This is a genomic window from Streptomyces sp. NPDC059003 (assembly GCF_042740445.1).
In the GTDB taxonomy this organism is placed as follows: Bacteria; Actinomycetota; Actinomycetes; order Streptomycetales; family Streptomycetaceae; genus Streptomyces.
The window spans coordinates 227,708-272,555 of record NZ_JBHYJH010000002.1 but is presented as its reverse complement, the minus strand read 5'-3'; the positions used below and the strand labels follow the sequence as shown (position 1 = coordinate 272,555).

Sequence of the window (44,848 nt, the reverse complement as noted above, 5' to 3'; positions counted from 1 at the left end):
CCCTTTTTGTCTGTCCGGTGTGCCTGTCCGGCGGCACGATCTGTTCCGGTTTTCTTGTGCGCGGGGACGAATCGCCGGGCCGTGGGCGGACGCGACACTCGCTGGGTTCCGGTTCGGAGTCCGAGGGAGGGCGTCGGTGGAGTCCGCTGTGCTGGCCGGGTCCGCAGTACCGGGTGTGCTGGGAAGGGTCGTCGGGAGCCCCTGGCTGTCGTTCGTGGCGCGGCGGCTCGGGCGGTTCGCGGTGTCGCTCTGGGTGGTGGTGACGGCCGCGTTCGTGATGATCCATCTGACCCCCGGCGACCCGGTGCGGTCCGCGCTCGGCATGTCGGCGCCGGTGGAGACGGTGAACGCGCGGCGGCACGCGCTGGGGCTCGACGACGGTCTCCTCACGCAGTACGTGCGCTATCTGCGGTCGGTGTGCGGCGGCGACCTCGGCACCTCGATGCTGAGCAACCTGCCGGTGTCGCAGCAGATCGGCGACCGGCTGCCCGCGACGGCACAGCTGGCGCTCGCCGCGTTCGCCGTCGCCATGGTGGTGGCGGTCCCGGTCGGCGTGGCCATGGCCGTCCTGACCCGGGGCGGGCGGCGCAGGGGCGGGGAGCTCGCGTTCACCTCGACCAGCGTGCTGCTCGCGGCGATACCCGAGTTCCTCCTCGCCGTGGGGTTGGTGTCGGTGTTCTCCGTGCACCTGGGGTGGTTCCCCGTGGCCGGGCGCGCGGGCGCGAGCTCGTACGTCCTTCCCGTCCTGGCGCTCGCCGTCGGGCCCGCCGCGGTCCTCGCGCGGATCGTACGGATCGAGATGCTGGCCGTCCTCGGCCACGACTTCATCCGCACGGCCCGCGCCAAACGGCTGCCCGCACGGAAGATCTACCTGCGGCACGCGCTGCCCAACGCGCTCACCGCGACCCTGACCATGGGCGGCCTCGTCCTCACGGGCCTGGTCGCCGGGACCGTCCTCGTCGAGAACGTCTTCGCCTGGCCGGGACTCGGCTCGACCGTCGTGCAGTCGATCCAGCAGAAGGACTACCCCATGGTGCAGGGCGTCGTCCTCGTGTACGGCATCGGCGTACTGACCGTGAATCTGCTCGTCGACGTGCTGCTCGCGGTGCTCGATCCGCGCTCGGCGATCCGGGAGGCCTGAGCGATGCGGAAGAGATCCCAGGACACGGGCTTCCGGGCCGCCGTGCGCACGCCGGTCGGAGCCTGCTCCGCCGTGCTCCTCGCGGTGCTCGCCGCGCTCGCCCTGTGCGCGCCCGCGCTGTGGGGCGACCCGGCGTCCGCGGTGGACACGGACGCCCTCCAACAGGGCCCCACCGGGGAGCACGTGCTCGGCACGGACACGCTGGGCCGGGACATCCTCGCCCGGGTCCTCGTCGCGACCCGGCTCTCCCTCGGGCTCGCCGTCGCGGCCACGGTCATCGGGGTGGCGGCGGGCGCGGTCCTGGGGGCCGCGCCGTCCGTGCTGCCCCGCTGGGCCGGGCGGCTCGTGACCGCGGCCGTGAACATCGCCGTGGCCTTCCCCGGCCTGCTGCTCGCCCTGTTCTTCGCCATGATCTTCGGCGTCGGGACCAGGGGAGCGGTGCTCGCCGTCGGGCTCGCCATGGCGCCCGCGTTCGCCCGGCTCACCCAGACCCTCGCGGCGGCGGTCGCGGGGCGGGACTTCGTGGCGGCGGCGCGGGTGGCCGGGGTGGGACGGGTGCGTCTGCTCGTACGGCACGTCCTGCCCAACATCGGTGAGCCGCTGGTCGTCAACGCCACCATCAGCGCGGGCATGGCGCTGCTCGCCTTCGCGGGCCTCTCGTTCCTCGGCATCGGCGTGCAGGCCCCCGACTACGACTGGGGGCGGCTGCTGGGGGAGGGGCTCAACCAGATCTACCTCAACCCCACGGCGGCCCTCGCGCCGGGCGTGGCCGTGGTCGTCGCCGGGCTCGCCTTCAACCTGTTCGGGGAGACGGTGGCGGGGGTGGTGGGAGCGCGCACCGTGACCCGGTCAACGGTCACGGGCGGGTCGGTGGGCGCGGTCGTGGGCGGGGCGCCTGCCGGGGACGGAGGCGGGAATGCGGACGGTCGGCCTCGCGCCGGTCAGCGCGGGCCGGGTGCTGCTCGACGGCACCGACGTACGGCGCCGGTCCGGGCGGCCGCGCCCGTTGCAGATGGTGTTCCAGGACCCGTACTCCTCGCTGGATCCGCGCATGAGCATCGGGGCCTCGATCGGCGAGGCGATGCCACGGAGCCGGGGTCTTGCCCTGACGGGAGCGCACCGCGCGAGGGAGCGCCGGGCCGAGGTGGCGCGGCTCCTCGAACTGGTCCACCTCGACCCCGACCGCGCCGGGATGCGGCCCGCCCAGCTCTCCGGCGGCCAGCGGCAGCGCGTCGCCCTAGCCCGCGCCCTCGCGGGACGGCCCCGGGTGGTGATCGCCGACGAGATCACCTCCGCGCTCGACGTGTCGGTGCAGGGCGCCGTGCTCAACCTCGTGCGCGACATACGGCGGCGGCTCGGCCTGTCCATGCTGTTCATCTCGCACAACCTCGCCGTGGTGCGCTACCTCAGCGACGTCATCGCCGTCATGCACCGGGGGCGGATCGTCGAGACCGGGCCCGCGGAGCGGGTGCTCACGGATCCCCAGCATCCCTATACATGCGACCTGTTGAGCGCGGCACCGTCGTGGGACACACCCCTGTTCGAGGACGGCACCGCCACGGGAGCCGCCGATCTGAGCGCTCCCGCCCAGCCGAAAGGAACCCGAGAATGACCACCGCACCCGCACCCGCACCCGCACCCGCACCCACCTCCGCCGAAGCGGCCGCCCTGCACCGGCGCAGCGTCGTCGCCGACACCCACAACGACCTGCTCTGCGCGGTGACGTCCCGGCCCGTCGACCGGTGGGCGGCGTTCTTCCGCGAGCAGTGGCTGCCCCAACTCCTCGCGGGCGGAGTCGACGTACAAGTGCTGCCCGTGTTCATCGACGACACCTACCGTCCCGAAGGGGCGCTGCGCCGGACGCTGCGCATGATCGAGGCCGCGCACCGCCTGGCCGAGGGCAACGCCGACGCGGTCCGGCTCTGCGGCGACGGCACCGAGGTGGACGCCGCCCTGGACGACGACAGGATCGCGCTCGTCCTCGCCCTGGAGAGCGCGCCGGGCGTCGGCGAGGACGTCGAACTCCTGGAGACCCTCTACCGGCTCGGCGTGCGCATCGCGTCCCTCGCGCACTTCGGGCGCACGGCGCTCGCCGACGGCAGCGGCGAGGACGCGACCGGCAGCCGCCTGACCCGGGCGGGCGTGGCCGCGCTCACCGAGATGGAGCGCATTGGCATGATGTTCGACATCAGCCACCTCGGTGCCGCCGGCGTCGACCACGTACTGGAGCTGGCGACCCGGCCGGTCATCGCCACCCACTCCTCGGCGCGCGCCCTGCGCGACCACCACCGCAACCTCACCGACGACCAGGTGAAGGCGACCGCCGCGAACGGCGGCGTGGTCTGCGTGAACTTCTTCGCGCCGTTCCTGCACGAGGACGACTTCACCGTCGACCGGCTCGTCGACCACATCGAGCACCTCGCCCACGTCGCGGGCGTCGACCACGTCGGGCTCGGCCCCGACTTCGTCCAGGAGGTCCTGGCCGACGTCACCCCGCCCTGCTGCGCGCACGCCGTCGTCGAGGGCGTCCGCACCGACCGCTACCTGCCCGGACTCGAAGGCCCCGCCGGGCTGCCCCTGGTGACCGACGCGCTGCTGCGGCGCGGCTGGGCCGAGGCCGACATCGCCCGGGTCCTGGGCGGCAACGTACTGCGGCTCTTCCGCCAGGGACTCGGGCGGCCCGCAGCCGAAACCCCCGCGTCCTGAGCGCGCGCCGCCCAGGCCCCCGACCCCCGACTGCCGAGGAGGCAGCGCACGTGACCACACGCCCGCGCATCGACGACCTGTACGACCTGGCCCTGCCGGAGCAGCCGGCGGTCTCCCCGGACGGCCGGCAGATCGTGTACGTGCTGCGCACCGCCGACCGCGACGCGGACCGCGACCTCCGCACCCTCTGGCAGGTCGGTGTCACCGGCGCCCCGACACCCCGCCAACTGACCCGTGGCCACGCGGACACGGCCCCCGCCTGGTCGCCCGACGGCACCCGGATCGCCTTCCTGCGCACGCGGGACGACGGGCCCGCGCAGGTGTGGCTGCTGCCCTTGGCGGGCGGCGAGCCCGAGCAGGTCACGACGCTGCCGCTCGGTGCGGGCGCCCCGGTGTGGAGCCCGGACGGCACCGCGCTCGCGTTCGCCGCGCCGGTCGACGGGGCCGCGTCCCCCGGCGAGGGCGAAAGCGCCCGCGCCCGGCGCGCCACACAGCCGGTGGTCGCGACGCGCCTGGACTACAAGGCGGACGGCCCGGGGCTGCTGCGCACCGTCCGCACCCACCTGCACATACTCCGCGTCGCCGACCGCGAGGTCCGCCAGGTCACCCACGGCGACGGACACGCGGGCACCCCCGCCTGGTCGCCCGACGGCACCCGTCTCGCGTTCCCCGCGGCCCGTGACGCGGACGCCGACCTGACGTTCCGCAGCGCGGTGTACGTCGTCGACGCGGCCCCGCGCCGCGCGGAGCCGGTACGGGTCGGTCCCGCCGAGGGGCAGGCGGCGGCGGTCACGTGGACGGCGGACGGCGGGGCGCTGCTCGTCGTGGGCGCGACCGGGACCGCCACGGGGCATTCCCGGCTGCTGCGGGTGCCGTTGGGCGGCGGCGCGCCCACGGACCTCACCGGGTGCCTGGACCGCAACGTCATGTTCGGCGCCCCCGGCTACCCCGGGGCACCGCCCCGGCTCACCGCCGACGGGCGCCGCGTACTCGTCTGCCTCCGCGACCGCGGCCTGACCCGGCTGTACGTCGCCGACGTCGACGGCGGTGTGCCGCGTCAGGTGGTCGGCGGCGACGCGACACAGGTCAGCGGCGTGTCCGCCGCGGGCGGCACGGTCGCGGTCGTTCTGTCCACGGCCACGTCCTACGCCGAGATCGCCACCGTCGACCCCGTCTCCGGCACCGTCGACGCCCGTACCGCGCACGGTCGGGGCGGCGCCGAGGTGTTCGTGCGTGAGGAGCGGGAGTTCACCGTGTCCGACGGCACGGTGGTGCACGGCTGGCTGCTGCGCGACCCGGGGCGCTCCGGCCCCGCGCCCTTGCTGCTCGACATCCACGGCGGCCCGCACAACGCCTGGAACGGCGCCGCCGACCCCGCCCACCTCTACCACCAGGTGCTCGCCGCACGCGGCTGGACGGTCCTGTTGCTCAACCCGCGCGGCAGCGACGGCTACGGCGAGGAGTTCTTCACCGCCGCGCTCGGCGCGTGGGGGCTCGCCGACTCCGGTGACCTGACCGAACCCGTCGACCATCTCGTCACCGAGGGCGTCGCGGACCCGCGGCGGCTCGCGGTCGCCGGGTACAGCTACGGCGGGTACATGACCTGCTATCTGACGAGCCGCGACGACACGGCACAGGGCCCCCGCTTCGCCGCCGCCGTCGCGGGCGGCGTCGTCAGCGACCTGACCAGCGTGGCCGGGACCTCCGACTGCGGGCACGCCCTCGGCCGGATCGAGCTGGGCGACACCCACTGGGCGGCCCGCGAGAGCTACGCGCGGCAGTCGCCGCTGACCCGGGTCGACCAGGTGCGCACGCCGACCCTCATCCTGCAGGGCGGCGACGACCAGCGCTGCCCCGTCGGGCAGGCCGAACAGTGGTTCAGCGCGCTGCGCGCCCGCGGCGTCCCCAGCGAACTGGTCCTGTACCCGGGCGGCGCGCACCTGTTCCCGCTCGACGGACGGCCCTCCCACCGCGCCGACTTCAACCAGCGCGTCGTGGACTGGGTGGAGCGGTACGCCGGTGCGCCCGGGCGCCCCCGCAAGGTCCCCCTGGACACCGCCCACTGGCAGCGGCGCCTCGCCGACCTGGCCACGGCGCACCGGGTGCCGGGCGCGGCCCTGGGCATCCTGCGCCTCGGCCACGGTGACGCCGGAGACATCGGTGCTGCCGGAGACGCCGGAGACACCGGAGACGAGATACTCCAGGCCCACCACGGCGTCCTCAACACCGCCACCGGCGTCGACGTCACCGACGACGCGGTCTTCCAGATCGGCTCGATCACCAAGGTGTGGACGGCGACCGTCGTCATGCAGCTCGTCGACGAGGGCAAGCTGGACCTGGACGCCCCCGTCGTCGACGTCCTGCCCGAACTGCGCCTGACCGACCCCGGCGTGGCCCGGCAGGTGACGATGCGGCACCTGCTCACCCACACCAGCGGCATCGACGGCGACATCTTCACCGACACCGGCCGCGGCGACGACTGCCTGGAGCGCTATGTCGCGCTGCTGCACGGCGCACGGCAGAGCCACCCCGTCGGCGCGACCCTCTCCTACTGCAACTCCGGCTTCGTCCTGGCCGGCCGGGTCATCGAGAAGCTGACGGGGCTCACCTGGGACGAGGCGCTGCGCGAGCGGCTGTTCACGCCGCTCGGCCTGACCCGCGCGATCACGCTCCCCGAGGAGGCGCTGCTGTGGCGTGCCGCGGTCGGGCACCTCGCCGAGGGCGACGCCGAGCCCGCGCCCGCCCCGGTGTGGGTGCTGCCCCGCTCGGCAGGGCCCGCCGGGCTCGTCGGCGCGGCCACCGCGGACGTGCTCGCCTTCGCCCGGCTGCACCTGACCGGCGGCCTTGGCCCCGACGGCACCCGCGTCCTGAGCGAGCACAGCGCCGCACGGATGACCGCCCACCAGGCCGACGTACCGGACCGGCACACTCTGGGCGACTCGTGGGGGCTCGGCTGGATCCGCTTCGGCTGGGACGGGCAGCGCCTGTACGGGCACGACGGCAACACCATCGGCCAGTCCGCGTACCTGCGCGTCCTGCCGGACCAGGGCCTCGCGGTCACGCTGCTCACCAACGGCGGCAACGCCCACGACCTGTACCAGGACCTGTTCCGGGAGATCTTCGCCGACCTCGCGGGCGTCACCATGCCGCGGCCGCTCGCCCCCGCCCCGCGGCCGCCCGCGGTCGACGCCGAGCGGTACACCGGCGTCTACGAACGGGCGAGCGTGCGCGTCGAAGTCCTCGCGACGGACGCCGGGTTGACCCTGCGCCAGACCGTCAGCGGCACCCTCGCCGCGTACGAGTCCACACCCACCCAGGAGTTCCCGCTCGTCCCCGTGGGCGACGCGCAGTTCGTGTTCCGCCGGCCCGGCACGCAGACGTGGGTCCCGGTCACCTTCTACACGCTGCCCACCGGTGAGCCCTACGTCCACTACGGCGCCCGCGCCACCCCGAAGGTCGCCTGACATGGCCGTACCGCAGACAGCCCAAGCAGCCCCGCAGGTGGCCGACTTCGCGCGGGCCCTGCCGCGGCTCCTCGCCGACATCGAACGCCTCGTGCGCCACGAGTCGCCGTCCGCCGACCTGGCGGCGGTGGCGGCCGGCGCCGACGTGGTGGCCGACCTCGGCGCCGCCCACCTGGGCGCCGCACCGGAGCGCATCGTCCTCGACGGGCACACGCACCTGCGCTGGCGCGTCGGCGCCGGGCCGCGCCGGGTCCTGATCGTCGGGCACCACGACACGGTGTGGCCCGTCGGCTCGCTCGCCACGCATCCCTTCCGGATCGAGAACGGGCTGCTGCGCGGGCCCGGCTGCTTCGACATGAAGGCCGGGGTGGCGATGGCCTTCCACGCCGTGGCCGCACTCGCCGACGGCGCCGACGGCGTGACCGTGCTCATCACCGGCGACGAGGAGATCGGCTCGCCCTCGTCCCGCGCGCTCATCGAGGCCGAGGCGCGCGGCTGCGCGGCGGCCCTCGTCCTGGAGGCGTCGGCGGACGGCGGGGCGCTCAAGACCGAGCGCAAGGGCGTATCGCTGTACGAGGTCCGGGTACGCGGCCGCGCGGCGCACGCGGGACTCGAACCGCACCGCGGCGTCAACGCGAGCATCGAGGCGGCCCACCAGGTCCTCGCCGTGTCGGCCCTCGGCGACGCCGCCGCCGGGACCACCGTCACCCCGACCCTGCTCACCGCGGGCACCACCACCAACACCGTCGCCGCACAAGGCCGGTTCGCCGTCGACGTCCGCGCGCGCAGCGCCGCCGAACAGGCCCGCGTGGACCGGGCCGTACGGGCCCTGCGGCCGGTCCTCGACGGCGCCCGGGTCGAGGTCACCGGAGGCCCCAACAGGCCGCCGCTGCCCGGCACCGCGTCACGGGACCTGTTCGCCCGCGCCGACCGGCTCGCCCGCGCCCTGGGCATCGGACCGCTCACCGCGGCGGCCGTCGGCGGCGCGTCGGACGGCAACTACACCGCGGGCGTCGGCACCCCCACCCTCGACGGCCTCGGCGCGGTCGGCGGCGGCGCCCACGCCGACCACGAGCACGTCGACGTGGCTCAGCTGCCGGGGCGCACCGCCCTGCTCACGGCGCTGCTGCGGGACCTCCTCGGCCACGACCGGCAGCCCCACGACGCCGCTCACCCCACAGCTCACCACACAGAAGAAGACACCAGTGATTGATCTCTCCGCTGACCCGGGCCGCACCGCCGGCTCCCCGTCCTGGCCGGCCCGCGAGGCCGTCGCCGCGGCGGAATCGGCGGCCCGCGCGGCCCGCACCCCCGTACGCCAACTGGCCGATCTGGCCGACCTGGAGGCCGTACAGCACCTCTACGAAGGCATCTGGCAACGGAACGGCAAGACCCCGCCGGTGACGGCCGAGCTGCTGCGCGCGCTCGCCAAGGCGGGCAGCTACGTGGGCGGCGCCTTCGACGGCGACACCCTCGTCGGCGCCTGCGTCGGCTTCTTCGCGCCGCCCGCCGAAGAAGCCCTGCACAGCCACATCGCCGGGGTGGCCGCGGGGCTGCGCGGCCGCAGCGTCGGCTACGCCCTCAAGCTGCACCAGCGGGCCTGGGCCCTGCAACGCGACCTGGCCGAGATCGTCTGGACCTTCGACCCGCTCGTGCGCCGCAACGCCTACTTCAACGTCGGCAAACTGGCCGCCGCGCCCACGGAGTACCTGCCCAACTTCTACGGCCGGATGAACGACAGCGTCAACGGCTCCGACGACTCCGACCGCCTCCTGGTCACCTGGCACCTCACCGCCCCCGAGGTCGTCGCCGCCTGCGCGGGCAGGCCCTCCACCCCCGGCACGGCGGGCGCCGTCACCGGCCTGTCCGCGTCCCCGCTCGGGGGCCCCGTCCCCGGCACCCTCGACGGCCCCACCGTCCTGGTCGCCGTGCCCGACGACATCGAAGCACTGCGCGCCACCGCCCCCGCCCGCGCCGCCGCCTGGCGCTCCGCCCTGCGCGACGTCCTCGGCGGACTGCTCGCCGACGGGGCACGCATCACCGGCTTCGACCGGGCGGGCTGGTACATCGTCGAAAGGAACGACCCGTCATGAAGCTCACCGGAGTCGAACTCCGCCGCGTACGGATGCCGTTGGTGGCGCCGTTCCGGACCTCGTTCGGTACGACAACTGTCCGCGAGGCGCTGCTCGTGCGCGCCGTCACGGCCGACGCGGAGGGCTGGGGCGAGTGCGTCGCCATGAGCGAGCCGCTCTACTCGTCCGAGTACCTCGACGGCTGCGCGGACGTGCTCAGGCGGTTCCTCGTCCCCGCGCTCGTCGGCCGCCGCGACGGACTCGACGCCGCCGCCGTCGCGCCCGCGCTGAGCCCCTTCAAGGGCCACCCGATGGCGAAGGCCGCCATCGAAACGGCCGTCCTGGACGCCGAGTTGCGCGAGGACGGCGTACCGCTCGCCCGCGCGCTGGGCGCCGTGCGGGAACGGGTGCCGTGCGGGGTCTCGGTGGGAATCATGGACTCGGTCCCGCAGCTCCTGGACGCCGTCGCCGGATACCTCGACGCGGGCTACGTACGCGTCAAGCTGAAGATCGAGCCCGGCTGGGACGTGGCGCCGGTGCGCGCGGTGCGGGAGCGCTTCGGCGACGACGTGCTGCTCCAGGTCGACGCCAACACCGCCTACACCCGCGCCGACGCCCGCCACCTGGCCCGGCTCGACCCGTTCGATCTGCTCTTGATCGAGCAGCCGCTGCCCGAGGAGGACCTGCTCGGCCACGCGGACGTCGCCCGGCAGGTCCGCACGCCCATCTGCCTCGACGAGTCCATCACGTCGGCCCGCGCCGCCGCCGACGCCATCGCCCTCGGCGCCACCAGCGTCGTCAACATCAAACCGGGCCGGGTCGGCGGTTACCTCGAAGCCCGCCGCATCCACGACGTGTGCGCCGCCCACGGAGTGCCCGTGTGGTGCGGCGGGATGCTGGAGACCGGCCTCGGCAGGGCCGCGAACGTCGCGCTCGCCGCCCTGCCCGGCTTCACCGTCCCCGGCGACACCTCTGCGTCCGACCGCTACTACCGCGCCGACATCACCGAGCCGTTCACCCTCGACGACGGCCACCTGCCGGTGCCGACGGGGCCCGGCATCGGCGTGGAGCCGCTCCCCGACGCCCTCGCGGCGGCGACCGTGTGCACGGAGTGGCTCCCGGCGTGAGGCGGTCGGCGGACGAGCGTCTGTCGTGGCGTGAGGTTGTCGGCGGATGAGCGTCTGTCGCGCGCGACGAACGCCCCGTAGGATTTTGGTGCGTGCGACGAACAGCAGGCCGGTTTCCGCTCCATACGGTAGGGGGCGTGCTCCTTCCGGTGACCACTCATCCCCGAGCAAGCCTCCGCCGCGTCCTCGAGGACCTGGGCCCCACGCTCCTGGACCTGGTGTGCGGTGACGTGGACGGGGCCGTCGACATCGGCGGCGTGGCCATCCACGACCCGCACGACGAGCCCGTGCCACCGCCGCAGGCGCTCGTCCTCGCGGTCGCGGTGCGCGGCCCCGAGCAGATCGCCGGCCTCCTCGACTCCCTCGGCGAACACGGCGCCGCGGGCCTGGTCGTCCGCGCGCCGGTCGCCGCCGACGAGCGGGTCACCGCCGCGGTGCGGCGCTCCGGCGTCGCGCTGCTCGGCCTGACCCGCGGCGCCTCCTGGGCGCAGCTCGCCGCGATGCTGCGCTCGCTCATCGCCGAGGGCGACGTCGGCGGGAGCGGCCAGGAGACGCTGGGCGGGGTGTCGTCCGGGGACCTGTTCGCCCTGGCCAACGCGATCGGGGCGCTCCTCGACGCGCCCGTCACCATCGAGGACCGCAGCTGGCGGGTGCTCGCCTTCTCCGGGCGGCAGGACGAGGCCGACTCCTCCCGCGTGGAGACCATCCTCGGCCGCCAGGTGCCCGAACGCTTCACGCGCGTCCTGGAGGAGCGCGGCGTCTTCCAGGCCATGTACCGCTCCGACCGGCCCGTGTACGTGGAGCCCCTGGTCGAGGGCGACGCCGGACAGCTCAGCCTGCCGCGGGTGGCGCTCGCCGTCCGCGCCGGTGACGAGATACTCGGCTCCATCTGGGCCGCGGTGCACGGCCCGCTCAGCGCCGAGCGCGCCCAGGCCCTGCGGGACGCGGCCAAGCTGGTCGCCCTGCACCTGCTGCGCCTGCGGGCGGGCGCCGACGTCGAACGCAGGCTGCGCGCCGACCTGGTGGGCACGGCCCTGGAGGGCGGGGCGGGGGCGGCCGAGGCCGTGGCCCGCCTCGGCCTCGCGGGGCAGCCGGGCGTGGTGCTCGCCCTCGCGGTCGCCGACCGGCCCGACGGCGACAGGTCCGCCGCGCGGCACGCCCGGTACGTGGCCGAACGCCAGCGCCTGGCCGACGCGTTCGCGATGCACCTCACCGCCGTCCACCCCCGCTCGGCGTCCGCGCTGGTCGGCGACGTCGTGTACGGGGTCGTGCCCGTCCCCGCCGAGCGGCCCGCCCCCGGCGGGAGGGCGGACACGGAGTCCGCCGGGCGGACGGACGCCGAGGAGCGGGCGGCCCGGGTCGCCGACGAGTTCCTCGAACGCGGGGGCGACCGGCAGGAACTCCTTGTCGGCGTCGGCCCGCTCGCCCGCGAGAGCGCCGCCCTGCCCGTGTCCCGCGCGGGCGCCGACCGGGCCCTGAGGGTCCTGCGCGCGGGCGACGGCAGCCGCTCGGTGGCCCGCATCAACGACGTGGTCGTCGAGTCGCTCCTTCTCGAACTCGCCGACGTGATCGCCGAGCGCGGCGACCCGCCGTCCGGCCCGGTGGCCCGGCTCATCGCGTACGACGCGGCGCACCACACCTGCCTGGTCGAGACCCTGCGCGCCTGGCTCGACGCCTTCGGCGACGTGATCGCGGCCTCCGCGGCCGTGCACGTCCACCCGAACACCTTCCGCTACCGCCTGCGCCGCCTCGCGGAGGTCGGCGCCCTCGACCTCACCGACGCCGACGCCCGCTTCGCCGCGATGCTCCAACTGCGCCTGTGGCCGCGGACCCGACGGACGTAGGACCTGCCCGAGGCCGTCGGGTCCGCGATCGACGGGTGGTGGTGACGTACCGGCCCGACTCCGGCGCGAAGTCCCGCGCTCAGCGGCCGCTGCCAAGGGCGCGGGGCCCACGGGACAGCCGTGTTCGCAGCGTGGCCGAACCCCACCTGACACGCATGGGTCGGGGCGCCTGTCGATCGGGTCCGCCGATCGGACCAGCCGCTCGGGCCCCGGTGCGGAGGGCCCGGGCGGTGCCGCGCCGCTCGGGGGCGCGTCAGGCGGTGAGGCGTTCCGTGTACGCCTCCGTCGGTGGGTACGGTCTTGGGCTCGTCATGCCCGCCGACCAGAAGCCCGCGGTGCCGGGGATCGGGGTGACGTCGTTGAGGTACGGGGCCGGGGCCGGTCCTGCCGGGCCGCGTACGACCGTCCAGGCGCCGCCGTCCTTGCGCAGGTACGTGCTGCGGCTCTGGTCCCGGTAGTCCCAGCCCGATATCCAGGCGGCCCGCCCCTCGGCGTCGGCGGCGATGCCGCTCAACGCGCCGATGCCGAAGCCCGGTTCCACCCGCGTCCAGGCCGTGCCGTCCCAGTGGGCCAGGGCGGGGTTGCCGGGGCGTCCCGGCGGGCCGCCGACACCGGCCTCGGTGCCCACCGCCCACACGTCGTTCCGCGCGTCCGGATGCACGTCGGCGATGCTCAGACGCAGTCCCGCGATCGTGGGCAGGACCGTCCACGCCCCGTCCCAGCGAGCCACCAGGCCCGACCAGCCCCCGCCGGTCGCCACGTCGCCGCTCACCCAGACCTCGCCCGGCGAGCGCACCACGACCCGGTACAGATTCGCGCTCGCGGCCGGCAGCGGGTCCAGCCACTGCCACTTGTGCCCGTCCCGGTGCAGCAGCCGGACGGCGCCCCCGCGGGTGCCGGTGATCCACACCTTGCGGTCGGTGCCGACCGCCACCGAGTCGAGGCGGACATCCGGCTCGCCCCTGCCCGGGAACGCGGCCTCACGCCAGGTGGTGCCGTCCCAGCGCAGCAGCGGGCTCGCGTTGCCGGAGGGCAGGCCCACGCTCCACGCCGCGGCGGCGCAGACACCGGCGACATCGCTCAGCCGGCCGGTGTAGTCCAGAGGGGACAGGTCGGTCTTCGTCCAGGCGCTGCCGTTCCAGAGCATGGCCAACGCCCGCTGCCCAGGACCACCGTGGCTCTCCTCGCCGACGGCCCACGCGAGCCGGGGCCCCGCGGCGGAGATCCGGCGCAACTGCGCGGGCGGCGTACTGCCGGGCGCGGGAACCGCCTGCCAGTCCAGGGCGCGGGGCGCCGACGCGGCGGCCCGCGCCCCGGCCGCACCGAGCGCGATCCCCGACAGCGCGCCGACCGTCCCGGCCACAAATCGTCTCCGTCTCATGCCTGGCGCCCCCTTCATGTCATGCCGGCATGTCATGCCGGTAGGGAGGAACCACCCTGAGCCGACGGGGGCCGGAGGTCCAGTCAGCCGCGTGACAAAACCTCCGGCACCCCGCCGGGCCCCGCTCAGACCGCGGTGCGCTCCACGGGGATCCACAGCTCCGCGTCCGCCCGCGCCGCGTCCGGCGACAGCCGCGTACGCAGGATCTCCGGCCCCGGCCTGCTCCGGTACGGGTTGGACGGGAACCACTGCGTGAACACGTCCCGCCACAGGTGCTGGAGCGCCTGCGGGAACGGCCCGGAGCTCTCGAACACGGCCCACGTCCCCGCCGGGACGGTGAGCGTGTCCAGGTCGTCCGGCACGGCCGCGCCGGTCACCACACCGTGGTAGTAGTCGAGCTCCGTCCCCTCAGCCCGGCTCGGGTCGAGGTCGTCGCTCACGCCCACGATCCCTTCCGGCTCCTGGTCGGACAGCGCGGTGATGCGCCGCATCGTGTCCTGGTCGATGCCGCGGATGAAATCGGCGATCGCCGGATTCACGCCTTCGTGCACGAGCGGGACGCGGGCCTTCTTCCCGGCCACACGGAACTGCTCCCTCTCCACGACTCGGTATCGCATGCTGCTGCTCCCTTCGACGACGAGACGGAAGGAGATCCGCGGCTGGGCGTGCAGCACGGCACCGGTGCGCCGGGCCTCACCCGGACCCACGCCGTGCACGGCACGGAACGCCCGCGCGAACGCCTCGCCCGAGCCGTAGCCGTAGCGCACCGCGATCTCGAGGAGCGTCCGCTCACCGGCGAGCACCTCGGCGCCCGCGACGGTGAGCCGCCTGCGCCGGATGTACTCCGACAGCGGGATCCCCGACAGCGCGGAGAACATCCGGCGGAAGTGGTACTCCGACGTCATCGCGATCCGTGCGAGCTCGGCCACCTCGATCCGCTGGTCGAGACGCGCCTCGATGTGGTCGAGGGCCTCGTTCAGCCGCTCCAGCACCTCGGTCTCCTTCCCTTTCACCCATCACGTTAGGAAGATCGCGGCCTGCCGGACCCGACATCCTGTGCCCGGTCCGATCAGGTGCGACCGAGGGCCGACACACCTTACGAGGCTTCGTCCCGGGCGATGGAACGCGGACCTCCGCCTCGTGCGCCCGGACGAATCGCCCACGGCGGACCGCGGCCTAACCTGCCTGACAGTCGACCAACCCACCCGTGGACCAGGGGGTACGCATGTCGAAGGCACAGTCGCAGACACCGGCGTCGTCGAGCACGTCAGGGACGCCCGCACCGTCGAAGACGGAGGCGCAGGCGCGGCTCGACACGCTCAAGGCCTGGCTGGACGAGCACCTGAAGGCCCTGCTCGACGAGCACGAGGTACCGGGCGCCGCCGTCGCCGTGAGCGTCGGCGACAAGGTCGTCGACGCCGCGGCGGGCGTCCTCAACACCGGCACCGGAGTCGAGGCGACGCCCGACTCCGTGTTCCAGATCGGCTCGGTCACCAAGGTCTGGACGACGACCCTGGCGATGCAGCTCGTCGACGAGGGCACGCTGGACCTCGACGAGCCCGTCCGCACCTACCTGCCCGACTTCAAGCTCGCCGACGACACGGCCGCCGCGACCATCACCACCCGGCAGCTGATGTGCCACGTCTCCGGGTTCGAGGGCGACTTCTTCACCGACACCGGCCAGGGCGACGACTGCCTGGAGAAGTTCGTCGCCACCTTCGGCACCATGCCCCAGCTGTTCCCGCCGGGCGAGCGGTTCTCGTACAACAACGCCGCCTACTGTCTGATGGGCCGGATCGTCGAGGTGCTGCGCGGCAAGCCGTACGACGCGTGCCTGCGCGACCACCTGTTCACCCCGCTCGGCCTCACGCACGCGGCCACCGGGCCCCACGAGGCGATCCTGCACCGGGCCGCCGTCGGCCACACCCGGCCCGCTCCCGGCGCCGCGCCCCAGCCCGCCGCGGTGTGGGCCGCCGTCCGCTCAAACGCCGCCGCGGGCGCCATGCTCGCGATGCGGCCGCGCGACCTGCTCGCCTTCGCCCGCATGCACCTGGCCGACGGCCTGGGCCCGGACGGCACGCGGGTGCTCAGCGCCGAGAGCGCGCGGGCCATGCGCGAACCCCAGGTCGACGTCCCGTACTTGGGGTTCATGGGCGATCACTGGGGGCTCGGCTGGGAGACCTTCGACCTCGACGGCGGCACCGTCGTGGGCCACGACGGCGGCACCATCGGCCAGGCCGCGATCCTGCGCCTGGTCCCGGACCGCGACGTCGCGGTCGCGCTCCAGCTGAACGGCGGCGACGTGATCGGCGTGTACGTCGAGATCGTCGGCCGCGTCCTGCGCGAGCTCGCCGGTGTCGAACTGCGCCCCCTGCCGAAGCCGAACCGCGACGCGCCCCGCATCGACGCGTCCCGCTACGTCGGCACGTACACGGCGGCCGCGGGCGACACCGTGATCAGCCAGGACACCGACGGCCGACTCTGGGTCGAGCGGAAGCCCAAGGGCATCCTCGCCGAACTCGACAGCCTGCCCGAGAAGGTCGAGCTGGTCCCCGACCGCGAAGGCACCCTCATCGCGCTCGTGCCCGAGCAGGGCTTCCACCGCCTGTACACCTTCGTCGGCGACGACGGCAGCGGGCGCGCGCAGTTCCTGCACACCGGCCGCGCCGACCGAAGGGCCGCGGAGTGAGCGACGTGACCGAGCAGATCACGGAGGTCTTCGCGGCGGCGGGCGCGCGGGGCTTCCTGCACGCCCGCGAGGTGCGCGACGCCGACGCCTTGGGGGAGGGGCCCGAGGTGGCCGTCGGGGCGGACGACCCCGTGGTGCTCGCCTCGGTCTTCAAGATCCCGGTGGCGGTCGCGTACGCGCGTGCGGTGGCCGCGGGACGCCTCGACGAGCGGGAGCGGACGACGATCGGCGCCCGTTACCGGATCGGCGGCATCGGCACCGCGGGCTGCGCCGACGACGTGGAACTGACCTGGCGCGACGCGGCCCTGTTCATGCTCACGATGAGCGACAACGCGGCCACGGACGTCCTCTACCGCCGGCTGGGGCGCGACGCCGTGGACCTGGTGCTCGCCGACCTCGGGCTCTCCCGCACGCGGGTGACCGGGTGCTGTGAGGACCTGTTCGTGTCGTTCCTGGCGGACCTGGGGGTGCGGTGGTCGCCCGAGGGCGGCGACAGCGTGGACCTCGATCGCGTCGTCGCCGAGGCGGCGCCCGAGCGGATCTGGCGCAGCGCCGAGCTCGACCCCGCCCGCACGACGGCCTCGACTCCCCGTGACATGACCCGGCTGCTCACCGCGATCTGGACCGACCGTGCCGCGGTGCCCGAAGCGTGCGCGCGCGTACGGGACATGATGAGCCGTCAGATCTGGCCGCACCGGCTCTCGTCCGGCTTCGCGTCCGGGGTGACGATCGCCGCGAAGACGGGCACGCTGCCCGCCGTACGCAACGAGGCGGGGGTGGTGACGCACCCCGACGGCCGCCGGTTCGCCGTGGCGGTCTTCACCCGGGCCGACACGCTCGACGAGCGGCTGCCCGCCGTGGACGCGTCGATCGGCCGTGCCGCCCGCCTCGCGGTGGACCACCTGAGGGAGTGCGCCGCGTAGGGCCGGCGCAAGGAACCAGCGCAAGGAGCCAGCGCAAGGCGTCAACAGCAAGGAGAGGGAGAGGCACGGATGAGATCTGCGCGGCTCGCCGTGGCGGTCGTGAGCGCCGCCGCCCTGGGCCTGTCCGGGTGCGGCGGCTTCTCGAACGGGGGCGTCGCGCCGATGCCGGGCGGCGGCCTCGCCGACGGCAGGACCTTCACCATGGCACTGCCGTCCGACCCGGGCACGCTCGACCCGGCCCTGACCCTGCTGTCCACCGCCCTCCAGGTCGACCGCTTCCTCTACGACCCGCTCGTCCACCTGGACGAGGACGGAGACATGACCGCGGGCCTCGCCGAGAAGTGGCGGGCGGACACCACCACCGCCCGCTTCACGCTCCGCCCCGGCATCACCTGCGCGGACGGCTCACCCCTGACCGCCCAGGACGTCGCCGCGAACATCGCGTACGTGGCGGACCCGAAGAACAACTCACCGGTGACCGGCCTGTACGTGAACGCGGGCACCACCGCGCAGGCCGACCCCGGACGGCGCGAGGTCACCGTCACCAGCAAGACCCCCGACGCGTTCCTGCTCCAGAACGTCGGGACGCTGCCGATCGTCTGCGGCAAGGGCCTGAAGGACCGCGCGTCGCTCGCCAAGGGGCAGCACGGCACCGGCATGTTCACCCTGACCGACGCGGTGCCGGGCGACCACTACACCCTCACCCGGCGCAAGGACTACACCTGGGGGCCGGGCAGCGGGCGGGCCGGCGGTCCTGGGCAGAAGGGACTGCCGGACAAGGTGCGCGTCCGTGTCATCCCGAACGAGACGACCGCGGCCAACCTGATCCTCTCCGGCGAACTGAACGCCGCGGACATCCCGGGCCCCGACCGGCAACGCCTCCAGGGCCGGGGCCAGTTCCACGGCACGTCGCCCGCCGCGCTCGGCCAGCTGTGGTTCAACCAGGCACCGGGACACCCGGGGGCGGACGAGCGGGTGCGGCGTGCCCTCGTCCGGGCGGTCGACCTGGGGGACATCGGCAAGGTGCTCTCCAGCGGAACCGGCAAGCCGTCGCGGAGCCTCATCACCGTCGAACCGATGGCATGCCCGGACAACACGGTCGCCGGGCGCGTGCCGTCCCACGATGCGGAAGCCGCCAAGTCCCTGCTGGACCAGGCAGGGTGGAAGGAGAACGCCGACGGCGTCCGCACCAAGGCGGGGAAGCGCCTCACCCTCGCCTACGTCTACTCCAATCGACTCGGCCAACCGGCCGCGTCCGCCGCGGAACTCGTCCAGAAGGCCTGGCAGGACGTCGGTGTCGACGTGACGATCAGAGGCGTCGACGGCACCGGCGTCAACCAGGTGATCGCGGGCAGCGCGTCCTGGGACGCCGCCGTCCTGCCCCTGGGCGTGGGACTTCCGACCCAGCTCCGCCCCTTCGTCTCCGGCCCGACACCCCCGGACGGCACCAACTTCGCCCACATCGACAACACTTCGTACGCCGCCCTGGCCGACCGGGCGTCGCGCCGGTCCGGCACCCGGGGCTGCCCCACCTGGAGCCGCGCGGAATCGGCCCTGATCAGATCGGTGTCCGTCGTGCCGTTCATCGACGCCGTCATCCCGACGTTCGGAGCGGGCGCCCGCTTCGAGCTGAGCCAGGCGAGCATCACGCCGTCGTCGATCCGGATGTACCAGCACTGACGGATGTACCAGAACCGACGGACGCATCAGAGCCGACGGATGGCGCCGATGTCAGTGCCGCCGCATACGCTCCATCGAGATCACGCCGCCGCACGGGGCGGCGTGCCGATGGCGGGGAGGGTGTGCGATGCGCAGGCCGGTCGCGGGCGAGGTGTCCGTCCACTATGGCCAGATCTACGTCGAGAGCGATCCGGAGAGCTACGGCCTGGACCTCGCGGAGGCGTTCGGCGGGCAGAGCGGGGGTCTGTGCGGGGCCGCGGTGCCCGGCGGGCTGTGGCTGACGACCGGGCTGCACACGGGCGAGGTCGGCTTCACCGTCGAGGTGCACGACCAGGCGCCGCCGCTGGACGACGACTGGGAAGAGGTGGTGGAGGTGTCGTTCCGGCCGGTGTCGGACGACAGCTCGCTGGTGCAGTGGGCGGGCGAGGACTCCTGGGAGCTCGGCCTCGAAGAGATCGACTACCGGGTGCGCTACTGCGCCTCCGGCATGGACGCGGGCAACGACCTGGACACCCGCATGGACGAGCCGCAGGCGGACCGCTACCTGCTGCAGTTCTGGCCCGCCCCGCCCGCGCCGGACCGCATCGTCAAGCAGACCTCCGACATCGCCGCCTACTGGCACGACTTCGCGAGCCGGCAGCCACCGCCGCCCACCCCGGCCGAGCGCGCGGAGGCCGAGCGGCAGGCTCGCCTCGCGCAGGAGGAGGCCGAGAGGGAGGAGCGGCTGGCCTTCGAACGGTGGGAGTGGGGCGGGCAGTTGCCGAGCCAGGCCCTGCGCGATGTGGCAGGCAACGTCCACGGCGTGCGCGACTTCGACACCGCTCTGGTCCACGCGATCGACGCGGCCGACGTGGCGACCCAGCGGGCGGTGGCCCTGCTCGCGGCCCGGCGCGCCTGCGAGGCGGCCGGTCTCGTCGGCATCGACTGGGTCGACGGGGGCCTCGCCGCGGTGGCCGAGGGGCGTCCGCTGCCGCCGCCCCTCGACGATCCGGAGCGGCTGTGGCAGGTCCTCGACTCCGACCCGCGGGTCCCCGACCGGACCGTCGGGCAGGCGATCCCGCCCGAGCGGGCGCCCTTCCAGCGGCCCGGCGACCAGGAGTCTGCGTCCGAACCCTGGCAGGTGCAGCAGATAGTCGGCCCCGCGGCGACCGTGGTGGAGGCACAGGCACAGGCACAGGCGCCGGAACCGTCCGGCGAGGTGTCCGACGACGCGCCAGGGCCCAGGTACAGCCTGGTGGCCACGGTCGGCGGCCTCGACCCTTCCCTGCGGATGTCCCAGCCGCACATGGCCCTTCCCGCGCTGACCGGTGCCGCCGAAGCCGATCCGCTCCAGGCGGCCCTGGACGCGGTGTACGCGGCGGTGGTCACGTACGGCGAGGACTACCAGGCCGTGCTGGAGGAGGTCTGGTCCGCCGTGGGCAGAGCGTGACTCCGCCGCGTACGGGCTCCGGCGGAGCGTGCGCCGGAGCCCGCCGCGGCACCCGCGGCCGCGTCAGATCGAGCGGGCGGTCCAGCCGACGGTCTCGGCGGTGTGCTTGCCGTCGCTGGTGACACCGCCGCCGTAGAGCTCGTTGAAGCGGATGAGGAAGCCGGTGTTGCTCACGTCGTGCAGCCTGATGCCCGGTGTCTCCGGGCCGTTGAAGGTCTGCACGGTGACCTGGACGATGACGTCGGTGCCCGCCGGGAAGGGGGTCGGGAAGTCGACCCGCGTGAAGGTGGACGTGCGGCCGCCCACCGTCTCGGTGGCATTGTTCGAGCTCAGGCTCAGCTTGCCGCTCTGGGTCATGCTCATGGACGTACCCCCTCGTCTCCGGCCCTCCGACGGACGCCGTCCGGCGCCCTCGACCCCCAGGGCATGGATTCCGATTCAAGTGCCGTGCGCGGCGGCCCGGCAGGGTGATTCCCGGACGAACTGGCGTCGGCGAAGAGGGAAACCAGATCCTCGTCGCGTCGCCCCTGCACGTACGCGGCCCCGACGCACTGGCCACAAACCGCCCCGGGCGGTGCGCGGTGCGAAGGATGGCGGTCTGAGCCGGGCCTTTTGACCGGAAAGCTCGTGATCGAGGGGAGCTTTGCCCCTACGGCGCGGGGGAGGGCGGGGCGGTGATGCGGCCCGCTGTCCGGATGGGTGCCGACTCCGAGGTGTGGGTTCGGCGTGTGGGGGCGGTGGTGGTCGCCGGGGTTGCGGCGTACGCCTCATACGTCCATCAGCGGGAGTTCGCGCTGCAGGGCGGGGCGGACAGGACCAGCGCGAGCGATCTTGAATCGTCGAGGTGGTCGGCACCGGGTCCCGCTCTGCCCGTCGGGTCTGTGCCTGGTTGCGCCGCCTCGTGCGCCGTCGATGCAACTTGAGTGCCTGTCATGCACCCGAAAGTGCAGGGCGGGCCGCCTTACTCTGGAAAACCCCATGGCAGAGGGCGAGTTGCGGCAATGACGTCTCTCTTCCCGCGCGCCAGCGCCTCACCTGCCGAACCCGATGGCCTCCCGTCAGGGCCGGGTATGCCCCCGGGCCGCAGGTGCGTGCCCCGGCATGTCGCAGTGATCTTGGACGGCAATCGCCGCTGGAGCCGGAGCACCCATCATGAGCTGCAGGCCGGCTATGGGCAGGGCGGCGACAAGGTCTGCGACCTGCTGGACTGGTGCCGGCAGGCCGGCATCGCGTTCGTGACCCTGTGGGCGCTGTCCTGGACAATCTGAGCCGCCCCGCGGCCGAAGTGGCCCTCATCCTGGACGCTGTGGAGGCCACCCTGGGTCGGCTCGCACAGCGCGGAAAGTGGCGCATCGAACTGATCGGGCGTCTTGACCTCCTGCCCGCGCACACCGCAGCGGCCCTGCAGCACGCGGCCGAGCGCACGGCCGCGCTGGCGGGCCCCATGGTGAACATCGCCGTCGCCTACGACGGACGGCGGGAGATCGTCGACGCCCTGCGCGAGGTGCTTTCGACACCTCAAGGACTGGCCCAGGCCCAGGCCGGGCTGAGTGAGGAGGTCTTGGCCAGTCACCTCTACACCCGGGGCCAGCCCGACCCCGAACTGATCATTCGCACTTCCGGGGAACAGCGCCTGTCCGGCTTCCTGCCCTGGCAATCGGCCTACAGCGAGCTCTACTTCAGCGATGTCCCCTGGCCCGCCTTCACCCAGGCCGACTTCGGCCGGGCCCTGGCTTCCTTTGCCACCCGCAGCCGCCGCTATGGCTCCTGATCCCCGCCCGCCCCACTTCGGTGAGGCGGGTACCGGCCCACACAACGGGAGGCCCCCTATGCCGGCCCACGACTTCCACCTCCCCCTCAAGGTGCCGCAACCGGACCTCGACGAGACCCAGCGCACGCACCACCACGGGCGCCACTGGCCACGCGGTCACGGCCTGCTCCGCGACACCCCCCAGGCCATGGCTTACTACGACGCCATGCGTCTGGGCTGGGTATCGGCCGCCAACTGCCCGCGCAGCCGGGGAGCACACCTGGATGTGCTCACCGAAGTGTTCTGCTGGACCTGGGCCGTTGACGACTACTTCGACGGACCAGCCGGAGAACAGGCCACACTCGCCCGGCAGACCGTCCGTGAGCTCACCTCCGTAATCGCCCCGGCCACACCACCGGCCCCCTCGCCGACCGCCCCCCCCTGGCCCGGGCACTCGCCGACTTGTGGACCCATCTCACCACCGGCATGTCCGATGCCTTTCACGACCGCACCAGGCTCAACTGGCTTGACTTCCTACACAGCTACATCACCGAAACCACAGCCCGCGAACAGGCAGACGTCCCCGACCTCGACACCTACCTGACCCTGCGCCGCTCCACCGTCGCCATGCACCTCTTCCTCGACGCAGAAGAACGCAGCATGCAACACGAACTCCCCGCGATCCTCCACACCCACCCATCCATCAAGCAGATGCGCCAGCTCGTGGTCGACACAATCGGCTGGTTCAACGACGTGCACTCCCTCGAACACGAATTGGCACGCGGAGACACGACCAATCTCGTCCTCGTCCTCGAACAACACACCGGGCGCAACCGTGCTGAAGCCATCCAGCACATTCACACCATGGTCCACAGAGCCTGCAACGAACTCCAGGAACTCGCCTCGCGAACATCCGCCCTCTGCGCGGGGCTGAATCTTCCGCCCCACCGCACCCGCCGAACGCTCGCCTACGCCGCAACGCTCCAAGGAGTCTTGGCTGCCACCCACGCCTGGAGCTTGCAAACCGTCCGCTACCGAGAGGAAGCCAACCGACAAGCGGACGGAGGCACCGGGCGCCGCCCCGACCACACACTGTCATTCGACTAATCCACGTCATCGGCCTCGTAGCGACCACGTCACGACATCGGACTCATTCGTCTAGGTGCCGTCCGCCGACCACCTGCGGTGCCGCGAATACACGGTGCTGGAGATCTTTGAAATTGGCTGTGGCGGAATTTCGTGACGATCACGGTGCCGTCCGGCACAAGGGTGGCGGCCACATAGGGTCAGCGGTATGGCTGACAGGTTCGACGTAGCTGAGGCACTGGCTGGTGGATGCCCGACGCGGGCAGGTGCATGGGCATTCATCCAGGGGTTTGCTGCTGCCTGGTCCACTCCGCTGTCGCCGGCCGATGGGTTCTCATCGGCTGATGTGCAGCGGGCTGAGGACTACCTCGGCCTCCGCCTCCCAGCCGCTCTCAAGGAGGCGTATGTGCTGTTCGGTCGACGGCGTGACCTGGTTGCCCAGCAGAATCCGTTGCTGAAGCCTGATGAACTGCTGCTCGACCCCTCCGGCGAACTGCTGGTGTTCCGCAGCGAGAACCAGGGCTGCGCCGGGTGGGGTGTGGCCCTGTCCGACCTTTCCGGTGAGGACCCGCCGGTCGCCCTGTTCGGTGATCGTCTGCCCGGTTCCAGCCGACTCCACTTCCTCGACCGCCTGTCGCTGGCCTGTGTGCAAACCGTCCTGAGCGAAGCGGCCAGGGCCAGCTGGACCGAGAGCCGCACCTGTCAGGCAACGCCCGAGGTGGTTGCCTGCCTGGAAGAGAAGTTCACTCCGGTTGCTATGCCGCCGTATCCGGCGTGGTTCGAGCCAATGGGGGAGCCCGTTCGTTGGTTCTCTGCCTCTGGCCTGCTGCTCTGCTTGGAGCCCGGCTCGGAGGGGATTGATCTCGTCGCGACCGGCAGGACGACGGCTGATCTCCAACGTGCAGTTGAAGCCATTCCCGGATCCTGGCCGCCCGCGGTGCCGACGGTAAACGAGGTGGTCGACGGTCCCGAGTGGGCTCTCCCGTTCTGACGCTCAAGGTGGCTGAGCGAGGACCAGAGTCCGCAGGAGAGCGAAGGACGCCCGCCCGTACGACCGGCGCTTGATCAACTTGATGCGTGTGACTTGCCCCTCGACGGCGCCGGAGCTCCAGTGGAGCGTGAGGCCGTTGACGACCGCGTTCCAGTCGTTCTGGAGGAAGGTCGCGAAGCCCTGGATCGGCTGCGGACCTTGGTCGAGGACGCGGGCCATCCAGCCGGTGGGGTCGTGACCTCGGCGTTCGCGGGCGATGGCACTGAACTCATGGGCGAGGTCGCGGGCGGTGGCCAGGTCGGGGCAGGCATCGAGGATGCGGTCGAGTTGTTCGCGCTGGTTATCGGTGAGGCTGTCGGGGTGGCGCATGATCCAGGTCGTGATGCGGCGGGGGCTGGGGATCGGCCGCGGTGGTTCGGGGGCGGCGGTGCCGACGCGGAGTGTCGCGATGTACTTGGTGACGACGACGCGACTGCCACGGTAGCCGCGTTCGCGAATCTCACGGAAGAGACCCGCGACGTTGGTCGAGCCGCTGTGGAAGCGGTGCTGCAGGTAGGGCTTGAAGCGGTTGATGTGGCCGTTTGGCTGGCGTTCGCGTGCGGGAGCGAGGATCTGGTCGAGGTCGGTGGTCAGGTAGTGACGCACGGTCTTGCGGTCCGGGGCCAGGCGGTCGGCGATCGCGCTGATCGTCCAGCCGCGTTCGCGTAACTGGTGGATCTCGGTGTGCCACTGGCGGACCCGGGCCAGGAGCTGCCCGTCCGGTGGGTCGCTCGGCTCCGGTGGCCCGATCAACGTCGCCGGGGACGTGGGGTCCGACGGCTCCTGGAGCTGGTCCGTCTCGCCGGTCTCAGCATCTTTGCGCAGGCAGGCGCGGTGCTGGTGGGCGGTTCGTTCGACGGCACGGGCGAGTGAGTGCAGCAAGTGCCACTTGTCTGCGACCTGGATCGCGTCGGGTGCCGCGCGGTTGGCGGCCTGGCTGAACGTGCTGCACCGATCCCGGCAGATCACCTTGATCTCAGGGTGGTCCGCGAGCCAGGCGGCCTTCGGCGGTCTGACCGGTGGCCGCCGTGGCCTCGGCCCGTGATCACGTCACTGCTGTGGTGCGCATGACGGCGGGTAGGGCGATGGCCCATCACAGCTGGCCCAGCCATGTGACAACTCACCGCTGTTCGACGTGATGGTCCTCGACCTGTGTCGAGCATGACGAGGGGCTTTGCGGATCGCAGCGAAGCTCCGTTCGCGACAGACCCGCCCCTGCCTCCCGATACACGACCGTGATCAAGCAGCGCGGCCTCCGACATGACGTGGTCGACGCACAAGGCCTGCTGTCGCCGGGCGGACTTACCAGTGCGTCTCCCCCTATGAGGGCGCGTCGGGGCCTGCCCACCGGTCCACCGCCGAACGGCGCCGCCTGCGGGGTATCCCGTCCGGGTATCGACGGTGCCTCAGTGCTGGACGAGGCCGCCGACCGGGACGGCAGCGACGTGGCCGGTGACCGGAAGCGTCCGGGCCAGGGCGAGGCCGACGTCGACCAGTGATGACCGACGCAGGCAAGCGACATCGGGAATCGGAGTCCAGACCGACTCGGCTATCCGGCCGTTCGGCTCCGGCCGCAGCTGGCCGCTGGTGATGCGAACCTGGTAGAAGACGCCGACATTCTGATGCTCGGGTCCGCCGGGGATGGCACGTTCGGCCGCGGGAATCACCCGGGAGTCCACACCCAACAGGCGCTCGACCACCGCGTCGCAGCCGGTCTCCTCAGCGACCTCGCGGATCACCGCGTCGAACGGATCCTCCGCGTGCTCGACCCTGCCACCCGGAAGGGTCCAGTTGCTCTCGCTCTTCGGCAGCACGTGCCGGGCGAGCAATACCCGCCCACCATCGATGCACACGGCGTACGCCGCCAACCGGAAACTCATTTCCCGCACCTCCCACGGACCTTATCCCGACGTCCACCATCCACGCGGCGCCATGAGCGCGGAGCGGATCCAGATCTTTTGCGTGGGGTGAGGCAACCCGCCGCAAGCCGTGAGGCTCTCCTTCATGCGGAAGGCCGCAAGGTCTACGACGAAGGGGGTAAGGGCGCGGCGGTACGGGAAGTCGTGCGGCGGTACGGGAAGTCGTGCAGGGTGGCTGCGCCCACCGGGCCCTGGATGCCGGTGCCCGCACCGATGGGGATCGCGGGGCGTGGGTGAAGGGCTGCCACGACGCGGTGTCGGGTGAACCGAAGGATCCGCCGACTCGGCCGATGAGGAGGAGGACGGCGAATCCCGCGCTCCTGAAGGGCTTTCGGGCGTGGGCGTGCGCCGAGGGGGGCGAGGCGCTGGCCCGGCACGCTGACCGAGTCTTCACCGTCGAGCTCGCTGGGTCCGACTACGACGTCGAAGTACGTACCGACTGCACATCTCGCAGCCAGGCCAAGAACTTCGCGGGCGCATTCGTGGACTGGTGGGACGGAGATGACGGCCGCGGTGTCGCGAGAAGCGTCCTCGTTCTCGATGCGCACAACCGGCGCATCGCCGTCCAGCCTCTGTGAGGGACTTGTCGGCCCGAAAGGCGAGCGACCGCGAAGCGAGGAGCCGATGTGGCCGGGGCACCGCCGGTTCTGACGGCGCTCGGAACGCCGCTGACGCACCGTCGGAATCCTCAGGACCTGCCACCGCCGAGCGCGACACGGCCCAGCGGGACATGCGGGACATTCGGGGCATGTACGACGGCCAGGGACGTCGCCGCGGCCGCGAAGCCGAGGACCGCGCCGGCCGCGACGTCGCCGGGGTAGTGCACGCCCGTGTGGACGCGGGAGTAGCCGACGGCGGCCGCCAGGGCCCCGAGGGGCACCGCCGCCAGGGGGAGCACCACGCCCACGGCCGTGGCGAACGCGGTCGCCGACGCCGTGTGGCCGGAGGGGAAGGACGCCGACTTCGGCATCGGCACGTGCCGGTCGACGACGACCCGGGCCTGTTCCCGGTCGGGCCGCCGTCGGCGGACCATGCGCTTGCCGAACAGGTTCGCCGTCGCCGAGGCCAGCGCGACCGCCGCGACCCCGGCCAGTGCCGCGCGCCGGGGGCGGCCCGGCTTCAGGGCGAGGCCCGCCGCGACGGCGAGCGAGATCTTCGAGTGGTCCGCCGCGTGGGAGAGGCGCCGCAGCGCGCGGTCAAGGGTGGGTGTGGGGGTGGCCGCCACGGCCGCGTACAGCGCACCGTCGAGCGCGCGGAGGTCCCTGAGCACGGCCGTCGTGGACGCCGCCGCGGAGGCCACCATGGACGCCGCGGCGGGCCGGGCCGCGGCCGCGGGGCGGCGGGCCGGGTCCTCGGCCGGCGCGGCATGTCGGTCAGTCACGGGGCCGCGCCTCGGGGGTTCGCCCGGTGTGCCCGACGGCGAGGTCGACGAGCCGCCGCCAGTCCACGGGCGGCGCGGGCACCACGACCCTCGGTCGGTCACGCGGCACCAGGACCCGCAGCGCGCCCGGCCGCAGCGTGCACACGACCGGCGTGGGCATCCGCAGCGCCTCGCCGTCCACCGCCACGGGGATCTCGTCCGCGTCGGACGTCACCTCGACCCGCCGCGCGGTCACGACGGTCAGACCCGTGGACTGCGAGCCCCGCACGGCCAGGTCAGCCGCCTGCGCGGCGCCCTCCACCCGGATGCCGAGCACACCCAGCTCACCCCCGTCGAGCCGGGGCCTGCGGCCGCCGCCACTGAGCTCGTCGGGGGAGTGGTACGGGTTGTTGCTGATGAGCAGCGCCTGCTGGGACGCGAGCACGGTCGCGTCGACCTGCGCGTCGAGGCGCCGCACCCCTTCGCCGACCAGCAGGTCCGGCATCAGGTTCAGGGCCGTGCCCGCCTTGTCGTCGCGGTACTCCGGGCGCTGTACGACATCGGCGTACACACCGAAGGAGACCGTGTTGACGAAGGCCCGGCCCGCCACGTCGCCGAGGTCGACGCGGAGTTCCTCGCCGTCGGACAGGGCGTCGAGGCAGCGGCTCGGGTCGGACCGGTCGAGGCCGAGGTCCATGGCGAAGTGGTTGCGGGTACCGGCGCAGACCACGAGGAACGGCAGGTCGTGCTCCGCGGCCACCGCCGCGACCAGCGCCTGGGTGCCGTCGCCGCCCGCGACGCCGAGCAGGTCCGCGCCGTCGGCCACCGCCTGGCGGGCGAGTGCGGTGACATCGGTGGGCGAGGCCGGGTCGAGCAGGATCACGTGCGCGCCGAGCTCCTCCGCGCGCTCGACGAGGCCGAAGCGGCCGACCTTCCCGCCCCCGGACTTCGGATTCATGATGAGGAACGGCCGTGCCGGCCGGGCTGCAGCGATCGCCCGCCGCTGCCGCCGCGGACGCGACGCGCGCAGTGCCGCGCGGGCGCAGAACAGCGTCGCTCCCCAGCACAAGCCCAGGACCAGCGCTGCCAGCCACAGGCCGTCGTACGCGAGGAACACCAGGACCGCGACGGGCGCGGCGACCGCCACGACCGCCCCGAGCAGCCGCACCAGGCCGCGGTGCGCCACGAACCACCACACACCGGCGGCGCACACGATCAGCCCGAGGAGTCCTGCCCCGAGGATCAGCAGCCCTCCCTCGCGCAGCGCGAGCACAAGGACGACCACGGCGCCGACGGCCGCCAGCACGGCGAGCCGCGCGAGCAGCCGCGCGGCCACACCCGCGCCGGAGCCCGTCATCCGCGCCCTGGCCGTGTCGTATGTCCTCGCACGCCGTGGTCCACCTCTCAGCCCGGTCCAGGGAACCATCGTGCGTACTCCGCGACCGGCGGGCACTCCGGCTGTGCCGTGCGGGTGAGCCGGATCCCCGGTGGCCGGGCGGCCCGGCGCAGGGTGCCGGGTGGCCCTGGTGCCCGGGAGCCTCGTTACTGTGCCCGTTCAAGAACGGGCACAGCGAACTGCCGTCGGCGGAGGCCGATCCGGACTCCCCCGCGAGCGGCCGGGCCGCCTCCTAGCACCTCACCGGTCTGCTCACCGGGCCGTACACACACGGGACCGGCTGCGCGGACGTCCACGGGAGCGTCCAGACCGTCGACCGTGACGGTGACCATGGCGTCGTGGCCGGAGAAGCGCACGTCGGTGACAGTGCCGACGGCGACGGAGGCCGCGGGGGCGGTGAGGTGCAGCTGCTCGGGGCGCAGGAGCACGGTTCCGGCGTCGGGGACCGATGCCGTGGGGGAGTCCGCGGTGAGGGGGATGGCGCCCAGGGCGGTGTCCGCGGTGCCGTCGTCGCGCGCGGTCCCCGGCAGCAGGACGGTGTCGCCGACGAAGCAGGTGACCCACGGGTCGGCCGGGCGCCGGTAGACCTGCTGCGGGGTGTCGCACTGGGCCACCCGGCCCTCCCGTACGACGGCGACGAGGTCGTCGGCGGGCAGGGCTTCCTGCTGGTCGTGGGTGACGAGCACGGCGGTCGCCCCGCTGAGCCGCAGGGCCGTGCGGACATCGGCGCGCACACCCGCGCGCACACCCGCGCGCAGGGCCGTGTCCAGGGCGTTGAACGGCTCGTCCAGCAGGACGAGGGCCGGTCGCGGTGCCAGGGCGCGGGCCAGGGCGACGCGTTGCTGCTGGCCGCCGGACAGCTCGTGGGGCATCCGCGCGCCGTAGCCGGCCAGTCCGACCAGTTCCAGCGTCTCCTCCGTACGGCGCCACGAGTGGCCCGGTCGGGGCCGGTGAGGCCGAATCCCACGTTCCGGGCCACGTTCAGGTGCGGGAACAGCGCGCCCTCCTGCGGGACGATGCCGATACGGCGCCGCTCCGGAGGCAGCTGGACTCCGGGCCCTGTCAGGACGCGTGGGCCGACGGTGACGCTGCCCGCGTCGTCGCGCAGGAAGCCCGCGACGACGCGCAGCAGGGTGGTCTTGCCGCAGCCCGAGGGGCCGAGCACCGCGGTCAGGGTGCCGCCGGGGACGGTGAGGTCGAGCCCGTCGAGGACGGGCGGCGCGTGCGGGCCGTACGCCTTGCGCAGGCCCGCGAGGCGAAGGTCCGTCACATCCGCCTCCGCGCTGTGCGCTTCGGTGCCGCGCGCGTCGGTCATGTGCGTTGCCTCCCGAGGAGACAGGAGGGGATCGCGGCCAGCAGGATCAGCGCGGCGCCCGCCGCGGCGCCGGGAGCCGCCAGCGGCACTGTGACCTCGCGCAGGACCCGCCAGGGCCCCCGGCCGAGCGACCGCGCCACGTCCTCGGGGCCGGGCGGAGCCTGGAGCACGGCGGCACGTGTGGCGGCGACCGCGACGGGCAGGAACAGCACCGCGTACGCGCCGACCAGGAGCGGGCGTTCCTGGTACAGCGGGCGGGCGTAGCGCACCGAGAGGAACACGAGCGACAGCGCGACGGTGATGCCCGGCAGGGCGTTCGAGCAGCTGGGCCGTCCGGCCCCGGTGGCGGGCCGCGAACACCCCACCGGCAGGGCGAGCACGGTGGTCAGTGCGGCGCCCCCGGGCCGCCTCGCCGAGCGTGGCCGTGGCGGTCTCGGCGAGGCGGCCCGGGGCCCAGGTCGCGGAGTTGCCGACGGCGCGCCAGTAGCCGAGCGTGCCCAGCGGGAACGCGGCGGCGGCGGCCGTGACGGCGCCGCACCAACTCAGCGACGGCACCAGCCACTTCCCCAACGGGGACGGGCCGACCGGGCGTGCCGTGCCCGCGCCGGTGCGCGCGTAGCCGACCCGTCCGCGGGTGCGGGCCTCGGCGGCGACGAGGGCCACGGTGAGCACCACCAGGACGACGCTGAGCGCGACGGCCGGGGTCCGGTCGAAGGACGTCCGGTACGAGGTGTAGATGCGGCGGGTGAAGGTGTCGTACCGCATCAGCGACACCGCGCCGAAGTCGGAGAACACATACAGCGCCACCAGGACCGCGCCTCCTGCCGCCGCCGGGCGCAACTGGGGGAGGGTGACACGCCAGAACGTGCGCGTCAGAACGTGCGCGTCGGCCCGAGGCCGAGGGACCGGGCGGCCTCCTCCTGGGCGGGGTCGGTGCGGCGCAGCGCGGCCGCGACGGGCAGCTGGACGTACGGGAAACTCTCCAGGGTCAGGGCCAGGGCTACCCCGGTGAACCCGGTGAGGCGCGGCGCGGCGGACAGCCAGGCGAAGGCAGCGACATAGCTCGGCACGGCCAGCGGCAGGGCCACCAGGACCGCCCAGCCGCCCGCCCACGGCAGTGCCGTACGCGTGGTCAGCCAGGCCAGTGAGACGCCGAGGACCAGGCAGGCCGCTACGACGACGGCGGCCAGGGCGAGGCCGCGGGCGAGCAGGGCGCCGGTGCGCTCGGTGGTGACGATGCCCCAGGCGTAGCCCGGCCCGCGTTCGAGGGCGCGCACAGCGAGGTAGCCGAGCGGGAGCAGCGCGAAGACGGCGGCCACGGTCGCTGGGACGCCCAGCGCCCACGGGCTCCGCCCGCTCGGGCGGAGCCGCCGGACCGGGCCGGTGCGGGGGCCTCGCTGACGGACATCGCGGACGCCTCCGGCCTCATGACCGACCGGGCCTCAGACCAGTCCGGTTTCCTGGAGCATGGTGAGGGTCCGCTGGAGAGAGTCGAGCTCGCCGAGGTTGATCTTCGGCGCCTGGAGGGAGCCGAGCGCGGGCAGGCCCTTCGCCTTCTCGAGGTACTCCGCTTGAAGATTTCTTACGACCACGTCACGGAGCGGGCAACCTGCCGTGGCACGCTCACCGGTGGCAGCATGGAAGCCATCACAGGGGTGACGCACTACCTCCCCGCGCGGCAGGGAGGGGAGTCCCGGCACATCGAGCGCATTGAGGAAGAAGGGATGGACGTGGAGAGGATCTCTCCACCGCCAACCTTCTGCGTGGCGCCCCCGGCGGTGCGGTGGGGCCCGCTGAGGCGCTCACACGGGAACCGCCGCCTCGGGGAAGTGACACGCCACCTGTCGCGCCGATCCCGGCGTGGGACTCAGCTCGGGCGCCTGCGTGCGGCAGAGCTCCTGCGCCTTGGGGCACCGCGGATGGAAGGTGCAGCCCGGTGGCGGGGCCGCCGGGCTGGGCGGGTCGCCCAGGAGGGTGATCCGCTCGCGGGACCGCTCGGCGGCCGGGTCGGGAAGGGGAACGGCGGACAGCAGGGCGCGGGTGTAGGGGTGGGCCGGGTCGGCGTACACCCGCTCCTTGGGGCCGATCTCGACGATGCGGCCCAGATACATCACGGCGACCCGGTCGCACACCCGCTTCACGACCGACAGGTCGTGGGCGATGAAGAGGTAGGCGAGGCCGAGTTCGCGCTGGAGACGCTCCATCAGGTTGACGATCTGGGCCTGGACGGAGACGTCGAGGGCCGAGACCGGCTCGTCGGCGACGACCAGACGGGGACCGGTGGCGAGGGCTCGGGCGATGCCGATGCGCTGCGCCTGGCCGCCGGAGAACTCGTGCGGGTAGCGGTCGATGTGCTCGGGGATGAGGCCGACGAGCTCCATCAGCTCGGCGGCGCGCTTGCGGGCGTCCGCCGCCGGGCTGCCCTGCACGAGCAGCGGGTCCGAGATGATCCGGGCCACCGTCTGGCGGGGGTTGAGGGAGGAGTGCGGGTCCTGGAAGACCATCTGCAGGTCCTTGCGGAGCGGCTTGAGCGCGCGCTGCGACAGGTGGCTGATGTCGTGTCCGTCGTACGTGACGGAGCCCGCCGTGGGTTCGAGGAGCCGGACGATCGCGCGGCCGGTGGTGGACTTGCCGCAGCCGGACTCGCCGACCAGGCCGAGGGTCTCGCCCGCGGCGACCTGGAAGGTGATGCCGTCGACGGCCCGGACCGGCGCGGCGGACCTGCGCCGCCCGGGGAACGTCATGGTCAAGTCCCGCACGGAGAGCAGGGGTTCGGTGGTGGTCATGAGACAGCGCCTTCGTACGCGGGGAAGTGGCAGGCCGTCGGGTGTCCCGGCGGTCCTTCGAGCTGCGGTGCCGTCGTCTCGCAGCGGGCGCGCTCGGCGTCGGGGGCGTCGGCGACGAGCGGGCAGCGGGGCGCGAACGCGCAGCCCGGCACCGGTGTGAGCAGCGACGGCGGGCTGCCGGGGATCGCCCGCAGCGGTGCGTCGTCGCTGTCGTCGAGGCGGGGCAGCGAGTCGAGCAGGCCGCGGGTGTAGGGGTGGGCGGGAGTGGCGAACAGGGTGTCCACGGGGGCCTGTTCGACGGCCCTGCCGCCGTACATCACCAGGACCTCGTGGGCGACGCGGGCGACCACGCCAAGATCGTGCGTGATCATGATGACGGCCAGGCCCCGCTCCTGCTGGAGGCGGGCGATGAGCTCCAGGATCTGGGCCTGCACGGTGACGTCGAGGGCGGTGGTCGGCTCGTCCGCGATGAGCAGTTCGGGCTCGCAGACCAGGGCCATGGCGATCATCACGCGCTGGCGCATGCCGCCGGAGAACTGGTGCGGGTACTCCCGCGCGCGGCGCCGCGGCTCGGGGATGCCGACCTCGGCGAGGGCGTCGACGGCCCGCTCGCGGGCGGCTGTGCGACGGCTGCCGAAGTGCACGCGGTGGTGTTCGGCGATCTGCTCGCCCACGGTGTAGTACGGGTGGAGGCTGGACAGCGGGTCCTGGAAGATCATCGCGATGTTGCGGCCGCGCAGCCGGTTCAGCTCGCGCTCCGGCAGGCCGGTCAGCTCGCGGCCGCCCAGCGCCACCGAGCCGCTGACGGTGGCGCCGGTGTGCAGGCCCATCACCGCGAGGGACGTGACGGACTTGCCGGAGCCGGACTCGCCGACGATGCCGAGGGTCCGGCCGGGCCGCACGTCGAAGGACAGGGAGTCCACGGCCCGGACCGCGCCGTGCCTGGTCGGGAAGGTGACGGTCAGGTCCCGTACGGACAACAGGGGTTCGGCGGCGGCCATCAGTACCTCACTCGCGGGTCGACGACGGCGTACAGCAGGTCGACGGCCAGGTTGGCGACGACGATGAAGGCGGCGGCGAGCAGCGTGACGCCGAGGATGACCGGCTGGTCGCCGGTGGACAGGGCGCCGTAGAAGAGCCGCCCGATGCCGGGGATGCCGAAGATGGACTCGGTGATCACCGCGCCCGCGAGCAGCCCGCCGAGGTCCATGCCGAAGAGGGTGAGGATCGGGGTCATGCCGGCCCGCAGGCCGTGCTTGACCACGACGGTGCGGCGCGGCAGGCCCTTGGCGCGGGCGGTGCGGATATACGGCTCGGCCATCGTCTCGATCATCGAACTGCGGCTCTGGCGCGCGTACATGGCCGCGTACAGGATCGCGAGCGCCAGCCAGGGCAGGAGCAGGTTCGACGCCCAGTCGACCGGGTCCGACGTGAGCTCGACGTACTTGGGATAGGGCAGGATCCCGGCCGTGCGGATCAGGCCGTAGATGAGCATCATCGACGTGAAGTAGACGGGCAGCGAGGCGGCGGCGACCGCGCCGACCATCAGGGCGCGGTCGGTGAGGGTGTCCTTGCGCAGGGCCGCCACCACGCCCGCGCTCAGGCCGAGGAGCAGCCAGATCGCCGCCGCGCCGACGGCGAGCGACGCGGAGACCGGAAGGCGGTCCATGAGCAGGTCCCACACGCCCTGGCTGTTCTCGTACGAGTAGCCCAGGCAGGGGAAGTCGCAGTGCAGGGCGTACTGGCCGCTGCCCATGGTGCGGCCGGTGAAGATGCCCGTGACGAAGTCCCAGAACTGCCGCCACAGCGGCTGGTCGAGGCCCATGTGGGCGCGGATCGCGGCAAGGCGTTCCGCGCTGCACGCCTTGCCGCAGGCCGCCGCGGCCGGGTCGGAGGGAAGGACGTAGAAGATGGTGAAGGTGACGGCGGCGATGGCGATCAGGACGCCGGCGACGCCGAGGAGACGGCGGCCGAGGTAGACGATCATGTGCGGCTGCCTCTCGGGTCGAGGACGTCGCGCAGCGCGTCGCCGAGCAGGGTGAAGGCGAGCACCGTGAGGAACAGACACAGGCTCGGGACGACGAAGTACATGGGGTCCGTGTCGTAGAAGGCGACGCTCTCGGCGATCATCTGGCCCCAGGACGGGGTGGGCGGGCGCACGCCGACGCCCAGGTAGCTGAGGGCCGCCTCGGTGGCGATCATGCCGGGGATGATCAGGGTGGTGTACGCGATGACGGGCCCCGCGACGCCCGGCAGGATGTCCCGGGCGATGATGCGCCACGGGCCCGACCCGGCGACGCGCGCGGCGTCCACGTACTCGCGGTGGCGCAGCGAGAGCGCCTGGCCGCGCACGACGCGGGCGATGCCCGGCCAGCTGAACAGGCCGATGACGGCGGTCATCAGGAGGACGCGGTTGACGTCACGGGCCACCGACATCATCGCGATCATGAAGATGAGGGAGGGGAAGGACATCGTGAGGTCCATCAGGCGGGACAGCACGGTGTCGACGCGGCCGCCGAAGTAGCCCGCGGCGATCCCGGCCGCCGTGCCCGCGAGGACGACGATGGCGGTGGCGGCGCACGCGATGAACAGGGAGACGCGGGCGCCGTGCACGACGCGGGCGAACAGGTCGCGGCCCGTGACGGGCTCGACGCCGAGCCAGTGCTCGGCCGACATGCCGCCGAGCGGCCCGATGGGCTGGCCGCCCAGATAGGGGTCGATGGCGGACTTGTCGAACTCCTCGGGCGACCAGCCGCCGAGCGCGCTGAGCAGCGGGGCGGCGACGGCCATGACCGCGAACAGCGCGATCACGACGAGGGAGATCTTCACGGAGGTGCGGCGGCGCAGTTCCGCGCGGGCGAGCTGCCAGGGGGTGCTGCCGACCGGCACGGCGGGAGCCGGGACGGCGGGCGCGGGGGTGGCTCTGCTTGTTGTCATGGTCCGGCGCGACCTCAATTCCCGCTCTTGGAGGGGTTCTTCAGGCCGACCGTGGCGTAGTCGATCTGTCCGCCGAACGAGGTGTGGCCGTACGCGCCCGCGACGTTGGTGCCGAGGAGCAGCGGCATGCGCTCGATGACGGCGGGGGCCGTCGGGGCCTTGGCGAGGATCTGCCCGTCGAGCTCGCGCCAGGCCCTGCCCGCCTGCCGGGCGTCGGTCATGGCGGCGATCTCGTCCATGCGCCGCATGGTCGGCTTGTCGCGGAAGAGCGAGTGGTTGCCGGAGTTGCCCTTCTCCTTGATGTAGCGGCCGTCGAAGACGAAGGGCAGGAAGGTGGAGCCGGACGGGTAGTCCGGGCACCAGCCGGTGTAGACCAGGTCCGTGCGGTTCTTGGTGTCGCCGATGGTGTCGTAGAAGGCGGACTGGTCCACCGTCTCGATGGTGACCTTGATGCCCGCCCGGCCGAGGGACTGCTGCACCGCCTCGGCGATGCCCTTGTCCCCGTTGGAGACGGTGATGCTGGTGGCGAAGCCGTTCGGCTTGCCTGCGTCCTTGAGCAGCCGCTTGGCCTTGTCCACGTCACCGGTCACGGGGATCTTCAGGGCGTCGGGCTGCTTGCCGCCGAAGAGCGGGCCCGGCATGTAGGCGGTGGCCACGTCGTTGAGGGCCGGTCCGCCGGACGCGGTCATGACGCTCTCGCGGTCGAGGGCGTACTGCACGGCCTTGCGCACCCTGACGTCGTCGAACGGGGCGCGGCCCGTGTGCATCTGCACCATCTCGGTGCAGTTCTGGGACTCGGCGAGCAGCCGCTTCCTGACGTCGGCCTTGGGCAGCACCTTGGGGGTGCTCTCGGGGCGCAGCTTGGCCCAGGGGACGGCGGAGGCGTCCGCGCCCTGGCTCGCGACGAGCCGGTCGTCGATCTGGTTGGCCTTGAGCCCCATCGTGACGACCAGCTTGTCCGGGTACGCCTTGCGCACGCTGTCGGTGCGCGCGCTCCAGTGGGTGTTGCGGACGAGGACGAGCTGCTTGTCGCGGTCGTACGACTGGACCTTGTAGGGCCCGGAGGAGAACGGGCGGTTGTCGTACTGCGGGCCCTTGTCCTTGGCCTTCGGCACCGGGGCGAAGGTGGGCAGGACCGTGGCGTAGGGGAACTCCGCGAAGGGCTTGCGGAGTTCGAAGACGATCGTGCGGTCGTCGGGCGTCCTGACGGAGTCCAGGTGCTCGCCGTCGGCCGGGCCCTTGTAGCCCTTCGCCCCCGCGAGGTAGCGGGCCGCGTAGTCGGGGCCGCCGGGCAGGTCGGGGGAGAAGGACCGCTCCACGTTGTACTTGACGTCCCGGGCGGTGATGGGGGAGCCGTCCTCGTACTTCAGGCCCTTCTTGAGCTTGAAGGTCCAGGTCTTGGCCCCGTTGGCGGAGGTGCCGAGGGACTCGGCGAGATCGGGCACCAACTGGCCGCCCTTGGCGCCCGGTTCGGCCTTGTACGTGACCAGGGTGCGGTAGAGCAGCCGGGTGCCGAAGTCCATGTCGCCCATCACCCAGTTGCGGGCCGGGTCGAGGTGGGTGAAGTCCTGGTTGGACAGCACGGTGAGGGTGCCGCCCCGCTGTGGGGTGCCGCCGACCACCTTGCCGTTGTTGGCGATGGCGAGTCTCTTGCCGTCGCGGGCGTCGCTCGCCTTGTGCCCGCCGGAGCAGCCGGTCGCGCCGAGGGTGAGGGCCGCCGCGAGGGCGGTGGCCAGGGTGATGCGGGTGCGCTTGTCCATGAGTGGTCACTCCGGAAGAAGCCGAGGAACAGCCAGGTCTGACGAACCGTCGAAGCTGGCTGGAATGTGACCGGTAACATAGTAATGTGAAATTGCACTGACAAGGTGTCGGTGACTTCGTTACCTACCCGTGCCCGAGGGGGGACTGCCATGGACGACCTCAGAGCCGTCGAAGCGACCACCGGAACGACTGTCGAGGCAACCACCGGAACGATCGTCGAAGCGGCTGCCGGAGCGACCGGCGTACCGGCCACCGGGGAAGCCGCCGAACCGGCCGCCGAGGAAGCCGCCGGACCGGCCGCCGAGGAAGCCGCCGGACCGGCCGCCGCCATCCGCACCGCGAGCCACGACCTGCCGATCTCGCCGGAACTCGCCGCGTTCCTGTCGAGCCACTGGGCCCCGACCCCGCTGACCGGCGACATCCGCCTGCCGGTCGCGGAGCTGACGCCCGCCCGCCGCGCCCGGCTCTCCGCCCGCTTCCCCGGCGAGCGCCTCATCGTCCCGGCCGGCGAGCTCGCGGTCCGCTCCAACGACTGCGACCACCGCTTCCGCCCGCACAGCGCCTACGCCTGGCTCACCGGCCTGACCGGCGAGGACCAGGCGGGCCACGTCCTCGTCCTGGAGCCGGACGGACCGCACAGCCACGAAGCGGTCCTCTTCGTGCGCCCGCGCTCGCCGCGCGACGGCGGCGCCGAGTTCCACCGGGACCGGCGCTACGGGGAGTTCTGGGTGGGGCGCCGCCCCGACCTCGACGAGGCCGAGCGCATGACCGGCATCCCGTGCGCCCACCTGGACCGCTACCACCGCCTCCCGCCCGGCCGCGACGCCTCGACCGACCCCGAACTCGCCGCGGTGCTCAGCGAGTTGCGCCTGGTCAAGGACGACTGGGAGGTGACACAGCTGCAACTGGCCGTCGACCACACGGTCTCCGGCTTCGAGGACGTGGTCCGCGCCCTGCCCCGGGCCCTCGCCCACCCGCGCGGCGAGCGCTGGATCGAGGGCACCTTCAACCTCCGCGCCCGCGCCGAGGGCAACGGCACCGGCTACGAGACGATCGCCGCGTCCGGCGCCCACGCCTGCGTACTGCACTGGATCCGCAACGACGGCCCCCTCGACCCCGCCCAACTGCTCCTGCTCGACGCGGGCGTGGAGACCGACACGCTCTACACGGCCGACATCACCCGCACCCTGCCGCTCTCCGGCCGCTTCTCACCCGTCCAGCGGCAGGTGTACGAACTCGTCCTGGCCGCCCAGGAAGCGGGCATCGCCGCACTGCGGCCCGGCGCCCGCTTCCGCGACTTCCACCGGGCGTGCATGCGGGTCATCGCCGACGGCCTCGCCGACTGGGGCGTGCTGAAGAACGCGGACGGCGACCGCCACCGCCGCTACACCCTGTGCGGCAGCGGGCACATGCTCGGCCTGGACGTGCACGACTGCGCCCAGGCCCGCGCGGACGCCTATCTCGACGGCGTCCTGGAGGAGGGCCAGGTCCTCACGGTCGAGCCCGGCCTGTACCTGCAGCCGGACGACGAGACGCTCCCCGCCGAGCTGCGCGGCATCGGCGTACGCGTCGAGGACGACCTGGTCGTCACGGCGGACGGGGCGCGCCTCATGTCGGGGGCACTGCCGCGTACGCCCGACGCGATCGAGGCGTGGATGGGCGAACTCCTCGGGCACTGAGACCCCGCGCGGCGCTCGGCCGGAGGGATCGCAGGCGCACGCGTCACGTCCGATCGCATGAACACATGATCTCCGTGCGTGTCGTGGCGCGGCGCACGGACCGCCGCCTTCCATCGTGGGCTTGCCCGGCCACCGGGCAGGCCCGTCCATGACCGTGACAGGAAGGGGCAGTCGTGGCTGTCCGTCGTCGAGCAGTCCTCCGAGCGGGCGCGGCCGCCGCGGCCGGTGCCGCCCTGACGCAAGGCATCGGCGGCCCGCACGCCGCGGCCGCGACCCCGGCGGCGCCCTCGCTCCACCACCCCGACCCGGCCGCGTGGCGGCAGTTGCGCCGCGCGCTGAGCCCCGCGGCCCGGCTCCACCGGCCGGGCGACGCCGGCTACCCGGCCCGCGCGACGGTCGACAACCAGCGCTATGCCGGCGTCCGCCCCGCCGGAGTCCTCGCCTGCGCCACCGAGGACGACGTGCGCACCGCGCTCCGCTGGTGCGCCGAGCACCACCTGCCCTTCGCGCCCCGCTCCGGCGGCCACAACTACGCCGGCCACTCGACCACCCCCGGCCTGGTGATCAGCCTGCGGGCGATGAACCACGTGGCGCCGTACGGACGCCACCTCGTCCTGGGCGGCGGCGCCACCAACTCCGACGTCTACGCCGCCCGCGACGCGGGCCTCTACTTCCCGGGCGGGCGCTGCCCGGGCGTCGGCGTGGCCGGGCTCACGCTCGGCGGCGGGCTCGGCTTCAACGACCGCAAATGGGGCCTGACCTGCGACCGGCTCGTGGAGACCCGGGTCGTGCTGGCCGACGGAAGCCTGGTGCGGGCCGCGGCGGACGAGAACGCCGACCTGTTCTGGGCCTGCCGGGGCGGCGCGGGCGGCAACTTCGGCGTCAACACCGCCTTCGTCTTCGACGCCGTGCCCGTCGACCGGCAGCGCGCCACCGTCTTCGCCCTCTCCTTCCCGCTCACGGCGGGCCCGGACGTGGTGAGGGCGCTGCAGGAGCTCCTGGACGCCGACGCGGCCGGCGACCTCGACGTACGGATCGGCTTCAAGCACGCGGGCGACGGCGCCACCGGCGTGTGGGTGCTCGGTCAGCGCCTCGGCCCCGAGGGCGTCCTGAGCCGCCTCCTCGGCCCGCTCCTGGAACTGCGCCCGGACAAGAGCTTCATCGAAGAGCGCGGCTTCTGGGCGGCGCAGGACTACCTCATGGAAACCCCCGGGGCGAAGGACTGCTACGCCTCGAAGTCCCTCGTCCCGGACCGCCCGCCGACCCCGGACACCGTGGCCCACATCGCCGAGTGGACCCGCACCTGGCGGCCGGGCCCCACCCGGGCGACCGGGTACGTGACGCTCTTCGCCATGGGTGCCACCGTCGCCGCGCCCCGCCCGGACGAGACCGCCTATCCGCACCGCGCGGCCGCCTTCGTCATCGACATCGGCACCCACTGGCGGCCGGGCACCACACCCGACCAGGTGCGCTCACTCCTGGAGCGGACCCGCACCGTCCACCGTGCGCTCAGCCGCCGCCTTGGCACCGACGCGGCCTACGTGAACTTCCCCGACCCCGACCTGCGCGACTGGCAGCACGCCTACTACGGCGCCAACTACGCACGCCTGACGGAGGTCAAGCAGCGCTACGACCCCACCGGCCTCTTCCGCTACGCGCAGTCCGTCGGCGCACACGAAAGCCGGTGAGCCGGATCCCATAGCGGCGGGTACGCCGGATCCCGTGGCGACGGAGTGAATCTGACGCGCGTTCGAGTGTCGTATGTGCGTGCTACATCCCGATCGGGACATGTGAAGGACATGCCCCGACGCCACACCCGCACCGCTCGCCGTAACCGCCCCACTCGTCGCGCCCTGTCGCTCGGCGCCGCTTCCGTCGCCTCCCTCGCCCTCCTCTCGGCGGTCGCTCCGGCCGGAGCCGCCGAGCCCGGCCCCAGTGACGAGGTGCGGCGGCGCACCGTCACCGTCGACCGGCAGGACTACGCCGCGCTCTGCGAACGCCCGAGCGAGGGCCGCCCGCTGGAGCACACCCTGCGGTTCTTTCCTGACGTGGAGGTGCGGGCCGTCGCCGAGCGGATCGAGCCGGTGGACGCCGCCGGCACGGTCAGCTTCTCCGGGCACGAGCGGGACCGGCCCGAGCGGACCGTCTACCTCCATGTCACCGGGGCCTGCGACAAGGACGGCGACCCCGTCATGGTGGACGCGGTGTACGACCGCGGCGACCGCATCTTCCGGATCGCGCCGCTGCGCAACGAACCCGGCAAGGCCCTGGTGACCGAGGAGAACCCGACCCTGCGCGAGCACCCCGTCGGCGACGACGCCGACGGCCAGCACGCCTCGCTCGGCCAGAGCGTGCCCCGCCCGCCGCGGAGGGCCGCGTCCGAGACACCGGTCGTCATCGACATGGTGGTCGGCTGGACCCCGCGGGCGGAGTGGGCCATGGGCGGGGTCGACGGCATGCGGAACCGGGTCGCGTACGCCGAGTCGGCGATCAACCAGGCCTTCGCGGACAGCGGGGTGCGGGCGAGCGTGGACATCGTGGGCCTGTACCGCGCGCACTACTACCGCGACGGCGAGGAGAAGGCAAGCGCCGTCCACGAGAAGCTGTCCAATCCGCGCGACCCCGAACTCGGCGCGTACGCCGCCCAGTTCCGCGAGGCCCACGGCGCCGACCTCGTCGGCCTGATCGTGCAGGTCCCCGAGGGCACCAGCACGGGGCAGGGCAGCCTGCCGATGCCGCCGAGCGCGAAGACCGACGACCAGGCGTACTCGGTCACCGACGTCCACTCCATCGTGGACTGGTACAACTTCGGCCACGAGGTGGGCCACAACCTGGGCCTGTTCCACGACCGCGCGACCCTCGACGACCAGCTGGGCGGCCAGGACTACCGGCCGTACCTCACCACTCCGTACAGCACCGGCTATGTCACCGCGGACCGGCGCTGGCACACGCTCATGGCGTACTCCTCCGCCTGCGGCCGCCCCTGCTCGGCGGTCAACCAGTACTCCAACCCCGAACACGCCTGGCAGGGCCAGGAGCTGGGCGACCGGTACAACAACAACGCCCTCGTGGCCCAGCAGACCACCCCGATCGTCGCGGGCTACCGCGCCCCGACCGTGCCGCGCGTCCGCCACGCCCTGAACCTGACCGCCACCCCGGAGGACGGCGGCACGGTCCGCCCCACCACCTGGGGCCCCTACCGCCCGGGCACCGGAGTCACCGTGACGGCCACGCCGCGGCGCGGCTACCGCCTCACCGGCTGGGTCCTCGACGGGGTGCGGCACCGGAACACCTCCCCGTCCTTCTTCCTGAGGATGGACCGGGCCCGGTCGCTGACCGCGGAGTTCGCCCGCATGTGAGACGGCGGCCGCGGACCGGCCGCCGAGATTGTTCGTACGGACCCTTGGCACGCGCAGTGCAATGTGAAATATTACTGAGGTGCTCACAAGGAACTCCGCAGACGTCATCGTCGTCGGCGCAGGCATGATCGGTGCGGCCTGTGCCTACTACGCGGCCCGTTCGGGTCTGCGCGTCACCGTGGTCGACCGCGGCCCCGTGGCGGGCGGCACGACGGGAGCGGGCGAGGGGAACCTCCTGGTCTCCGACAAGGAGCCGGGCCCCGAGCTCGAACTCGCCCTGCTGTCGACCCGGTTGTGGCGCGAGCTCGCCGAAGAGCTTCCTCCCGCCATCGAGTACGAGGCCAAGGGCGGCCTCGTCGTCGCCTCCGCCGAGTCGGGTCTCACCGCGCTGCGGGACTTCGCGGACCACCAGCGCAAGGCGGGCGTCACGGCGGAGGAGATCCCGGCGGACCGGCTGCACGACCTGGAGCCGCACCTCGCCGACGGCCTTGCGGGCGGCGTCCACTACCCCGAGGACGCACAGGTCATGCCGACGCTCGCCGCCGCCCACCTGCTGCGCGCGGCGGGCAGTCGGATCCGCCTGCGCCTCGGCGAGGAGGTCACCGGACTGCTCCGCGGGGCGGCCGGTGAGATCCAAGGGGTGCGCACCACTCAAGGGGATGTGCACGCGCCGTACGTGGTCAACGCCGCCGGTACCTGGGGCGGCGACCTCGCCCGCCTCGCCCGGGTGGACCTTCCCGTCCGGCCCCGCCGGGGCTTCGTCCTGGTCACCGAGCCGCTGCCGCGCGTCGTGCGGCGCAAGGTGTACGCCGCCGACTACGTCGCGGACGTGGCCAGCGGGTCCGCCGCGCTGCAGAGTTCGGCCGTGGTGGAGGGCACTCCTGCGGGCCCGGTCCTGATCGGCGCGAGCCGGGAGCGGGTCGGCTTCGACCGCACCCTGTCGGTCGAGGTGCTGCGACGGCTCGCGGCACAGGCCACCGCCCTGTTCCCGGTCCTGGCCGGGGTCCGCGTGATGCGTACGTACGCCGGATTCCGGCCCTATCTGCCGGACCACCTGCCCGCCGTCGGGCTCGACCCGCGCGTGCCGGGCCTCCTGCACGCCTGCGGTCACGAGGGCGCGGGCATCGGGCTCGCGCCCGGCACCGGCCTGGCCGTCGCCCGCGCCCTGACCGGCGGCGAACCACCGCTCGACCTCACCCCGTTCAGGCCGGAGCGCTTCGCTCCCGCCGCCTGAGCCCGGCGCGCACCACCGCGCACGACTGCCCTGACCGCTACGAGAGGAGGGGGCCCGTGGCCCGCACCCCCGCCGACCTGGTCGGCGCCCGTCCCGGCCCGCCGTTCGAGATCACCTTCGACGGCCGTGCCGTGACCGCCCTGCCCGGCCAGTCCGTCGCCGCCGCGCTGTGGGGCGCCGGCATCCTCGCCTGGCGCACCACGCGCGACGGCGGGCGACCGCGCGGCGCGTTCTGCGGCATCGGCCAGTGCTACGACTGCCTCGCCACCGTCAACGGCGAGCCCAACCGGCGCGCCTGCCTGGTCCCGGCCCGGCCCGGGGACGCCGTCACGACGCAGGAAGGACACGGCCGTGCCGGTCTCGGCGTCTGAACCGCACGACGGCGGCCCCTGCGACCTCGCGGTGATCGGCGCGGGCCCCGCCGGGCTCGCCGGCGCCGTCGCCGCCGCCGAACTCGGCCTGTCCGTCGCCCTGCTGGACACCGCCACGCACACGGGCGGACAGTTCTACCGCACCCCCGAACCCGCCCTGGGAGCCGCCCGCCCCGAGGCCCTGCACCACGACTGGCCCGCCTACGCCGACCTGTGCCGCCGCTTCGAGCGGAGCGACGTCCGCCATCTGGCCGGACACCATGTGTGGAGCGTGACGCGGGACGACGGCACCGTCGACACGTGGTCGGTGCACGCCGTCACCGGCGCCGACGGGGGCGACGACATGCCGGTACGGGTGCGCGCCCGTGCCGTACTCCTGGCGACCGGCGCGGCCGAACGCCACCTGCCG

Annotated in this window: 37 protein-coding genes and 4 pseudogenes (1 of these 41 only partly in view); 25 read left to right on the top strand and 16 right to left on the bottom strand. The window is 73.2% G+C overall.

Annotated elements, in window-relative coordinates:
- Nucleotides 1-136: 136 nt before the first annotated feature.
- The 9 genes and pseudogenes from ACFWZ5_RS02290 (at nt 137) to ACFWZ5_RS02250 (ending at nt 12,354) form a co-directional block, all read left to right on the top strand.
- Nucleotides 137-1,141 (top strand): ABC transporter permease, encoded by a 1,005-nt coding sequence (locus tag ACFWZ5_RS02290; RefSeq protein WP_384797160.1) that lies wholly within the window; start codon nt 137-139, stop codon nt 1,139-1,141.
- Nucleotides 1,142-1,144: 3 nt separating this feature from the next.
- Nucleotides 1,145-1,906: pseudogene (locus tag ACFWZ5_RS02285) on the top strand (ABC transporter permease); the annotation flags it as partial.
- A gap of 151 nt (nt 1,907-2,057) precedes the next feature.
- Nucleotides 2,058-2,753 carry an ABC transporter ATP-binding protein gene (locus tag ACFWZ5_RS02280; RefSeq protein WP_384797190.1) on the top strand — a complete coding sequence of 232 codons (696 nt, stop codon included), beginning with the start codon at nt 2,058-2,060 and terminating at the stop codon, nt 2,751-2,753.
- Nucleotides 2,750-3,847 carry a dipeptidase gene (locus tag ACFWZ5_RS02275; protein ID WP_384797193.1) on the top strand — a complete coding sequence of 366 codons (1,098 nt, stop codon included), beginning with the start codon at nt 2,750-2,752 and terminating at the stop codon, nt 3,845-3,847. Before ACFWZ5_RS02280 ends, ACFWZ5_RS02275 begins: the two co-directional genes overlap by 4 nt.
- A 50-nt stretch (nt 3,848-3,897) precedes the next feature.
- On the top strand, nt 3,898-7,311 hold the full coding sequence (locus ACFWZ5_RS02270; RefSeq protein WP_384797164.1) for a serine hydrolase: 3,414 nt from the start codon (nt 3,898-3,900) through the stop codon (nt 7,309-7,311).
- Between the two features lies 1 nt (nt 7,312).
- A complete protein-coding gene (locus ACFWZ5_RS02265; protein ID WP_384797167.1) occupies nt 7,313-8,524 on the top strand; it encodes a M20 family metallopeptidase in 1,212 nt (403 codons plus the stop codon).
- Complete coding sequence (locus tag ACFWZ5_RS02260) at nt 8,517-9,404, top strand: GNAT family N-acetyltransferase (protein WP_384797170.1); 888 nt, start codon at nt 8,517-8,519, stop codon at nt 9,402-9,404. The genes ACFWZ5_RS02265 and ACFWZ5_RS02260 overlap by 8 nt, the downstream gene beginning before the upstream one ends.
- Entirely contained in the window at nt 9,401-10,510 is a 1,110-nt protein-coding gene (gene menC, locus ACFWZ5_RS02255) for an o-succinylbenzoate synthase (protein ID WP_384797173.1), read from the top strand. Before ACFWZ5_RS02260 ends, menC begins: the two co-directional genes overlap by 4 nt.
- Nucleotides 10,511-10,647: 137 nt before the next feature.
- Nucleotides 10,648-12,354: a helix-turn-helix domain-containing protein gene (locus ACFWZ5_RS02250; protein WP_384890095.1), complete on the top strand. Its 1,707-nt coding sequence runs from the start codon at nt 10,648-10,650 to the stop codon at nt 12,352-12,354.
- Between the two features lie 253 nt (nt 12,355-12,607).
- Here the strand turns inward: ACFWZ5_RS02250 and ACFWZ5_RS02245 are convergent, their stop codons facing one another.
- The gene (locus ACFWZ5_RS02245) at nt 12,608-13,735 is read right to left on the bottom strand and encodes a hypothetical protein (RefSeq protein WP_384797178.1); all 1,128 of its coding nucleotides are present in this window, start codon (nt 13,733-13,735) and stop codon (nt 12,608-12,610) included.
- Between the two features lie 125 nt (nt 13,736-13,860).
- On the bottom strand, nt 13,861-14,727 hold the full coding sequence (locus ACFWZ5_RS02240) for a GyrI-like domain-containing protein (protein WP_384797181.1): 867 nt from the start codon (nt 14,725-14,727) through the stop codon (nt 13,861-13,863).
- 233 nt (nt 14,728-14,960) lie between these two features.
- Here ACFWZ5_RS02240 and ACFWZ5_RS02235 point away from each other — a divergent pair, with 233 nt between their 5' ends.
- The 4 genes from ACFWZ5_RS02235 (at nt 14,961) to ACFWZ5_RS02220 (ending at nt 20,456) form a co-directional block, all read left to right on the top strand.
- The gene (locus tag ACFWZ5_RS02235; RefSeq protein ID WP_384890094.1) at nt 14,961-16,424 is read left to right on the top strand and encodes a serine hydrolase domain-containing protein; all 1,464 of its coding nucleotides are present in this window, start codon (nt 14,961-14,963) and stop codon (nt 16,422-16,424) included.
- Between the two features lie 5 nt (nt 16,425-16,429).
- Complete coding sequence (locus tag ACFWZ5_RS02230; RefSeq protein ID WP_384801524.1) at nt 16,430-17,347, top strand: serine hydrolase; 918 nt, start codon at nt 16,430-16,432, stop codon at nt 17,345-17,347.
- 69 nt (nt 17,348-17,416) lie between these two features.
- Nucleotides 17,417-19,027 (top strand): ABC transporter substrate-binding protein, encoded by a 1,611-nt coding sequence (locus tag ACFWZ5_RS02225; protein WP_384801521.1) that lies wholly within the window; start codon nt 17,417-17,419, stop codon nt 19,025-19,027.
- A 127-nt stretch (nt 19,028-19,154) separates the two neighbouring features.
- Nucleotides 19,155-20,456, top strand: coding sequence for a hypothetical protein (locus tag ACFWZ5_RS02220; protein WP_384801518.1), 1,302 nt, complete (start codon nt 19,155-19,157; stop codon nt 20,454-20,456).
- A 63-nt stretch (nt 20,457-20,519) separates the two neighbouring features.
- On the opposite strand, the gene ACFWZ5_RS02215 is transcribed toward ACFWZ5_RS02220, so the two are convergent.
- Complete coding sequence (locus ACFWZ5_RS02215; RefSeq protein ID WP_384801515.1) at nt 20,520-20,819, bottom strand: hypothetical protein; 300 nt, start codon at nt 20,817-20,819, stop codon at nt 20,520-20,522.
- 746 nt (nt 20,820-21,565) lie between these two features.
- Between ACFWZ5_RS02215 and ACFWZ5_RS02210 the strand changes: the two genes are divergently transcribed.
- The 4 genes and pseudogenes from ACFWZ5_RS02210 (at nt 21,566) to ACFWZ5_RS02195 (ending at nt 24,283) form a co-directional block, all read left to right on the top strand.
- On the top strand, nt 21,566-21,724 hold the full coding sequence (locus ACFWZ5_RS02210; protein ID WP_384801512.1) for an undecaprenyl diphosphate synthase family protein: 159 nt from the start codon (nt 21,566-21,568) through the stop codon (nt 21,722-21,724).
- Nucleotides 21,725-21,762: 38 nt separating this feature from the next.
- Nucleotides 21,763-22,227, top strand: a complete 465-nt coding sequence (gene uppS / locus ACFWZ5_RS02205; RefSeq protein ID WP_384801509.1) for a polyprenyl diphosphate synthase — start codon at nt 21,763-21,765, stop codon at nt 22,225-22,227.
- A gap of 411 nt (nt 22,228-22,638) precedes the next feature.
- Nucleotides 22,639-23,313, top strand: a pseudogene (locus tag ACFWZ5_RS02200) (terpene synthase family protein); the annotation flags it as partial.
- Between the two features lie 187 nt (nt 23,314-23,500).
- Nucleotides 23,501-24,283 carry an SMI1/KNR4 family protein gene (locus tag ACFWZ5_RS02195; protein WP_384801506.1) on the top strand — a complete coding sequence of 261 codons (783 nt, stop codon included), beginning with the start codon at nt 23,501-23,503 and terminating at the stop codon, nt 24,281-24,283.
- A 3-nt stretch (nt 24,284-24,286) separates the two neighbouring features.
- Here the strand turns inward: ACFWZ5_RS02195 and ACFWZ5_RS02190 are convergent, their stop codons facing one another.
- A complete protein-coding gene (locus tag ACFWZ5_RS02190; RefSeq protein WP_384801503.1) occupies nt 24,287-25,291 on the bottom strand; it encodes a transposase in 1,005 nt (334 codons plus the stop codon).
- 437 nt (nt 25,292-25,728) lie between these two features.
- A complete protein-coding gene (locus tag ACFWZ5_RS02185; RefSeq protein ID WP_384801500.1) occupies nt 25,729-26,202 on the bottom strand; it encodes an NUDIX hydrolase in 474 nt (157 codons plus the stop codon).
- A gap of 272 nt (nt 26,203-26,474) precedes the next feature.
- Between ACFWZ5_RS02185 and ACFWZ5_RS02180 the strand changes: the two genes are divergently transcribed.
- Nucleotides 26,475-26,819 (top strand): hypothetical protein, encoded by a 345-nt coding sequence (locus tag ACFWZ5_RS02180; protein WP_384890092.1) that lies wholly within the window; start codon nt 26,475-26,477, stop codon nt 26,817-26,819.
- Nucleotides 26,820-26,929: 110 nt separating this feature from the next.
- Here the strand turns inward: ACFWZ5_RS02180 and ACFWZ5_RS02175 are convergent, their stop codons facing one another.
- The 4 genes and pseudogenes from ACFWZ5_RS02175 to ACFWZ5_RS02160 all read right to left on the bottom strand — a co-directional run bounded on the left by ACFWZ5_RS02175 (nt 26,930) and on the right by ACFWZ5_RS02160 (nt 30,692).
- Entirely contained in the window at nt 26,930-27,544 is a 615-nt protein-coding gene (locus tag ACFWZ5_RS02175) for a phosphatase PAP2 family protein (protein ID WP_384801530.1), read from the bottom strand.
- A gap of 70 nt (nt 27,545-27,614) precedes the next feature.
- Nucleotides 27,615-28,958, bottom strand: a complete 1,344-nt coding sequence (locus tag ACFWZ5_RS02170) for a diacylglycerol/lipid kinase family protein (protein ID WP_384801497.1) — start codon at nt 28,956-28,958, stop codon at nt 27,615-27,617.
- Between the two features lie 185 nt (nt 28,959-29,143).
- Nucleotides 29,144-30,267, bottom strand: a pseudogene (locus ACFWZ5_RS02165) (ABC transporter ATP-binding protein).
- 41 nt (nt 30,268-30,308) lie between these two features.
- On the bottom strand, nt 30,309-30,692 hold the full coding sequence (locus ACFWZ5_RS02160; RefSeq protein WP_384890090.1) for an ABC transporter permease subunit: 384 nt from the start codon (nt 30,690-30,692) through the stop codon (nt 30,309-30,311).
- A gap of 113 nt (nt 30,693-30,805) precedes the next feature.
- Between ACFWZ5_RS02160 and ACFWZ5_RS02155 the strand changes: the two genes are divergently transcribed.
- Nucleotides 30,806-30,931 (top strand): hypothetical protein, encoded by a 126-nt coding sequence (locus tag ACFWZ5_RS02155; RefSeq protein ID WP_384890088.1) that lies wholly within the window; start codon nt 30,806-30,808, stop codon nt 30,929-30,931.
- A gap of 253 nt (nt 30,932-31,184) precedes the next feature.
- Here ACFWZ5_RS02155 and ACFWZ5_RS02150 read toward each other — a convergent pair whose 3' ends face one another.
- The 7 genes from ACFWZ5_RS02150 to ACFWZ5_RS02120 all read right to left on the bottom strand — a co-directional run bounded on the left by ACFWZ5_RS02150 (nt 31,185) and on the right by ACFWZ5_RS02120 (nt 37,795).
- Complete coding sequence (locus ACFWZ5_RS02150; protein WP_384795621.1) at nt 31,185-31,631, bottom strand: hypothetical protein; 447 nt, start codon at nt 31,629-31,631, stop codon at nt 31,185-31,187.
- Between the two features lie 123 nt (nt 31,632-31,754).
- Nucleotides 31,755-31,904: a hypothetical protein gene (locus ACFWZ5_RS02145; protein ID WP_384795619.1), complete on the bottom strand. Its 150-nt coding sequence runs from the start codon at nt 31,902-31,904 to the stop codon at nt 31,755-31,757.
- Nucleotides 31,905-32,114: 210 nt separating this feature from the next.
- On the bottom strand, nt 32,115-33,098 hold the full coding sequence (locus ACFWZ5_RS02140) for an ABC transporter ATP-binding protein (protein WP_384795617.1): 984 nt from the start codon (nt 33,096-33,098) through the stop codon (nt 32,115-32,117).
- A complete protein-coding gene (locus ACFWZ5_RS02135; RefSeq protein WP_384795615.1) occupies nt 33,095-34,099 on the bottom strand; it encodes an ABC transporter ATP-binding protein in 1,005 nt (334 codons plus the stop codon). The genes ACFWZ5_RS02140 and ACFWZ5_RS02135 overlap by 4 nt, the downstream gene beginning before the upstream one ends.
- On the bottom strand, nt 34,099-35,085 hold the full coding sequence (locus ACFWZ5_RS02130; protein ID WP_384795613.1) for an ABC transporter permease: 987 nt from the start codon (nt 35,083-35,085) through the stop codon (nt 34,099-34,101). Before ACFWZ5_RS02130 ends, ACFWZ5_RS02135 begins: the two co-directional genes overlap by 1 nt.
- The gene (locus tag ACFWZ5_RS02125; RefSeq protein ID WP_384795611.1) at nt 35,082-36,035 is read right to left on the bottom strand and encodes an ABC transporter permease; all 954 of its coding nucleotides are present in this window, start codon (nt 36,033-36,035) and stop codon (nt 35,082-35,084) included. The genes ACFWZ5_RS02130 and ACFWZ5_RS02125 overlap by 4 nt, the downstream gene beginning before the upstream one ends.
- A 14-nt stretch (nt 36,036-36,049) precedes the next feature.
- Nucleotides 36,050-37,795, bottom strand: a complete 1,746-nt coding sequence (locus ACFWZ5_RS02120; RefSeq protein ID WP_384795609.1) for an ABC transporter substrate-binding protein — start codon at nt 37,793-37,795, stop codon at nt 36,050-36,052.
- A 150-nt stretch (nt 37,796-37,945) separates the two neighbouring features.
- Here ACFWZ5_RS02120 and ACFWZ5_RS02115 point away from each other — a divergent pair, with 150 nt between their 5' ends.
- From ACFWZ5_RS02115 to ACFWZ5_RS02090, 6 genes and pseudogenes are all read left to right on the top strand, one after another.
- Entirely contained in the window at nt 37,946-39,475 is a 1,530-nt protein-coding gene (locus tag ACFWZ5_RS02115; protein WP_384795607.1) for an aminopeptidase P family protein, read from the top strand.
- A 173-nt stretch (nt 39,476-39,648) separates the two neighbouring features.
- A complete protein-coding gene (locus tag ACFWZ5_RS02110; protein WP_384795605.1) occupies nt 39,649-41,163 on the top strand; it encodes an FAD-binding oxidoreductase in 1,515 nt (504 codons plus the stop codon).
- A 111-nt stretch (nt 41,164-41,274) separates the two neighbouring features.
- Entirely contained in the window at nt 41,275-42,834 is a 1,560-nt protein-coding gene (locus ACFWZ5_RS02105; protein WP_384795603.1) for a reprolysin-like metallopeptidase, read from the top strand.
- A 79-nt stretch (nt 42,835-42,913) separates the two neighbouring features.
- Complete coding sequence (locus ACFWZ5_RS02100) at nt 42,914-44,068, top strand: NAD(P)/FAD-dependent oxidoreductase (RefSeq protein ID WP_384795601.1); 1,155 nt, start codon at nt 42,914-42,916, stop codon at nt 44,066-44,068.
- A gap of 56 nt (nt 44,069-44,124) precedes the next feature.
- A complete protein-coding gene (locus ACFWZ5_RS02095; protein ID WP_384795599.1) occupies nt 44,125-44,439 on the top strand; it encodes a (2Fe-2S)-binding protein in 315 nt (104 codons plus the stop codon).
- A pseudogene (locus tag ACFWZ5_RS02090) lies at nt 44,420-44,848 on the top strand (FAD-dependent oxidoreductase) (its annotated part continues 1,008 nt past the right edge of the window); the annotation flags it as partial. The gene ACFWZ5_RS02095 and the pseudogene ACFWZ5_RS02090, both read left to right, overlap by 20 nt.

Bases quoted from the DNA above. Each gene is read 5' to 3' on its own strand.
- ACFWZ5_RS02280 (WP_384797190.1), top strand. From the start codon at position 2,058: ATGCGGACGGTCGGCCTCGCGCCGGTCAGCGCGGGCCGGGTGCTGCTC.
- ACFWZ5_RS02275 (WP_384797193.1), top strand. From the start codon at position 2,750: ATGACCACCGCACCCGCACCCGCACCCGCACCCGCACCCACCTCCGCC.
- ACFWZ5_RS02265 (WP_384797167.1), top strand. From the start codon at position 7,313: ATGGCCGTACCGCAGACAGCCCAAGCAGCCCCGCAGGTGGCCGACTTC.
- menC (WP_384797173.1), top strand. From the start codon at position 9,401: ATGAAGCTCACCGGAGTCGAACTCCGCCGCGTACGGATGCCGTTGGTG.
- ACFWZ5_RS02245 (WP_384797178.1), bottom strand. From the start codon at position 13,735: ATGAGACGGAGACGATTTGTGGCCGGGACGGTCGGCGCGCTGTCGGGG.
- ACFWZ5_RS02235 (WP_384890094.1), top strand. From the start codon at position 14,961: ATGTCGAAGGCACAGTCGCAGACACCGGCGTCGTCGAGCACGTCAGGG.
- ACFWZ5_RS02225 (WP_384801521.1), top strand. From the start codon at position 17,417: ATGAGATCTGCGCGGCTCGCCGTGGCGGTCGTGAGCGCCGCCGCCCTG.
- ACFWZ5_RS02220 (WP_384801518.1), top strand. From the start codon at position 19,155: ATGCGCAGGCCGGTCGCGGGCGAGGTGTCCGTCCACTATGGCCAGATC.
- ACFWZ5_RS02215 (WP_384801515.1), bottom strand. From the start codon at position 20,819: ATGAGCATGACCCAGAGCGGCAAGCTGAGCCTGAGCTCGAACAATGCC.
- ACFWZ5_RS02195 (WP_384801506.1), top strand. From the start codon at position 23,501: ATGGCTGACAGGTTCGACGTAGCTGAGGCACTGGCTGGTGGATGCCCG.
- ACFWZ5_RS02185 (WP_384801500.1), bottom strand. From the start codon at position 26,202: ATGAGTTTCCGGTTGGCGGCGTACGCCGTGTGCATCGATGGTGGGCGG.
- ACFWZ5_RS02175 (WP_384801530.1), bottom strand. From the start codon at position 27,544: ATGGTGGCCTCCGCGGCGGCGTCCACGACGGCCGTGCTCAGGGACCTC.
- ACFWZ5_RS02170 (WP_384801497.1), bottom strand. From the start codon at position 28,958: ATGACGGGCTCCGGCGCGGGTGTGGCCGCGCGGCTGCTCGCGCGGCTC.
- ACFWZ5_RS02140 (WP_384795617.1), bottom strand. From the start codon at position 33,098: ATGACCACCACCGAACCCCTGCTCTCCGTGCGGGACTTGACCATGACG.
- ACFWZ5_RS02135 (WP_384795615.1), bottom strand. From the start codon at position 34,099: ATGGCCGCCGCCGAACCCCTGTTGTCCGTACGGGACCTGACCGTCACC.
- ACFWZ5_RS02130 (WP_384795613.1), bottom strand. From the start codon at position 35,085: ATGATCGTCTACCTCGGCCGCCGTCTCCTCGGCGTCGCCGGCGTCCTG.
- ACFWZ5_RS02125 (WP_384795611.1), bottom strand. From the start codon at position 36,035: ATGACAACAAGCAGAGCCACCCCCGCGCCCGCCGTCCCGGCTCCCGCC.
- ACFWZ5_RS02120 (WP_384795609.1), bottom strand. From the start codon at position 37,795: ATGGACAAGCGCACCCGCATCACCCTGGCCACCGCCCTCGCGGCGGCC.
- ACFWZ5_RS02115 (WP_384795607.1), top strand. From the start codon at position 37,946: ATGGACGACCTCAGAGCCGTCGAAGCGACCACCGGAACGACTGTCGAG.
- ACFWZ5_RS02105 (WP_384795603.1), top strand. From the start codon at position 41,275: ATGCCCCGACGCCACACCCGCACCGCTCGCCGTAACCGCCCCACTCGT.